The organism is Vibrio sp. M60_M70, assembly GCF_037162085.1.
In the GTDB taxonomy this organism is placed as follows: Bacteria; Pseudomonadota; Gammaproteobacteria; order Enterobacterales; family Vibrionaceae; genus Vibrio; species Vibrio diabolicus.
Window position 1 is genome coordinate 2,652,889 of the sequence record NZ_JARLUL010000001.1, and the last position, 57,671, is coordinate 2,710,559.

52 protein-coding genes, 2 tRNA genes and 2 pseudogenes (2 of these 56 only partly in view) are annotated in these 57,671 nt (G+C 42.0%); 11 read left to right on the forward strand and 45 right to left on the reverse strand.

Annotation, left to right across the window (positions count from 1 at the left end):
- Positions 1-69 carry the start of a DUF4145 domain-containing protein gene (locus P4S59_RS12320; RefSeq protein WP_065274804.1) on the reverse strand. It extends 465 nt beyond the left edge of the window, so the window shows 69 of its 534 coding nt (coding positions 1-69); it begins with the start codon at positions 67-69; its stop codon lies off the left edge, out of view.
- Positions 70-422: 353 nt separating this feature from the next.
- Here P4S59_RS12320 and P4S59_RS12325 point away from each other — a divergent pair, with 353 nt between their 5' ends.
- Positions 423-1,379 carry an IS110 family transposase gene (locus P4S59_RS12325; protein ID WP_033906599.1) on the forward strand — a complete coding sequence of 319 codons (957 nt, stop codon included), beginning with the start codon at positions 423-425 and terminating at the stop codon, positions 1,377-1,379.
- Between the two features lie 39 nt (positions 1,380-1,418).
- Here P4S59_RS12325 and P4S59_RS12330 read toward each other — a convergent pair whose 3' ends face one another.
- The 6 genes from P4S59_RS12330 to P4S59_RS12360 form a co-directional block, all read right to left on the reverse strand.
- Entirely contained in the window at positions 1,419-1,706 is a 288-nt protein-coding gene (locus tag P4S59_RS12330) for a hypothetical protein (protein ID WP_140371615.1), read from the reverse strand.
- Positions 1,707-1,893: 187 nt separating this feature from the next.
- Complete coding sequence (locus P4S59_RS12335) at positions 1,894-2,706, reverse strand: DUF2971 domain-containing protein (protein ID WP_256964275.1); 813 nt, start codon at positions 2,704-2,706, stop codon at positions 1,894-1,896.
- A 140-nt stretch (positions 2,707-2,846) separates the two neighbouring features.
- Positions 2,847-3,707, reverse strand: a complete 861-nt coding sequence (locus P4S59_RS12345; RefSeq protein ID WP_337168473.1) for a hypothetical protein — start codon at positions 3,705-3,707, stop codon at positions 2,847-2,849.
- A 147-nt stretch (positions 3,708-3,854) separates the two neighbouring features.
- Positions 3,855-4,385: a hypothetical protein gene (locus tag P4S59_RS12350; protein ID WP_337168474.1), complete on the reverse strand. Its 531-nt coding sequence runs from the start codon at positions 4,383-4,385 to the stop codon at positions 3,855-3,857.
- Positions 4,386-4,522: 137 nt separating this feature from the next.
- On the reverse strand, positions 4,523-5,770 hold the full coding sequence (locus tag P4S59_RS12355) for a DUF3644 domain-containing protein (protein ID WP_337168475.1): 1,248 nt from the start codon (positions 5,768-5,770) through the stop codon (positions 4,523-4,525).
- A 156-nt stretch (positions 5,771-5,926) separates the two neighbouring features.
- Positions 5,927-6,505, reverse strand: a complete 579-nt coding sequence (locus tag P4S59_RS12360; protein WP_337168476.1) for a YecA family protein — start codon at positions 6,503-6,505, stop codon at positions 5,927-5,929.
- Between the two features lie 351 nt (positions 6,506-6,856).
- Between P4S59_RS12360 and P4S59_RS12365 the strand changes: the two genes are divergently transcribed.
- Positions 6,857-7,813, forward strand: coding sequence for an IS110 family transposase (locus tag P4S59_RS12365; protein WP_033906599.1), 957 nt, complete (start codon positions 6,857-6,859; stop codon positions 7,811-7,813).
- A gap of 22 nt (positions 7,814-7,835) precedes the next feature.
- Here the strand turns inward: P4S59_RS12365 and P4S59_RS12370 are convergent, their stop codons facing one another.
- The 3 genes from P4S59_RS12370 to P4S59_RS12380 all read right to left on the reverse strand — a co-directional run bounded on the left by P4S59_RS12370 (position 7,836) and on the right by P4S59_RS12380 (position 9,487).
- On the reverse strand, positions 7,836-8,168 hold the full coding sequence (locus P4S59_RS12370) for a hypothetical protein (RefSeq protein WP_337168477.1): 333 nt from the start codon (positions 8,166-8,168) through the stop codon (positions 7,836-7,838).
- Positions 8,169-8,311: 143 nt separating this feature from the next.
- A complete protein-coding gene (locus tag P4S59_RS12375; protein WP_337168478.1) occupies positions 8,312-9,019 on the reverse strand; it encodes a hypothetical protein in 708 nt (235 codons plus the stop codon).
- A 306-nt stretch (positions 9,020-9,325) separates the two neighbouring features.
- Positions 9,326-9,487: a hypothetical protein gene (locus tag P4S59_RS12380; protein WP_337168479.1), complete on the reverse strand. Its 162-nt coding sequence runs from the start codon at positions 9,485-9,487 to the stop codon at positions 9,326-9,328.
- A 1,016-nt stretch (positions 9,488-10,503) separates the two neighbouring features.
- Here P4S59_RS12380 and P4S59_RS12385 point away from each other — a divergent pair.
- From P4S59_RS12385 to P4S59_RS12395, 3 genes and pseudogenes are all read left to right on the forward strand, one after another.
- Positions 10,504-11,058 (forward strand): hypothetical protein, encoded by a 555-nt coding sequence (locus P4S59_RS12385; RefSeq protein ID WP_337168480.1) that lies wholly within the window; start codon positions 10,504-10,506, stop codon positions 11,056-11,058.
- Positions 11,059-11,374: 316 nt separating this feature from the next.
- Complete coding sequence (locus P4S59_RS12390) at positions 11,375-12,679, forward strand: HipA domain-containing protein (RefSeq protein WP_337168481.1); 1,305 nt, start codon at positions 11,375-11,377, stop codon at positions 12,677-12,679.
- A gap of 60 nt (positions 12,680-12,739) precedes the next feature.
- Positions 12,740-12,932 (forward strand): annotated as a pseudogene (locus tag P4S59_RS12395) (hypothetical protein); the annotation flags it as partial.
- 405 nt (positions 12,933-13,337) lie between these two features.
- Here P4S59_RS12395 and P4S59_RS12400 read toward each other — a convergent pair.
- From P4S59_RS12400 to P4S59_RS12435, 8 genes are all read right to left on the reverse strand, one after another.
- Positions 13,338-13,517 carry a DUF1289 domain-containing protein gene (locus tag P4S59_RS12400; RefSeq protein WP_337168482.1) on the reverse strand — a complete coding sequence of 60 codons (180 nt, stop codon included), beginning with the start codon at positions 13,515-13,517 and terminating at the stop codon, positions 13,338-13,340.
- Between the two features lie 36 nt (positions 13,518-13,553).
- Positions 13,554-13,991 (reverse strand): hypothetical protein, encoded by a 438-nt coding sequence (locus P4S59_RS12405; RefSeq protein ID WP_337168483.1) that lies wholly within the window; start codon positions 13,989-13,991, stop codon positions 13,554-13,556.
- An 85-nt stretch (positions 13,992-14,076) separates the two neighbouring features.
- Entirely contained in the window at positions 14,077-14,739 is a 663-nt protein-coding gene (locus P4S59_RS12410; protein ID WP_337168484.1) for a transmembrane anchor protein, read from the reverse strand.
- A gap of 19 nt (positions 14,740-14,758) precedes the next feature.
- Positions 14,759-15,502, reverse strand: coding sequence for a HupE/UreJ family protein (locus P4S59_RS12415; protein WP_337168485.1), 744 nt, complete (start codon positions 15,500-15,502; stop codon positions 14,759-14,761).
- A gap of 49 nt (positions 15,503-15,551) precedes the next feature.
- Positions 15,552-15,911, reverse strand: coding sequence for a hypothetical protein (locus P4S59_RS12420; protein WP_337168486.1), 360 nt, complete (start codon positions 15,909-15,911; stop codon positions 15,552-15,554).
- Positions 15,912-17,063: 1,152 nt separating this feature from the next.
- Positions 17,064-17,900, reverse strand: a complete 837-nt coding sequence (locus tag P4S59_RS12425) for an MFS transporter (protein WP_337168487.1) — start codon at positions 17,898-17,900, stop codon at positions 17,064-17,066.
- Positions 17,897-19,084: a D-alanyl-D-alanine carboxypeptidase family protein gene (locus tag P4S59_RS12430; RefSeq protein WP_337168488.1), complete on the reverse strand. Its 1,188-nt coding sequence runs from the start codon at positions 19,082-19,084 to the stop codon at positions 17,897-17,899. The genes P4S59_RS12425 and P4S59_RS12430 overlap by 4 nt, the downstream gene beginning before the upstream one ends.
- Positions 19,081-20,514: a Mur ligase family protein gene (locus P4S59_RS12435; protein ID WP_337168489.1), complete on the reverse strand. Its 1,434-nt coding sequence runs from the start codon at positions 20,512-20,514 to the stop codon at positions 19,081-19,083. The genes P4S59_RS12430 and P4S59_RS12435 overlap by 4 nt, the downstream gene beginning before the upstream one ends.
- A gap of 117 nt (positions 20,515-20,631) precedes the next feature.
- Here P4S59_RS12435 and P4S59_RS12440 point away from each other — a divergent pair, with 117 nt between their 5' ends.
- Entirely contained in the window at positions 20,632-21,438 is an 807-nt protein-coding gene (locus P4S59_RS12440; RefSeq protein WP_337168490.1) for a LysR family transcriptional regulator, read from the forward strand.
- Positions 21,439-21,654: 216 nt separating this feature from the next.
- A pseudogene (locus P4S59_RS12445) lies at positions 21,655-22,014 on the forward strand (transposase); the annotation flags it as partial.
- A 239-nt stretch (positions 22,015-22,253) separates the two neighbouring features.
- Here the strand turns inward: P4S59_RS12445 and P4S59_RS12450 are convergent.
- The 22 genes from P4S59_RS12450 to rlmE form a co-directional block, all read right to left on the reverse strand.
- A complete protein-coding gene (locus P4S59_RS12450; protein WP_256964261.1) occupies positions 22,254-22,898 on the reverse strand; it encodes a hypothetical protein in 645 nt (214 codons plus the stop codon).
- The gene (locus P4S59_RS12455) at positions 22,895-24,271 is read right to left on the reverse strand and encodes a hypothetical protein (RefSeq protein WP_337168491.1); all 1,377 of its coding nucleotides are present in this window, start codon (positions 24,269-24,271) and stop codon (positions 22,895-22,897) included. The genes P4S59_RS12450 and P4S59_RS12455 overlap by 4 nt, the downstream gene beginning before the upstream one ends.
- A 50-nt stretch (positions 24,272-24,321) precedes the next feature.
- Positions 24,322-25,047: a hypothetical protein gene (locus tag P4S59_RS12460; protein ID WP_337168492.1), complete on the reverse strand. Its 726-nt coding sequence runs from the start codon at positions 25,045-25,047 to the stop codon at positions 24,322-24,324.
- A 13-nt stretch (positions 25,048-25,060) separates the two neighbouring features.
- Positions 25,061-27,190, reverse strand: a complete 2,130-nt coding sequence (locus P4S59_RS12465) for a hypothetical protein (RefSeq protein ID WP_337168493.1) — start codon at positions 27,188-27,190, stop codon at positions 25,061-25,063.
- Between the two features lie 3 nt (positions 27,191-27,193).
- Positions 27,194-27,484: a hypothetical protein gene (locus P4S59_RS12470; protein WP_337168494.1), complete on the reverse strand. Its 291-nt coding sequence runs from the start codon at positions 27,482-27,484 to the stop codon at positions 27,194-27,196.
- A gap of 53 nt (positions 27,485-27,537) precedes the next feature.
- Positions 27,538-28,425 carry a site-specific integrase gene (locus tag P4S59_RS12475; RefSeq protein ID WP_337168495.1) on the reverse strand — a complete coding sequence of 296 codons (888 nt, stop codon included), beginning with the start codon at positions 28,423-28,425 and terminating at the stop codon, positions 27,538-27,540.
- Positions 28,426-28,785: 360 nt separating this feature from the next.
- Entirely contained in the window at positions 28,786-29,208 is a 423-nt protein-coding gene (locus tag P4S59_RS12480; RefSeq protein WP_005394653.1) for a MarR family winged helix-turn-helix transcriptional regulator, read from the reverse strand.
- Positions 29,209-29,306: 98 nt separating this feature from the next.
- Entirely contained in the window at positions 29,307-30,227 is a 921-nt protein-coding gene (gene nlpI / locus P4S59_RS12485) for a lipoprotein NlpI (protein WP_012841449.1), read from the reverse strand.
- Between the two features lie 179 nt (positions 30,228-30,406).
- Positions 30,407-32,542, reverse strand: a complete 2,136-nt coding sequence (pnp, locus tag P4S59_RS12490) for a polyribonucleotide nucleotidyltransferase (RefSeq protein ID WP_005394655.1) — start codon at positions 32,540-32,542, stop codon at positions 30,407-30,409.
- A gap of 292 nt (positions 32,543-32,834) precedes the next feature.
- Positions 32,835-33,104, reverse strand: a complete 270-nt coding sequence (rpsO, locus tag P4S59_RS12495) for a 30S ribosomal protein S15 (RefSeq protein ID WP_005380094.1) — start codon at positions 33,102-33,104, stop codon at positions 32,835-32,837.
- A gap of 141 nt (positions 33,105-33,245) precedes the next feature.
- A complete protein-coding gene (gene truB, locus P4S59_RS12500) occupies positions 33,246-34,199 on the reverse strand; it encodes a tRNA pseudouridine(55) synthase TruB (RefSeq protein ID WP_337168496.1) in 954 nt (317 codons plus the stop codon).
- Positions 34,199-34,594, reverse strand: a complete 396-nt coding sequence (gene rbfA, locus P4S59_RS12505; protein ID WP_005380087.1) for a 30S ribosome-binding factor RbfA — start codon at positions 34,592-34,594, stop codon at positions 34,199-34,201. The genes truB and rbfA overlap by 1 nt, the downstream gene beginning before the upstream one ends.
- A 114-nt stretch (positions 34,595-34,708) precedes the next feature.
- On the reverse strand, positions 34,709-37,417 hold the full coding sequence (infB, locus tag P4S59_RS12510) for a translation initiation factor IF-2 (RefSeq protein ID WP_012841448.1): 2,709 nt from the start codon (positions 37,415-37,417) through the stop codon (positions 34,709-34,711).
- Between the two features lie 22 nt (positions 37,418-37,439).
- Positions 37,440-38,927, reverse strand: coding sequence for a transcription termination factor NusA (nusA, locus tag P4S59_RS12515; protein ID WP_005380084.1), 1,488 nt, complete (start codon positions 38,925-38,927; stop codon positions 37,440-37,442).
- A gap of 36 nt (positions 38,928-38,963) precedes the next feature.
- Complete coding sequence (gene rimP, locus P4S59_RS12520) at positions 38,964-39,419, reverse strand: ribosome maturation factor RimP (protein WP_005394659.1); 456 nt, start codon at positions 39,417-39,419, stop codon at positions 38,964-38,966.
- Between the two features lie 225 nt (positions 39,420-39,644).
- Positions 39,645-39,721: transfer RNA gene (locus P4S59_RS12525), tRNA-Met, on the reverse strand.
- A gap of 56 nt (positions 39,722-39,777) precedes the next feature.
- Positions 39,778-39,861, reverse strand: a tRNA-Leu gene (locus P4S59_RS12530).
- A gap of 16 nt (positions 39,862-39,877) precedes the next feature.
- Positions 39,878-40,216 (reverse strand): preprotein translocase subunit SecG, encoded by a 339-nt coding sequence (gene secG, locus P4S59_RS12535; RefSeq protein ID WP_005380080.1) that lies wholly within the window; start codon positions 40,214-40,216, stop codon positions 39,878-39,880.
- Between the two features lie 221 nt (positions 40,217-40,437).
- Positions 40,438-41,778 (reverse strand): phosphoglucosamine mutase, encoded by a 1,341-nt coding sequence (glmM, locus tag P4S59_RS12540; protein WP_337168497.1) that lies wholly within the window; start codon positions 41,776-41,778, stop codon positions 40,438-40,440.
- Between the two features lie 19 nt (positions 41,779-41,797).
- Positions 41,798-42,628, reverse strand: a complete 831-nt coding sequence (folP, locus tag P4S59_RS12545) for a dihydropteroate synthase (RefSeq protein ID WP_031780413.1) — start codon at positions 42,626-42,628, stop codon at positions 41,798-41,800.
- Positions 42,629-42,680: 52 nt separating this feature from the next.
- The gene (gene ftsH / locus P4S59_RS12550; protein ID WP_164666318.1) at positions 42,681-44,654 is read right to left on the reverse strand and encodes an ATP-dependent zinc metalloprotease FtsH; all 1,974 of its coding nucleotides are present in this window, start codon (positions 44,652-44,654) and stop codon (positions 42,681-42,683) included.
- Positions 44,655-44,762: 108 nt separating this feature from the next.
- On the reverse strand, positions 44,763-45,392 hold the full coding sequence (rlmE, locus tag P4S59_RS12555; protein WP_337168498.1) for a 23S rRNA (uridine(2552)-2'-O)-methyltransferase RlmE: 630 nt from the start codon (positions 45,390-45,392) through the stop codon (positions 44,763-44,765).
- A gap of 138 nt (positions 45,393-45,530) precedes the next feature.
- Between rlmE and yhbY the strand changes: the two genes are divergently transcribed.
- Positions 45,531-45,827, forward strand: a complete 297-nt coding sequence (gene yhbY / locus P4S59_RS12560; protein ID WP_005380066.1) for a ribosome assembly RNA-binding protein YhbY — start codon at positions 45,531-45,533, stop codon at positions 45,825-45,827.
- A gap of 83 nt (positions 45,828-45,910) precedes the next feature.
- Here yhbY and greA read toward each other — a convergent pair whose 3' ends face one another.
- Positions 45,911-46,384, reverse strand: coding sequence for a transcription elongation factor GreA (gene greA / locus P4S59_RS12565; RefSeq protein ID WP_005380065.1), 474 nt, complete (start codon positions 46,382-46,384; stop codon positions 45,911-45,913).
- Between the two features lie 545 nt (positions 46,385-46,929).
- On the opposite strand from greA, the gene P4S59_RS12570 reads away from it, so the two are divergent.
- Together P4S59_RS12570 and dacB are read left to right on the forward strand one after the other, a co-directional pair.
- Positions 46,930-47,940, forward strand: coding sequence for a porin (locus P4S59_RS12570; protein ID WP_012841444.1), 1,011 nt, complete (start codon positions 46,930-46,932; stop codon positions 47,938-47,940).
- 186 nt (positions 47,941-48,126) lie between these two features.
- A complete protein-coding gene (dacB, locus tag P4S59_RS12575; RefSeq protein ID WP_053809229.1) occupies positions 48,127-49,548 on the forward strand; it encodes a serine-type D-Ala-D-Ala carboxypeptidase in 1,422 nt (473 codons plus the stop codon).
- Here dacB and P4S59_RS12580 read toward each other — a convergent pair.
- A complete protein-coding gene (locus P4S59_RS12580; protein WP_203343389.1) occupies positions 49,527-50,372 on the reverse strand; it encodes a magnesium transporter in 846 nt (281 codons plus the stop codon). The genes dacB and P4S59_RS12580 overlap by 22 nt on opposite strands.
- A gap of 418 nt (positions 50,373-50,790) precedes the next feature.
- A complete protein-coding gene (gene tyrS, locus P4S59_RS12585) occupies positions 50,791-51,978 on the reverse strand; it encodes a tyrosine--tRNA ligase (protein ID WP_193446943.1) in 1,188 nt (395 codons plus the stop codon).
- Positions 51,979-52,108: 130 nt separating this feature from the next.
- Here tyrS and P4S59_RS12590 point away from each other — a divergent pair, with 130 nt between their 5' ends.
- Positions 52,109-53,401 (forward strand): peptidoglycan DD-metalloendopeptidase family protein, encoded by a 1,293-nt coding sequence (locus P4S59_RS12590; RefSeq protein ID WP_046875053.1) that lies wholly within the window; start codon positions 52,109-52,111, stop codon positions 53,399-53,401.
- A gap of 65 nt (positions 53,402-53,466) precedes the next feature.
- Here P4S59_RS12590 and vmeK read toward each other — a convergent pair whose 3' ends face one another.
- The gene (vmeK, locus tag P4S59_RS12595) at positions 53,467-56,571 is read right to left on the reverse strand and encodes a multidrug efflux RND transporter permease subunit VmeK (RefSeq protein WP_337168499.1); all 3,105 of its coding nucleotides are present in this window, start codon (positions 56,569-56,571) and stop codon (positions 53,467-53,469) included.
- 9 nt (positions 56,572-56,580) lie between these two features.
- On the reverse strand, positions 56,581-57,671 hold the 3' portion of the coding sequence (locus tag P4S59_RS12600; RefSeq protein WP_337168500.1) for an efflux RND transporter periplasmic adaptor subunit. It continues 28 nt past the right edge of the window; the window shows 1,091 of its 1,119 coding nt (coding positions 29-1,119); the start codon falls outside the window, past its right edge; its stop codon occupies positions 56,581-56,583.

A 57,671-nucleotide genomic window follows, 5' to 3' on the forward strand; every position in this document is an offset into this window, starting at 1 on the left:
CGCAATAAGCACTGCACCACGATCGCTTTCACCTTTTAATATATCTACAACTTGACCATAATCTTTCATTAAAACTCCATAATTGACACACTGATAGCTAACGCCGCGTTAAGGGGGACAGGCACGTACTACAAAAGCTACCGCATAGCAACTTAATCACTGAACCCAACGCAAACTGAAAATGTCACGCGTGCCAAATCACTCTTAAACGCTTTGTATGGATAATAAGTACTCCAATCGGGTAAGGTGAGACCCAGACTTTAGCTGCAACTAAAGTTCTTCTATCTGGTAGTTCGATTGAACGATGGCTCCTCAATTGAGAGACCGGTAACAAGTACGAACGCCAGATAGAACTCCAAGCACCACACTCGAATAGTCTTCTGGGTCTCGAGCCCGCATTTGCAAGCAAGAGTTAGCTTATTATGAATACAAACACACTTCAAAACATTAATGTCGGCGTTGATACTGGTAAGTCACAATTAGACATCTACATCCGACCACTCGATATTTACTTCACTGTCCCGAACACCGAAAAAGGCATCAGCGATGCCATAAAAACCATTAAGAAACACAAACCTCAACGTGTCGTCATCGAAGCTACAGGTCGATTAGAAATGCCTTTTATACTCGCCTGTGACAAAGCCAAATTACCTTATGTTATTGCCAACCCACTACGTATTAAAAGGTTTGCTGGTGCCATTGGTCAACGAGCTAAGAACGACCGTTTAGATGCCGCTCTCATCGCACATTATGCCGAACGTGTTCAGCCAGAACTGACCAAACTAAAAAGCGAAAACATACGCCTTATGAGTGACTTAGTCACAAGGCGTAACCAGCTACTCACCATGCAAACCATGGAAAGAAACCGACTACAAATATTACCTAAGAATATCTCGTCTACGATTACCCCTATCCTTACCGCCCTGAAAAATCAGATTGAAAAAGTAGAAGCAAAGATAGCGAAACTGATTGAGAGTTGTCCTGAGTATCAAGCCAAAAATACTATTCTCCAAAGCATGCCTGGTGTTGGTAAAGTCCTTGCTGCCTCCCTAATTAGTAATGTACCCGAGCTGGGCTTTATCACTAACAAACAAGCTTCTTCTCTCATTGGTGTCGCACCAATAACAAGAGAAAGTGGCCGCTTTAAAGGTAAGCGGCTGATACAAGGAGGGCGGTCTCAAGTTAGGACCGTTATGTATATGGCGATGATGTCGGCTATCCAATGCAACCCTGTTTTCAAAGCAACTTATGAACGACTACTTACGGCAGGAAAACCGAAAAAAGTTGCCATTGTTGCCTGCATGAGAAAGATGGTTGTTATCTTAAATTCAATGCTAAGAGATGGTGTTATGTGGGATACAGATAGCCTCAAAAATTAACTATTGACGCCATAGTCTCTTGTTATGCTTGTACTCAAGTTAGCTAATGAACTTATAAAACCTTTCAAGAATGTAAGCTCTCAACTCTTGCTCACGATCTGGAAAAGCTCCTCGGGCAAGGTAAAACTTGTTTGTATTGGAGAGCTGATCATACACCGCTTCATCAATATCAAGAGCATTTCCTATACGACCAAACAAAGCCGACATAGCACAGTCCATAGATGTTTTTGAGAAAGAATCATTCGGTGTCAGAAATTTTTCTAATGCGCCTAAGTCATCGGATTCATGTAGGTAATTCCCAGCCAATGATAAATCTACTTTTTTCATATCATGTCCTTTTTATTGAAAATCAATGAAAACCAGCCACTTTTTCTTCGCAAAAAGCATAACGCCATGTGAAGGTGTGAGCAACGCAATACCGATGCCGCCACATACCACCTTAAACACTAAAATCAACGCATAGTAAAAATGCCACGCGTTGCGAATCACTATTAAACAGTTTGTTAGTTGCGTTCTAAATTTTGTAATCAGAAACTTCTAAGTTCCAAGTCCCTTCCTTACGGCGTACCAATTGAACATTTACACCACTTGATTTCCAAGCTTTTCGGATATTATGGTAATCATCTTCGTTCATACCCAAACGGGTAACATTGCTGTAGGTAGAGCAACCTAAATATGCTTCAACTATTGATTCTTTGGGAATTGATAAGCAATACAATGGACGCCCCAGAATTATTACTTGGTTCCATTTTCCTGCTTCATTTTCAAACTCACAAGCTGAGTAACGAGATCTCTGAGAGCCATTAATATTTTTTACAACTCTCACCTCCTCTTCGTATCCCCATGTTAGATCTTTCAAGAGAAATGCGTTTTTAAACAGATCGTAATTATGATGTCTGAAACACTTATATTCTGTACCTATAGACATTAGTGACTCGGCGCTTGAAGTCGGGAGTATATTTTGTGGCATGGTTGATGTGTAAACTATCTCACCATATTGGGCAGGAATTACACATGAGTTTTCATCCAGCAAGTTAGCCTTTTTCATATCAATGCCAATGACGACACCTCTGTGGTCATCACCATAATGTGACCACATAAGAGGATTTAGCGGGTTGCGCGTAAGAGACAACACCCCATAATTATGACTTAGGCGATTGCGGTGCGGATTTTTCTGTAGCTTACTACTCAATGTATCTGATTCTTTAAAACAGATAGCTGTACCTTCAAATGGATCATTAAGGTCTTCTAAACAAGAAAAGCCTATTGAGCTATTCTTCATTACCTTCGAAGCAGCCTGAAATGACATATATTTATAAAGAATCATGATTAACCTATTTCCTCGAAGCAACTAACGCCTTGTTAAGGTGAAGCACGCAATACCGAAGCCTATGCATACCACCTTAAACACTGAAACCAACGCATAGTAAAAATGCCACGCGTGCCGAATCACTCTTGAACAATTTTTTAGCTGTCTTGATCCGCAAAGATTTTCAGTAGATGCCTATTCGCTTCCGTACCAATCCCATGCTCAACGGCTGCACGCATTAAAACTCGATATAGTCTTTCAGTGTAGGGCAACATTTTGTCGTACCAATCGACCATTAGATACATTTTGTGGGCATTGATATAATCTGTGATTTGAGACTTTATGTTTTCTGGCACATTTATCATCAGAGAGTCATATGCAACTACAACCTCCTCAATGTTCATATAGATCGCTTGAACTCTAAGGTATGACTGATATGTAAAGTCATTTCTAATATTTGATAACTCAAACTTAAGAGCGTTTGGGTCACTAGAGTTGATGATAAAATAGTCCATTGCATCAGCAAGGTCTAACATCGTTTTTCCATTGTATAACGTACCATTTTCTTTACTAAAAGTTTCCAACTCTTTAATAACAAGATTTCGTCTTTGGCAAACATATTCAGAAATGTTTTCAAGCTTAACTTCAAGGAACTCTAGTGTTTGAAAAACTTGGCTTGATTCTAAGGATTGTGCTTGGCTCTCACTTGCGGCTCGCATATCTTTAATTTCGTTGTACTGAAGGTTCAAATCTCGATTTTGGAGTAACACTGTTACGATAAGCCACAAAAAAGCAAGCACGCCTGATAAACCTGCGACAGAGTCTCCTATTTCGTTGATGTCCTTCGATAAAAGGTCTTTCGAACTTGCTAACGCTAGAAAGCCTAAAATTAAAAATATGGAGAAGTAGCTTGGATACAATATTAACGGTTTGGTCTCTCGATTTAACCTTATAAACTTTAAGTACTGCCATTTAACCGTTCTTTTAGGGTTTCTTTGTATTCTATTTATAACTTTCAAATTAACTCCATACATTTAAGATTGCTAACGTCCAGTTAAGGGGGAAGCACGCAATGACCAAGCCTCAGCATGGCACTTCAACACCAAAATCAAACGCATACCAAAAATGCCACGCGTGCTGAATCCCTCTTGAACTGTTTGTTATATTTACGATTTCTCATAAGCTAAATTTAGATCTTCGAAGAATATTCTGCGGTTTTCCAATATATCTTCGCGCCATAGCTTAACTTCTTCTAAAGGCTTTCCATGGTCGCCAATGTATACCTCTGCGTAAAAGCTAGATACCGCTTCCCCAAAGGCTCGAAGTGATCGCTGACTTTCAGATAACCCTAGCAACAACAATTTTGATTCAGCACCGTTTAGATTTTTGTAGGAGCGATAAAGGCTAGCTCTAGCTTCACTTAATTCCTTTAGGAACTCATCGCCCAGTTTAGAGCCACTATTTTTTCTGCGTGTAAAATCAACGATCCTCGCCCAATACACCATTGCATCATGAGAAAAAACTTCTACTTGTTCTGCAACCGACTCTAAACTTTCCATTTTACGAGTTCTTCGCTGCTTTTCATCGTCATTTCTGTGTTGGAGTTGTGTGACCTTCCACGTTGTGACACCACTAATTAACGCACCTAGCCCTATTTTTACAGTTGTATCTAAAATCTCTAAGTATGTAATTGCCACTGAAACTCCTTGTAAATATAATCCCGAATTAAGGTGTGAACAACGCGACCACGAAACTTGGCCATACCACCGTAAACATTGAACTCAACGATAGAATGAAAAATACAAAGCGTTGAGAATCACTCTTAAATGCTTTGTTAAGTGGCTTTTTTCACGTTAGCTAATACTTCTGGTTTTTTAAGCTCTTTTGTCAAAAATGTAACCCATTGCTTTGTATATAAATAACCATCAAAACCCTCAATAAATGAAGCATACTCACCTTTAAAAGCTGGTGCATTGTCTCTAGGACGAGCCTCAAAGAATTTCCAGCACTTCGTATGTAGTGACATATTAAAAAATGGAATTTTTTCACGAACAAGAGCCATAACTTTTGAGGGTTTCAGTTTGTAAGGGTTTTCAATGCCCTTGATGAAAGCGACCCCTTGTTCGTAATTTTGTAACTCTTCTTCGGATAGCTTGTTTACATTAATAAACTCAACAGCGATATCAGAGGATTTGGCGTGATTACCTAGCTTTGGAACCAACATGGCACGAATACGATACTGCTGACTTTCAACAATATTGTCTTCTAAATCTGCACGATACGTTTCCATGTAATGACGAACAACTTTGTAGTTTTCTTTTTGAAGTTGCTTCATTGCATCAATTTGAGCCTGTTCCGATACACGGCTTAGTTGCATGGCAATAGCTAGGTTTGTACTAAGAGCATGAGAATCACCAAACTCTTCTGCAAGTAAATTTTCAAAGTTGATCAAGGCTGCTTGACACTCACCAGCAACAGCAAGGTCTATTGCAGGAAGGCTTCTATGCTCAATTTTGTTTCTAAGTCCGATTAAGAACTGTAAATTGAATTTTTCAGGACGTTCTTCACCGTTCCAATATTTATTGCAGCACTCCATTAATTCCCATGCTTTCTCTTCTCCATCAATGATGACTAGTTTTCCATCTTTATGATGGAAATAATTAACGCCTTTCTTTTCAAAGATCGCATGGAATAATGCTGTATATGCAATAACAATATTTACGATATAACCGTAGGTTTTAAATTCTGTATAAGGATTGTTATATGTAGAAACAGCTAGTAAGGCAAATTCTCTGGCTTTATGAAGCAACATGCCTTTTGCTGATTGATCAGCAACTTGCTGTAATTTTTGACTATGAACTGCTCTAAACTCTTCTTTACTTAGAAACTTGATACCAGTAGTTAAATAGTGTGAGCCGTCCTTTTGTACATATTGGTGCCAACGTTTAGATGGATATGTCCCACATGTCTGTTTTTTCCAACCCGTAACCTTAGCCAGTTCATCGATTGTAAATGACTCACCCTCAGTTTCTTTTGCGGAAAGAAATGCATAAGCCAAATCAACTTTATCATACCTACTCAATTTTATTCCTCCTGACTTACTTGAGCCACTTAACGCTCTGTTAAGGGGGAGCAACGCATTACCGAAGCGACCGCATACCAACTTAAACACTAAAGTCAACGCATAGCAAAAATGCCACGCGTTGCGAATCCATCTTGAACAGTTTGTTATAACGATTTATCCGCAACACTTTTTATTCTTTTTCCCAGAACCACAATAACATCGATCATTTTTACCAGTGTGTTTTTTGGCTAGGTTTAAAATGGCTGGATAAAGCAAAGATGCCCGCATGTGAAACTGCTGTAAGTCAGAGGCAGCTACAATACCTTTACTATGCAACCTCAATTGATCCTGTTCAACTTCAATACCAATGTAGTTTGTTAAAGATTGGTCGTCGATCAAAGCTACAAATCTAGTTGGAAGAAAGTTGTCATTAATCATATTTTCCACTGAATTATCTGGTGCAAACTTTAATAAGCCTGACCGATATTCATTTGGCGTAACGCAGATTAATGAGTTGTCAGGTAACTTAACAACAGCATGAGCGGTCATTTTAATTGCTATATTGCCCAAGCAAGAAAAAATCCATCCCAGTTGTACGCAACCGCCATGCTTTTCGATATAAGAATTAACGTTGTTTAAACAATTTTTTGGCAAAGCATCTACATCGGGACTCACTGGAATCTTTACTAAGTCTTTCACCCTTAGCTTCTTTAGCAAATCACTACTTAAATCTGGCAAATCAAAATACTGCAAACTAATACTCCTAGCTCAACAATCGCTATAACGCCTTGTTCAGGTGTGAGGCACGCAATGCCAATGCTTCCGCATAACACCCTAACCACTAAAACCAACGCATAGTAAAAATGCCACGCGTGCCGAATCACTCTTGAACAATTTGTATGGATAATAAGTACTCCAATCGGGTAAGGTGAGACCCAGACTTTAGCTGCAACTAAAGTTCTTCTATCTGGTAGTTCGATTGAACGATGGCTCCTCAATTGAGAGACCGGTAACAAGTACGAACGCCAGATAGAACTCCAAGCACCACACTCGAATAGTCTTCTGGGTCTCGAGCCCGCATTTGCAAGCAAGAGTTAGCTTATTATGAATACAAACACACTTCAAAACATTAATGTCGGCGTTGATACTGGTAAGTCACAATTAGACATCTACATCCGACCACTCGATATTTACTTCACTGTCCCGAACACCGAAAAAGGCATCAGCGATGCCATAAAAACCATTAAGAAACACAAACCTCAACGTGTCGTCATCGAAGCTACAGGTCGATTAGAAATGCCTTTTATACTCGCCTGTGACAAAGCCAAATTACCTTATGTTATTGCCAACCCACTACGTATTAAAAGGTTTGCTGGTGCCATTGGTCAACGAGCTAAGAACGACCGTTTAGATGCCGCTCTCATCGCACATTATGCCGAACGTGTTCAGCCAGAACTGACCAAACTAAAAAGCGAAAACATACGCCTTATGAGTGACTTAGTCACAAGGCGTAACCAGCTACTCACCATGCAAACCATGGAAAGAAACCGACTACAAATATTACCTAAGAATATCTCGTCTACGATTACCCCTATCCTTACCGCCCTGAAAAATCAGATTGAAAAAGTAGAAGCAAAGATAGCGAAACTGATTGAGAGTTGTCCTGAGTATCAAGCCAAAAATACTATTCTCCAAAGCATGCCTGGTGTTGGTAAAGTCCTTGCTGCCTCCCTAATTAGTAATGTACCCGAGCTGGGCTTTATCACTAACAAACAAGCTTCTTCTCTCATTGGTGTCGCACCAATAACAAGAGAAAGTGGCCGCTTTAAAGGTAAGCGGCTGATACAAGGAGGGCGGTCTCAAGTTAGGACCGTTATGTATATGGCGATGATGTCGGCTATCCAATGCAACCCTGTTTTCAAAGCAACTTATGAACGACTACTTACGGCAGGAAAACCGAAAAAAGTTGCCATTGTTGCCTGCATGAGAAAGATGGTTGTTATCTTAAATTCAATGCTAAGAGATGGTGTTATGTGGGATACAGATAGCCTCAAAAATTAACTATTGACGCCATAGTCTCTTGTTATGCGGTGGGTAACTTGTCAAAGCCCAACTTAACAGCTGCAACACATAACACTAGGTAAATCAACATAAAATAGACCGTTAATATTGCTACTTTCCAACGACTTATTGGCAATTCTTTAAACGTATTGATTGCCTCTCGACCAGAAAAAAACATATAACCCACGGCACCGACGCTAAGTAAAATCATGAGGAAATATATCCCAAATTCACTTGTTTCGGGTTTATCAAGACCATTTCCAAGTAATGCTGCACCAACAAGCATCGCAACAGGAGAAACCAGACGTTTAATTGCCTGATCAATTGAATCCAAAATCTGCTTTACGTGTTCCATTGATGCTCCTTACCCCTCAAACCGCATAGCGCCCCGTTAAGGGGTGAGCAACGCAATACAAAAGCCGCCGCATACCGCCTTAATCACTAAATTCAACGCATAGTAAAAATGCCACCCGTTGCGAATCCCTCTTGAACAGTTTGTTATGCAAATTGCTCACGTATCCCATGTAGCCCTAGAAACTTAAAACGAAATGCGTGCTCATGTTTGAGAACTATATTTAAGTCATCCACTGAATATAAGTATCGGTCTGCTGTAGTCGAACCATCCCATGAAGTAATGAACATCTCTGTTGAAAAGTCCAAAGATATACCCCACCACTCAATCACGAATTTATTTAGGAAACCGACTAGATACTGTAAAGCTAACAAAGCATGAGAGCTTGTATATAAATCAACACCATCGAGTGAATAAGGATGGGCATCGCTTTCAATCTCAACGTGCTTATAACTAATTTTGTCGTTAAAAGCTTCTGACTTTACTTTTTTACTTATCGATTTTACTTTGGGATGTACATGGTCATTTCGAAGTTTGACCAATGACCTAATTTGTTGGACATGTTTATCTCCTTTCTTAAGACTTTCACCGTTGTGCCATTGCAGGACGAAGTCAAACTTGTCGATAGTCGAAAATCTGTCGATCTTGTCTTTCATCGGTTCAGTTAATTCAAGAGACTCAAGGCATGAGTTTGCCGCAGCTTCCAGAGCATAGTTGACTGAGAGAATACTCGTTTTAGCGAGCCTAGAAGACAAGTCACTACTATCAGCATTCAACGACAGATCATACAAAGATACTGCATCTGCAAATATCGAGAAAAAGTGGTTTTGATTAATTTCAACTTCACGAATCATAGTAATCCCATTTGCATAACGCCGCATTAAGTGGTGAGCAACGCAGCCCACAGCACTTAAAGCATTGTGCCGTAAACACTAAATTCGAAGCAAACCAAAAATGCCAAGCGTTGTGAATCCGTCTTAAACGCTTTGTTATATCTAATTGAAAGGCGAGAGTTCGGGGTCAATACACTCCTTTCGGCTGTAAGCCCCGAAAAAGGTTGAGACGTATCTCTCCTGCTACCACGCTAAAAATAGTAGACGTGTCGAATAGCTAGGTACTATTTACAACCAGTCTGAAAGGTATTTTCAAAATGAGAAGTTCTACTTAGTGATGTTTGATGATATCGAGCCTAGCGATTGGAAAAATGCGATTGCTACTTCTTTATTGTTGACTGGGATTTCAACAAAAAACAACAAAAGTAACGCACTCATTACGAAACCAAAAGTAAGGAAAATCATCAGTAGAGTATTATCTTCTGACATTTTACCTCTCAACCACCCTTTAGGGTGAATGTTTGCAGTATTAAAGAACACCTTTACGGGCATCTACGGCTACCCGCAAACATTATGAAGCTATCTGAATATTGATAACTAGGCAACTGTTACCTTTCTGAAGAGTTCAACAATGTGACCTTAGATATAACGTTTTATGTACGGCTTTTAGCCGTCTTTCATATTCTTATAAGGCAACCTTTTTAATATTACTTTAACTCGTAAACAATATGTTAACGAAAGTTAACAGAGATTAGATTGCATGATGCCTTATAATTTCAGAAAAATGCTGTTACCCAAACTCCTTTCGGATAGCTTTTGATCAGGGAAATTACTAGGTTCGAAGCAAGCGAGAGGGATACCTTCTCAATTGCCAGTACAGAGAGGGGCAGAACCGATTTAGGGCGACCTGTCGGCTCTTGTCGCATCGAGGTAACAGACTCTATCCGAATAGCAGCTTGTTTTCGATTTCTTATGTAAAATAACCGATCATAGAAAACACTAGCTTTAAAGCATTGTGCATATCTTCCGTTAATTTCGCGCGATGCTAGTTAGCGCCTTTTTGGCAAGAGGACTGGCGTTGACACTGATGCATTAAGTAAGCTATTGAATATATTATTTTATTTAGGTGTTCTATCTACTTTGATCATTTCTTCAATCTGGTTTGGATCCTCAGAAGGTAGAAGATCGTATATTGAGCAGTCTAAGTGGGCAGCCAATATGTAAACTTTTTCCAATGTTATTCTCTGTTCGCTCCGTTCCAGTATGCCGACTAACTTCTTGTTAAAACCGCACTCTAAACTAAGTTTCTCTTGGGAAATATTTTTTATGACTCTTTGGGTATGCAGCTTTTTTGCAAACTCGCGGACTATCTTATTCATTTTTATGGTTTTTAATATTTAGATGCTTCGAGATGAAGTTACTTTTAGATTTCCCTTTTTCCTACGTTGATCTTTTCATTTCAACCCATTATATTGGGTATACGATAATCTACTTAGGCATCCCTAATGACTGTACGATTAAGAGAACCCTTCTTTAGCATATACAACTGCCTAGAGAGTGATGAGAAGATCACGCTCAACGATTTCGTTTCACGTATGAAGCAAATCGATATAGGTTACGAAAAGTTTGATGAAAAAGAGTTGAGAAAAATTGCTTACCGACAAATATGTCGATTGAAAGAAGAGGGACTATTTATACAGTTATCCCCGAAGTGGGATCAAAACCCCGAATTTGTGAAAATATTGAATCAAAAAATTTCCATTGTACCAATGTCAGGGTGTCGTATTAGCCCTTCTATTACTGGAAATTACAATGTAGACGAGTTCTCGGAGGTGCTTGAACATGTACAAGCTCAGATTGACTCTGTACAGACTAAAAAAACAGAGCTAGCAGGAGAAGCCGAAGCATATAGAGAATTAAGTGAAAGCTTTCCAAAAATTAAAAATGTCATCGCAGAACGAACACGAACTGTCAACTTTGAGACGGCGAAATTAAATGGAATGCTGAATGCCCTTATGTTAACAATCGACACTCTACGTTCAGAATCGAATAGGGTGTAACTTCAGAGTGTTATTTTTGCCTCTTAACTGAAAATGGCTATACCAAAACAATGGTAAATGTAAAAGTTGATGATTAATAGCACAACTATAGAGGTAATATATTAGCTCTAAGTCGCTTGTTACTGAAGAAAATAAAAATTAAATGAGGCGATTAACAGCATGTGTCTACATTTAGTAACTCATACTAACTCTTACACATCTGCTGGTTGGTCACAACTAGGTCATAGATTAGATCTCAAAGCCCAAATGATGGCTATAAAAAATGCCATTACCTTCTACAAAAACATAACCCAATCAGCGTAGTTCAGGAGTTAATTTGCACAACTCTATACTTTATGCATATGCAACAAACAACAAGCTCGTGGGACAGTTTATCCAACAGTCGAAGACTAACTGGTCATTTTCATATTCTGATGAATGGTTAGCATACGATTCTAATTTCCCGATCTCGTTAAGTCTGCCACTAAGAAAGGAAGAGGTTTCATCATTTAATGCATTGAACTTTATGCATAATCTTCTGCCTGATTTAATGGAAGAACGATTGAGCCTTGCTCACTCGGTAGGTTTGCAATCCATAGATGCATTCACCTTACTCTCCAAAATTGGTCACGATTGCACTGGCGGCGTTTCATTTACAGGGAGCAAGGAACCTCCAAATATTGGATGGCAATATCGAGAGATATCAATAAGTGAATTAGATCAACTCGTTACACTACGTAAATCATTTCTCTCTTTCTTTGGAGATTATCGACCTTGTATTTCGGGGACACAGCAAAAAACAACTTTAACTAAGTTGAACGGTAAATGGTACGTACCTCAAGGGAAATCACTGAGTAGCCACATTATTAAATATTCAATGGATACGATTGTACAAAGTAACTCGGTACTAGATATGAGCAAAAGCATTGAGAATGAATTCATCTGTACCCAAATAGCCAAGGAACTTGGTTTTAACGTTCCCAATATAGAGATAATAGCGACTGAATCAGGAGCTAAAGCTCTTGCTGTGGAACGGTTCGACCGATGTTTTGGTGACGGAGTCGTGTCTCGTAGACACCAAGAAGATTTCTGCCAAATTTTAGGTGTGCCTGAACATAAAAAATATCAATCGGAGAGTAATCTAGGAGTATCCAAAATTGTTGATGTTTTGAGTCTCTCGGCGGAAAGAAAGGCGAACAATCATGACTTTTTTAAGTTCATGGTTTTGCAATGTCTTCTTGGTGCCACTGACGGTCATCTCAAGAACTTTTCTGTGCATATTGATTCAAATAGACGCTATCAACTCACGCCATTTTACGATTTGCTATCGGCTTACCCTGCTGTCGGCACTAGAGGCTTAAATAAGCGAAAGCTAAAGTTATCGATGGGAATGAAAGCATCCAAGGGATATAAATACCATATCAACAAAATTTTCTTACGGCATATAGAGCAGACAGCTAATCAGTTTGATATCAGCAATGCGAACTGCCGTGAAATCATCTCTGCCTTTCTCGCTCAATTCATTAACGCACTTAGCTCTATAGACAAACGATTTCCTGGAAAGGAGTTTTCGCTAGTAAAGGACGCAATATTTCAACATGCCACTGAAATCGCCGAAAAGTTAAACAGAACAATTAAGTAAACATCTTGGCTAACAATTGTTGCACGTTTTATAAACATACTCGTTAACAATGAGGGAAAGATGGCTGAAACCACAACCAATGGAAGTAATACGACTCTTGATTTGAGGCAAGGCAGTCTTTCGCTCTGTTAAGTGTTGATAAGAACGATATTGTAACGATAAAATTTGGCGATGAAGTAACGGTTTTATGAATGACAAATACCCAGTTATCACGATAGGTTTATTGAAGGTGATTACGTCAATAAAAACGGGAGTAGTTGGCAATGAAAGGTGGGGATGGTATGAAAACAAAAACGGCACTCTATCGGAAGAGCTTACTAGTAAACGTATAATTTGTATTGCCGAAGGAAAAAGTGACACATGAAGAGTCTTAATCTCTTTTTTATTTGAGTCACTAACTGAACTTTCACAATTGTTGTCTAATGAAAATGTGAAACTACTGAAATGGAGCTAATGCAGACTAGCAATGCTGATGTGTAATAATGTGATGTGCAGTAACTCATACTCAATCTTACACATCCGATGCTTAATCACGACAGTGATCGTACAGTCAGCTTGCGGGTATAATGGCTCACAATTGGACAAAAGTTTGTCAGTGACATTTCTAATTTAGAATATTACGGATAACCTCAGGTATTGCGATTGTTCGTAATACTGTCTATTCGACATTCATTTGTAGCAGTCTCTTCTTAAGTTCCTTCTGAAGTATGTTTATGGCGTAAGGTTTCATTGCTTTCCATTTCTTGCATTCTTCCCGAGTTCTACCGCAACCCAAGCACCACCCTTTAGGGCTTGAAAAATCACATAGGTTGATACAAGGACTCTTCTGCTTCTTCATATAGTATGTTTCTATCAATTTTAAGGGTATTTAATATCAAAGCGTCAGTAGTATTCTTTCGATACTAGATTCCAAAGTTCTTAGTCGGTTAAATTCTTCAAATATTCGTTGCTCTAAGTTCTTAAAGTTCAGTGGTAAAGTCCTTTGACAGACACCATAACTCGTATCGAGTATTTTATACCCCTTCCAGCTTGAGATACGGTTTTCTTCTAGTTCTATTAGTTGACGAATAAGCTCCGCTTGATTTGGACAGTCTTCCTCTACATGCATACAGACGGGGAATTGCTTTTGCTTAATCTGGGGAGTTTCTATGAAGGTTTCAAAATGGATCCCGCCCTGATTATGGTTAAACCAGTTTTCCTTATAGAGCTGAAGGTAATTACCTCGGTTGTAAATCTCCCATCCATCGTTAAACCACTTCGCCTGTTCAAGCATTTTTTCGAGATTGCGGAATACACCTTTTACATCTTTCATAATCCAGAACTCATTAATATAGTGGCAAATCCAACAAAGAATTAGCCTCTAGATGCGTACCATCCAGAGGCTAGACTTAGCTTAATTACAGAACACGTTTCATTTCTGCGTAATCACCATTCGTTTTCAGGATAACCATCACTGTTTTGTCGTTACGGTTACGGAAAAACCATCCGTGATTGCCCGTGAAAGCAGCCTCTAACTCACCTTGATCGTCAGGTACGCCACGGCCTTTTTCATATCTAATCGAATTTCCATTGCCATCACCATGAGTGTCGTAGTTGACAGGGCCACCTTTAGATGTCCATTCAAATTGAGCAATTTGGCCTTTTTCCATGACCAACTTAACTTCCGCACCTTGGCCTGGTTTCAGTGAAAGCATAACTTTGTCTTTCCAAACTGGCTCCATTGCAACAGCAACTTCAGGTTTTGTAGAAGACATCTCAAGTTGTTGAGGTGCTACTTCAGGTTCCGCTTTAACAGGCTCGTTTTGAACCGCTTTAGTGGCGGCTACGACTGCACTATTAGCTTGGTCTTCTTCTGCTTCTTGGGCTAATTGAGCCTTAATTTCACCCATTTCGGTTAATCCCAATGCTCTGCCCATTCCTGTTGGGTCAAGAGCGTACTCAGCAGGTAGAATGACTGTGATGAGCAGTACAATAGCGGTTCCTAGAGCAATAAAGGTTGAACGAACAAGCTGTTTGGTTTTCGGTAGCTCGACACGATTTGGCATATCTGTGTTGTACATGATTGATTCCTTTTTCTTTTTACTGAGCAACAACGTAGCCCGTTAGTTGATAACCTATAAGCATGAAACCCAAGCTCATCATAACGACATTGACTGAGTAGGCTTGACGATAAAAGCTGGTATGTCGCCTCCAAAAGCCCATCACAATCAAAATGGTGCCTAGGGCAATTAATTGCCCAATTTCTACACCAATGTTGAACGCCAGTAGGTTAGGAACTAATCCATCAGGAGAAATATCATATTCGATGATCTTCGACGACAACCCAAAACCATGACAGAACCCGAACAACAAGGTTGCGAGCTTTGTATTGGGCTGTACGCCAAACCATCGCTGAAACGCGCCTAAGTTATCCATTGCCTTGTAGACCACAGATAACCCGATGATGGCATCGATAATGTAACTGTTAATACCAATATTAAAGTACACACCAAGCAGCATGGTAGACGAATGTCCGAATGCAAAAAGGCTCACATACAACGCGATATGTTTCATTTTGTAGAGGAAGAAAATTACGCCAAATAGAAACAAGATATGATCGTATCCTGTCACCATGTGCTTCGCACCTAGATACATAAACGAAATGATATTAGTGCCTGTGATTTCTTGGATATAACCTTTGTCACCCTGTGCCACTGCATGAGCAAAAACATCAGTGCTCAACACCACGAGTAAGGCGAGAATGAGATAAAGCATACCCTTACGAAGCGACGTCGCCATACCGATAGACAACGTACTCACTTCGCGTAAAGAGAGTAAGTTCATAGTAACTCCATTATTTATATTAAATTTGATTGGACGCGATTTGCGACCATTATTCAGGTAAGAATGGAGTTCTTGGGGGCCGTTCAATTTTGAAGGGGTTACGAATAGGCAATCCGCTATGTAAAGTATAGGCATAAGTTTCGAGCAAACCTAATGCTGAAAGCTGATAGCCAAGTTTAAACATAGCATTGTCATTGATATGATTGTGGCTGCTTGCATCATGTTCGTAAACAGCTTTTTCGTTAATATCATAACCATGATCGAGGTGAGTGGAGACGTGACTGTGACTACTCAACTTCAATCCACTCAAACTGTGAGAGCGAAAGTCACTTACCGTGGATAACGTCGCCACTGTAGTTATAACCACTAACATTAACAAGCTGATTGTATATCTCAAAGCTTTAGTCATATCGCCTGTTTCAATGCCTAGTGAAAATCCAATAAATCAACAAGTGTTATAATATAACAAAATAAACAAACTACAAGTCAAGAATTTTAAATCAATGCTTCTTCAGCACCGACACTATCAATACACAAAATACGATCGCAAGACAAAAGGTGTACCTTCGAATCAAGAATGGGATATTGCAACGGCAAGACATATCAAAGCTTACACTACGTATGGTTGGTAAGTTTATCTAACCATCATCCTTCAAGGCACAACTTAATAAAAGCCTGAATTGCTAATGTCGGTGGGGCAGCTATTAATGCCCAACCTCGTAGCTTCTTTTTAATACCTCTGATATTAAGATCACAATCCCTACCGCTACTGCATACTTAGTCAGAGCGCACAACGCGAAGAAGATTTTACGTGTATCTAAAGAGCAAAAATATAGCCCTAGAAAGAGATTAGTTCATAAAAAGAAGCACCCCACATATTAAACGAATACCTACCTCGCGACTAATGTTTCGATTTGGATTATCAGATTCGCCACGATATGATCAGTTCAGATGACCATTGTTGCAATCATAACGAGATAAGCAAATTTCCAAGTGCGCCGAAAAATATCGGTACAATTAATGCTGGTGTAAGTGAGTGCAACAGCAGATGCATTATAAATAAGAGCCAATCTAGGGTTTAAGAATCGTGATCCGCTTTCCAGGCCACGAGTTATTAAGTTAGATTTTTTGATCAAACATAGAACGACAGAGCACAAGTTGCTATTGGCATAGAAGTCATCTTATTCTTGCACGTGTAATACAAAAATAGTGACCAATATATGCAATACAACTAAAAGTCGATACTAGTAACATAATCCAATAAGAGCCAGATAGTCCGAAGTAACTTGCCGATAACCCAGCAGCCAAATACGTCAATAACCACCAAAAATGAGTCAACGAAAAATGTGCAGCAAATAGTTGGCTTGCATCTTGACCATTCGATGCTTCTGTAATAATTAGACCTGATGTCGTTTGAATACATGACATACCAATACCGAAGCAAAAGCAAATAAGAATAAAACCAAGCCAATTTGGCAGCAGTGCTCCAAAATAAAAAGCAAAACAAATCAAAAACAAACCACACATATGAAATTTCTGAGGCGTATTCTTTATAAGAAATCTAGGTAAAGTCATAGCCACGAGCATCGATCCCCCCTACAGATAACATAGCTAACGCCGTTTCACTGTCTCCTCCCTTTAAAATTTCATGAACATATACAACAGTATTGACAATAACCATCGCACTAGCCGCAGCAGCTGCTAGGTAGGCATACCAAAGAGCCCGCAATGATGGGTTAAATAAATAAATTGATATACCACTAGTCAAGCCTCTCCAGCTAAAGGTACCAGCTTTTTTAAGTGTAGATTGATCAGAAGGAATGAAGCACAAACAAATAAAGATAGCTGATAAAACAAACGTTATAGCGTCTATCCAAAACAAATACCTAAAACTAAAGTAAGTTAGCAGTAACGCACTCAATATTGGACTTAGAATTTGTTCAAGGTCATAAGCGACTCTACTAATTGATAGAGCTTTTACATAGTCCGTCTTTTTAGGCACAACCTGAGGAAGCGTTGCTTGAAATAGTGGTGTAAAGGCCGCAGAGCAAGCATTTATAGCAAACATTAACATGTAAACTTGCCAAACTTGATCAACAAACGGCAATAGAATAAATAATCCCGCCCGAAAAAAATCTAGCAACATAAGCACTTGTTTTTTAGGCCATCTGCGACTTAAGGTTGAAAAAATAGGCGCAATGACAATGTACGTAACCATCTTAAGAGCAAATGCTATACTCAAAACACTACTCGCATCATTATCAGCTAACTCATATGCCAACAGCGCTAAGCAGACATTGCTAATTCCTGTCCCTATTAAAGAAATAACTTGCGCAAGAAGCAACCGAACATAAGCAGCGTTTTTCCATAATGAATAATAGGTGACTTCCTCGATCATAATGCGCCTCCAAACAAACTTTGGATTTTAGAAGATAGTTCGCTGAGCCATAGTACAATCGTGTCTTTTAAGCGCTTGAGCAATGACCCTCTCTCTACTTTCTCTGCGCTTTTCACATCCACTACTTTAATTTCTCGATCATCGATCGTCCAAATCACTCTACCAATTACCGCCCCCTGATTTAGTGGTGCTTTTAACGAATCATCTATCTCTATTTCTTGCTTTAAACTAGGAGCTTGATTTCGAGGTAAGGTTATGTATATGTCCTCATCAAAAATTACTGGCACACTGTCCTTATCGCCCTGCCAGACTTTAGCAGTAAATATAACCTCATCACTTTGAGCTACTTGCAACGTTTCAAAAAATCGAAATCCATAATTTAGTAACTGCCGAGACTCATTTACTCTTGCTCGCTGACTAGGTGTACCCATTACAATCGCAATTAATCGCATTCTGCCCTGTAAAGCAGAAGAAGCTAAACTATATCCAGCATTTTCGGTAAACCCTGTTTTGCCGCCATCAACATTTAAACTCTTATCCCAAAGCAACTTATTACGATTATATTGCTGTATCCCCGCCCATTCAAAGCTTCGCTCTTTATAAAGACTATACACATCAGGCACATCTCTAATAATTGCTCTTAGCAACTTAGCCATGTCACTCGGTGTTGTTAATAAATTTTGGTCATCCAAACCATGAGAATTAACAAAGTTGGTGTTAGACATCCCAAGAGATTTCGCCCAACCATTCATTAAACTGACGAACGCATCTTCCGTGCCTGCAACGTGTTCAGCTAGTGCTACTGCGGCATCATTACCAGATTGTACGATAAGACCTAGCATTAACTCTTTAACTGTGACCCTATCCCCTGGTTTTATAAACATCTTAGACGACTCTGGGAAGTTAGCAGACCAAGCTTTCCTGCTAACTACGACACTAGATTTCCACGAAAGGCGTTCACTTTCAATCTCTTGACCTACAACATAAGCAGTCATTAATTTAGTTAAACTAGCTGGTGCAAGTTGAACATTCTCATTACTCGCAGCGAGAACCTTCCCCGAATTGTAATCGATTAGAATATATCCTTTTGCACCCATCTCAGGTGGATTAGGTATAACAATTGCGCTTGAGTAAGGAATGTGTACTACAGCCGCAATTATCACTATTAAATTTATAAATCTCATAGTGTATTCTCCTGAAGCGCTGCTAGATCACCTATATAGTTCTGCTTTTGCCACTTACCATTATTAATGTATTGAAAGGTCTCGCCTCCCTTACCACACAACAAAATAAGATCGCCTTCACCGCTCAGTTGCTTTGCCAACTTTATTGCTTCTACTCGATCATTAATTTCAAAATGTGGCTTGTGACCAACTTTTGAACTCAACGCTCGGAAAATATCACTTTGTACAACCCCCATTGGGTTGTCTGAGGTAAAAATTATTGAATCTGCATACTCTGCGCAAATTTCTCCAATGTTAGCGGCTTGCTGAATACGATCCCCTGTAACACCGACCACTACAATTAATCTATTTTTAACAATACTCTGAACAGAGCTAAGCAGAGCTTTTATGCCATCACTATTGTGGGCGTAATCGATCAGACCTTTTCTTCCATCTTCAAGACTGACAAATTGTGCTCTGCCCTCTGGCATTACAATTTTGGATAAAGCAGTAGAGACTCCCTTTAAATCCCACCCAAGGGTAAGTAACGTTCCAGCGACCGCCAACGCATTCTCGACATTATAAAGAAAAGGCATATTTGAATTAACTTCTACGCTCTTTTTAGCAAAAGATAAGTTAAATCTCATACCAAACTCTGTCGTTCTTATCTCTGATGCAACTAGATCTGCCATCGGATTCTTCAACGAAAAAGAGAAGACATTTACTCTTCCAGAAGCTCTTTCCATAGCAGCTAACGAATGAGGGTCGTCAAGGTTCAGAACTAAAGTACCGTTACACTGAATTCGATCTATTAATTGTAATTTAGCTTGAACATAGCCATCTTTTGTACGATGAAAATCCAAATGGTCTTGACCTATATTCGTTATGACTCCTACTTTTAGAGATACAAAACCTGCTCTATCCTGTATCAGAGCATGACTGCTTAGTTCCATTACATTAAAATCTATCCCATTACATCTCATATCATTGAATATATTGAGTAATGTAACACCATCTGGAGTGGTGTTGTTTAAAGGAAGGTCTACATCAATCAGTTTCGCACCTAATGTACCAATATATGCACTTCTATTGTCAATATTTAGAGCTTGGTTTAGGCAGTGAGAAACTGTGGTTTTACCGTTCGTACCTGTAACACCAATATGTGTTATATCCTTATGAGGGTGATTGAAATAAGCTTTGATCAAAGCCAAACTCTGATAATAACTCTCAGTAATTATAATCGGCACATTTAACTGCATAGGTTTGTTAGCAATGATCGCGCAAGCACCTTTCTCAATCGCTTTCATCGCGTAATCATGTCCATCCAAAGTTATTCCCTGCCGACAAACAAAAGCGTCTCCAGGAATCACGTCTGCACTATTTGTTTTAAACTGCCTTACACCGAGAGACCGCAGAGTCTCTAACTGATTTGAGATCACGTTTGAAAGCATGAGATACCCCTTAAATTAAATTCTTGGGAAGTTTAAGAGTTGCTTCAAAATTAATGAAATCGAATAATTTTATATTCTGTATTGAATGCACTAATATTAGATTAAACGGAGGTCTTTATGAGTGATATAAACTGGCAGCGTGTGGATATGAATTTGTTACTTACTTTCGATGCACTTTTTCGACACAAAAGCGTATCCAAAGCAGCGGAGAGCTTGCATCTTGGGCAACCTGCGACAAGTTACAATTTGAAAAGGTTGAGAGAATTATTGGCAGATCCTCTCTTTGAAAGAGATGGGAATGTCATGCGTCCAACATTGAGAGCCTACGAAATCGAGCCAAAAGTCAGGCAAATCATGAATATCTTTAGTCAAGATATAATCAAATCAAATGATTTTATACCAGAAGGTTTTGAGGGAACCTTTATGGTAGGACTCAGTGACTACGCTGAGCAAATATTTGGCCCAAGCTTGTTTGACAAACTGCAAACTCTAGCTCCAAACGCAAAAGTGCTGTTCAAGCCAATCGATGGTAATAATTGTGTAGAAGCTCTAGAGTCTCGTGATGTAGATTTATGTATCGGTGCCTTCTCGAATCTACCCAATAAAGTAAATAGCACTTTTCTCTACAGGGAACGCCACCTTTGTATCTTTGATAACGAGGTATTGAAATGCCCACTTCCCATACCGTTAGATGTATACCTCGACACTCCACAAATGATAGTTACGGCTAATAAAACCCTATCAACAAAAGTTGATAGGACGTTATCCTCGATGAATATCAAACGCAATGTAGTAATGGGGACAACCAGATTTTTGACCATAAGGAGAATGCTAACAGGTCGAAAAGTTCTTGCAGTTATGGCTGAGATGGTGGGCAAGTCAGACTTAATCGAAGACTCACTCACTATGTGCATTCCCCCATAGAAATACCTGACTTTGATATAGAAATGACTTCTTTACGCTGCGACAACTACCATCCTCGAATAACTTGGTTAGCAGAGCTAGTGAGACGAACCGTCACTGATATTGTAGCGAATCTTCGTGACAGCTAGTTCGTAACGGATATCGGAAAGCTCAATGATCCTCACCAGTAGTTTTGGACACTGAGTTAAGTGAGTACAATCACTAACAGGGTGAACCATGACAAACAAGGGGAAACGTATTATCCATGCTCCTATTTAAGGCCAAAACTCTGAAGCTAGCTGAGAAAGTAGGAGTAGCTTCAACAGCCAGACAGCCTCCTTACATGAACCTCAGCTCTACGCTTGGCGCAAGACCGCCAAGAAAGACACCACAACCAGTCAACTAGAGCTAGCCGCTAAAGTAGATTACTATGAATTCATGCTCGAACACTTGTTGTATTTCAGTGTTATCCTAATAGCTAAGGTGTTCAGAATTTCTTGAAGTGCGCTGTATTATTGGAATAAATGTCGCCACAAGGCTATTCAATGCGAAGCAACTCGCCAAGAGTTTGACGCAAAGGTTAAAGATGCTTTTGATAGGGAAACCTCGTTAGGTTAGAAGTGTGCAAGAGTTTTTACTCTGAATGATTTTGGGGCATATGTGATTTAGGCAACTAAGAAGGATTTCTTCCTATTTGCCAGCAAGGAATCGGGTAACACCGATTTAGGGCAACCTGTCCGATCTAGTAACATCGAGGTAATGAAACTGACAGGTTGCATTCAGACTAATTCACCTGAAAGCTAACAAACAAGTTTGTTAGCCTTTCTACGTGTCTTCTACGTTTGTTTAAGCTGTCCTTGCAGGTTCAGTATTTCTTTTCTTAAACGTTTAATAGCAAGTTCACTCTCTCCTTGTTCCGCTATTTGCTTTAACAGTTCATCTCTACTGGCAGTAACATCAACTAACTTCTTATTTAAATCTTCATTTTCTCTTTCAAGCTTTGCTACTTTGGTTTTAAGAACTGCTTCAGACTGTATCAATACAGCATTAGTATAGTAATCAAGGACTTCTCGACCAAACTCCTTTTTGGCTTTCTTAGCTTTACCCAACTCAGCTTTTAGCTCTTCTTTCGTAGGCTGACGAGCTTTCGAGTTGAGTACATAGCTAGATAACTCAAAGTGTGCTTTAAGCTTTGCATTCCAGGCATTAATACTGCTAAAAAGAAATAGGCAGTTTTCCTTAGACATATGTGAGTGGTTAAGGTTAGCTCTACCCAGCTTTTCCCCCGCTATCCTTGCTACCTCGCTCTTGTTTATCGTGCGTTCTCGAACCTTCAAAAGTGAAGTGGCATTATCGATGCGAACTTTTGCTTTCTCATACTCATCTTCACACACGCGATAAATAACTTGCTGTAATTCAGAGAGTTCATAGTAAGCGCTTGGGTATTCTTTTTTCTTTTTGGATAAGCCGACTAGCTTCATTTCGCCACCTCCAGCTCATTTAATTGTGACCTTAGAGCATCAATTGTTTTGATTATGCGTTGCGACTCTTGTCTTTGCCTGCATTTGTTAGAGTTAACAAGTGACATTAAATTATTAGGTTTTTTTGACGACTCAAGCAGGTTCATATGAATTGTCTGAAGCTGCTCCAAAGTCGTTAGATGAGAGTCCGATTTCACTGCAACATTCGAGCAACCAAGGCAAAGGTTACTTTCACCACGTTCAACTTTTGCAACCCCCGAAAAATCACGGCATTTAGCCAATGGTACTCTGTCTTTAAATAGCATACAGAAACCGTAAGAGTGGGGAACCAATCTTACCAACCCATCCCCATCACTAGAGATCCAGTCATAGATTTTCTCGTCCAGCTCATCCATAGTAACCCAACTCATTGTGGAGAGTTTTTTACGCACATACTCTACAGAAGCACCAGTGAACTGTGTATGGTTTATATCTCCTGCAATTTTCTTAATCAACTCATGAGTATATGCTCGCTCAGCAATACTCTGCACCTGTGGGCTAACTTTATTACGTATATAGTTATCAACATAATTCATAACATCCTTAGATGAATGAGCAAAACAGCGTCTAATTGCCCGATACACATCACCATCAAACCGCCTAAGTAAGAAATCAACAAACGTGTGGCGAAAAGCATGCACTGAAATATTTTCATCAAGATCTCGAATCTCTTTTTCTGTCTCAGGAGATAAGCTTTTTAAGGTCTTTTCATAGATATCATTAATGAATCGATTTAAAGTGCCATTTCGTGCTTCTTTTTTTACTTGAGAGTCAGGCACACCTAACCAAGCCGCTTTTAAATCATTAACAAGTTTGTCTGGTTGAGTATGGTAACGCCTCGCTGCATATGTCGCTGCGTTATAGAAAATGGAGCAATATCCTTCCTTTATGACTCCATTCACTTTGTATTTTAATGGCTGAGTTTTATCTATGTAGCTAAGTTCTAAAAGTGAATCTACCGCTATGGATACGGCATCTCCAGTGGAGCGGGTGACAGGCAACCCTTGATGGGTTTTATCGATTCTCGTGGTTAAATAAACAACGCCACTTTCCTCTTTAATCGCATTGTTGGCTTTTATATTAGCTAGTTCGTGTACTCGAATACCAGTGAGAATAGCAATAACGGTCAATGAGCAATTGTGGTAATGCCTAACCTTTTCAGAGAGAACTGCTTGCGATGGTACTACTACTTGTACAATAGAGATAAAACTTGGCAAAGAAAGCTTATCTGTAAGTCTTGCATTCACCTTATCAAACCACCTATAGAAGTTTGGAGTCATATTTCTAAGTCGAGATAAAATTGAAGGAGCATTTGAACTTTTTACATACTCCATTGCTTCAAAATCATCATGACCATGCTCAACAATGAGAGCAGCAGCCCCTGCTAACTTTTTATTAGCATTAATCCACCAGTCGCATACACCCTCCCCCTACAAACATCAAAGTATGCTTGTATGACTTTATGCTCAATACTTTCAAGTTGTTCAATAGAATAGTTAAGCATCAACATTGCCGTGGAAAGCGATACTGCTTCAAGACTGCCTCCGTAAAGCCACTCCAATACGTCTACATCTGGGTATTTCTCACTGATGTACTCTGATGCGACCTTAGATAACTTTGACCTGCTGAGTGTTGCTGTCGTAGCCCAAACGCAACTACCATCAATAGCTAACTTAGAAAAGTCATTCAAGAATTTCATGAGCGTGATTATTGATTGGTGAGCATAAATCTCTTGCCCATTTTCGGGTCTCTTATCTATGAGAAAATACAAATACCCAACAACATGCTCAAAGTTAAATTCATCCAGAATGTGGACAATATTATGAGCATTCAAATACTCACAAAAATACTCGAGCCGCTCAAATACATAGAGCCTCTCCGCACTCAATACACCTGCTTCTAGGTATCCGCCAAGCGCTTGAACAATCGCATACCGAAGAACCACTTTTGATTCTGAAGATAACTGTGTGCCAGAAAAGCTAACATCTAGGTGACTGTCACCGACAATAAATTCAGTATCATATAAATTGTTCAGCCTTTCTGACGAAGCCTCTCCCTTTTTCTGAGAGTCTAAAATATCTCGAATAGTATGATTAAGTACTACAGCCATCTATAACTTCCTCTCATATAATCGGTGCAAAAACAGGTAACTCATAGTCACGAAGTATTTCATCAGCTTCCCTATGAAGCGTACCTTCAAACTCTTCAATAATCGAAGCCAGGACAACTCGGAGAGCCTCTGCCTTAATAACTTTATCGGAGAGCGTTTCACCGATAGATACTTGATCGATAATTAGCTTCGGTAAACTTTTATCAATATGATCTATATGAAGTTTCAAGAACGCTAAAACCAGTGGGTGCTTCACAAATAAAAGGGAACTTTCGTGCTCTACACCTAAAAACTCTGTGATATCACACCCTGTTTTATTGATAAATTCAGGTAACTCCATAGCTGTTAACTTTTCAGATTCTGAGCTTAAATCAAACATCTCTTTGACTTCTGACAGTGAAAGAACCCTTGCTTTTCCTTTAAGCAACCTAGCTTCTTCAACCATCCTATTAGCAACTTGTTGCCCGACTTTGTGATCAGCTTCCAGCATTACTGGACTATGATTTCGAGCTTCATACACATTGATATCAGTCTTAAGAGTATGAGACCTTTGATCTGCCTCCATTTGTTCTGTAACACCATCATTAGCCTCAAAACTTGTGTCACTAACCTCTTTACCAACCAAATGATAATCAAATTGCATAACTTTTTGAGTTGTTGAAATTGCCGTGAGACCTAAGTGTAGATTTTTCTTTTGTTTACCCTGAGAGGCTGCTTTGAACTCCTTCTTAGCTGTAACCCAAGTTTGAATAAAGTGCGCCGTTTCCTCAGAAAAACATGCGGGAAAGTTAGTCACTGCATTCTCAAATTGCTTTGTTAAGTTATATATTGATTTGCCGAAAGTTTTTGTCTGTGAGGCTTTTGAAATCGGAGTGGCTGTTATTGACAGGTTCTCTGCGGAGTAATACTTGCGGAGTTTGTTGTAAAACTGAGAAAAAACCTCAAACTCAAACTTATTCTTAGTACGAGTGAATATATAAACATGACCTCGATTTGTGTTCGGATTTGAGCCGCCACGGTTTTTATTCTCTTCAACCTGTACGCTTCCTCCTTTACCAGAGCTTAAGTTTACCGAGATACAGCTTGGTGTTAATCGTCTCAACATTGAGTCTGAAAATTGATATTTAGCAAGTATTAACCTACATACAATCAACTCTAGATCTGTGAAAGAGGCATCATACCGTGGCAGTAACAACCCTGTACTTAATGGCACAGTGATTGAACCTTTCCCTAGTACTTTAGCGTGACCATTGAAGCATTTCTTCCCTTTAGAAAACCAATAACTATAAAACCTCAACGGTGTTTCAATATCTTCTACATAAACTAGTTTTTCTGGCGAAGAGTGCAATGCTAGTAGCCTTTCATTACCATCTATATAGCAACGAGATAAAGTTGTTAGTAACTTCCTTTGCAACTTGGACGGGTATGAGTTGAAGCCATTCTTCCCCGTATATGCCTCAATAATTTGATGATACAAATCCATATCATGGCGATATTCGGATTGAATAAGTGAATCTAACTCATTCGATATCTCCCATGCTTCACGAAGAAAACCATTAAAACCAGACCACAACTGTTTCTCTGCTTGATTCGAGTTATGTCTACCCAATAATTTTTGACCAAGCGTGTCACGAGGCTTTGTCTCTACATTAACTGTACGTGGCAACTCTTTAAGTGCATTTCTTATCTCTATTGAATATGCAACACCGTAAACCTCGTGCGACTTAAGAGCTTTATTTAAAAGCCCGACAATCAAGTTAAAGCTTCCCACAGCTACACCGTTCTTTTTCAGCAATATGAATAACGACTTAATAAACCCTCGGTCATTAATCCTGTCTATATCATTCTCAATTGCTAAAAACAGTGTTTTCAAACCTCTAGATAATCGATTTTTCGAGTTTAAAGACTGCTTTCTGACAGACTTAGAACTCAAATATGCAAACAAGCAATCCAATATTGGAGACTGAATTGAAGTGGGCTTAAAGCACTCAAACACTCGACCGTTAACATTTCTTTCACTAGCGATAGCGTAGAAGCAAATTCGCTCAGGAGTAAACACTTCATCCACTTTACCACTCAAAAAGTCCTCGTGGCTTACTAGATAAGAACGAGCTATCGTACTTTCAAATGAAAACTCACTCATGATCTAGCTTCTCCCTACTTGGTCTTTATCTGACATTTCAACTGCATAGCTTTTAAGACTTTCATCTTCTGTTAGGACTGCTGCAAGATAAATATATGAAGCTAACGTTGTAGAAAAGTTAGAATGCCCCATCAGTTCTTTAAGAGAGATTTGATCTAAACGCTTCCCTTCTTTACGTTGCTGAATAACATGGTTTGTTGCAAAGCAGTGCCGTGTTGAATACAGATCTCTCTTTTTCCACAATTCAATTTCCGTGATGTCTAACATTCCTTTGGAAATGTATGCGTTAACCATTTTTTTCCATTGCTGATCATTAAAACAGCTAGAAGACTTCAAAGGCTTGCCACTTAATGATGTAAAAATTGATCCTGAAAATTTGATTTGCTGTTTATCTTCCCAAAGGGAATTGTCACATACAAAAATTCTTTCAACGGGGCATAGACTTGTGGTGGTATGATGATTTTGCGCAATTTACCTGCACCTCTTCCTTTACCAGTAACGATCAACTCTGTACTAGCATTGAACGGTGCATCTTTGTCTATTACTTTTAACAAGCGCTTGATTGTAAAATTGTGAAACTTGATCAGTTCATGTGGTCTTATGCCAGAGTAGTAGCATAGTAAGAGAATAAGACGATCTCTCTCATGGAGAAATGGATTGATTGTTGTCAAGTAGTTCAATAACGTATTAAACTCATCCTCATCATAGTAAAGATCGTGGATAGCCTTATCCAACCCGATAGTTGCGGTTTGCTTTTGAGTATATTTATCATAAAGATAAGAAAAGCTTGGATTAAATGATGACAGTCCATAGTCATAGCAAAACTGGTAGAATTCACGAATAACGTGGATATGCTGAGTAATAGAAGAATTTTCTAGCGGTATACCTTTCGAGAATTTTACATCACCTCTAGCTAGGAGATTCAAATACCCAGACACATAGCTATCATTTACTTCTAAGTGAGCAGTGCTTGCTTTAACATACCTATTTTTTTCTGGATTCTCACGATCATCTTCCAAAAACATCCAGTCATTATAGTCAGTAAGTACCTGTGATAGATAGGTTTTCAACATCTGAGCTTTATTTCTCAAAGCATCGGTCTTTACTCTTTTCCCTTTGTATGCGAGATAAGCATTAGCAGACACTAGTGGTGTACCCTCAAGGCAAAGCACATAAGCATCTTGGGTTAAAGTTACATCAAACTCGTAATTGCTAACCTTAATCGACTCCAACATAAATAATCTCTATTTATTTCCGTTAGTTTAAGGTTAACATCTTATTTACATCAAACAAACATAATCTCTATTTTTTTCTGTTAGTTTCATAGAAACAGAATGGAAAGCTATAAAGTGAAAATATAACTAACAGAAATTAATCAGTAGTATTATTGGTGATTAAAACCGTTCACGAGCATTGCTGCGACGGTTGGAATCGTATATTTCCAAAACTGTCTATAAATTGAGTTTTGCATGACTGCCACCAGTAGTTAGCAAAGCTAACCATTTAATTAGCAAGGCTAACTAAATGGTTAAATTAAATAAAAGAAAAATGAAACACCAAAGGCTAATGCGTACAGCGGAGGCCTTTGGTTTAATTTAAAATGACTTATTGCTCAATGCTTTATTCAGTAAAGCTTGTAACTGCTCAGCTTCTTGCTGATTTAATTGTTGCATCATTTGTTCAGAGATATCTTTGTAAACCACCTGCTCCAAAGACATTTTTTCTGCGACTTCTTCTGTCAGCAATACACGCTTAGCACGGGCATCCTCATTACATGCGATGCGTTTCACCAAACCCTTTTTTTCCAAACGAACAACCATTGTCGATGCGGAAGGCTTAGTCACTTGCAACTCTTCTGCAAGATCGGTTATTCGTACACCCTCAGGGTAAACCTGAATCACACGTAAATAATCGAACTCATTAAAGCTTAGATGTGATAACGGATCTTCTTTGGCATAAACACGCCAAGCTTTGGCGCAAAAACGCTCTAAATCAATCAAGCTTTCTTCTAGTGCCATAAAATCCACCACCACTTAGTTAGCAAGGCTAACTATTTTAAATGAGTCACTCATCAAGTTCAATCATAAAAAAGCCGCTCTCATCGAGCGGCTCTAAATCATTCAATTTCCTGCTTCTTAGCGGCCTTTAGCTTGGCTAATCTGTCTTGCTGTAATTGATCGTAGATTTGTGCCAGTTCCAAGAAGGAATACCGGTGCTCAACATAATCATAAACATTGAACGAAATCGCGAGCTTATAAAGTGAGATGGCACTTGCGATGTCACCTTCAAGCTGATTACGCTTTCCAAGGTAGAAATACGTTTCCGTCAATCGTTCAGCTAGGCGATAGTTCTCTCTCGTTCCATCCATAATAGCTTTAAGAGCGTCTTCGTCCGAGACGTCTCGTAGCATGATAGCAACAAGAACCCATCCCCACTCTTCACTACGATCTCGTAAATAACGCTGTTGAAGATTGGCTTTTGCTTGCTCTGGATTTTGCTCAGCTTCGATGATGTACAGCCATAATGAACGAAAAGGATCCGTTGGCATTTCTTGATAGTGCTTGGTCATATCTTCTAAAGCGAGATCGATTCGGCCACCATAATACAGTGCAATCGCACGGTTGCGCTCAGCATAGGTATTATCCGGAGCCAACTCTATGGTCGAGTCAAACGCTTCATAAGCCGCGTCAAACTCCCCCACTTGGGTGAAATACACCCCCAAAAGATTGAAGATATCCGGTTGAGCAGGATTCAACTGCAAAGACTGGTTAAAGTCCAAACGGGCAAGATCACGCAAACCAACGCTATCGTAGTAGCTACCGCGCTCATAATGCATTTTAGCGCGTACTTCATCACTGAGATCAGGACGTTGTAGCAACTGCGATAAACGCGCGATTTGTACTTCTTGTTGAACGCTAGGCTGAAGTGGCACCGCCATCGGTGGATATAGCCACTTTTGTGCTGATTGCTGAGAAGTATTTGCACAACCGGTCAGCGCGATAGCAACACATAAACTTGCGGTTTGAAACCATTTCACTAATTGATACTCCTGTTTGGACCGCTCAAAATTTATTTCTCTTAATGCAATATAGGCGATAACCTCGTTTGAGGTTAATGCGTCGAAATAAACCAAAAAAAGGGGAGCGAAAATGCTCCCCTTTTATAACATGCTTTCAGGCCCTTAATCTAATAAAAGGCTGAAAGTCTCATTTTGTCTTACTCGTCTTTCGCAGCTGGTGCTTCAGCAGCAGCTTCTTCAGCTGGCTTTTCTACCGCTTCTTTCATGCTTAGACGTACACGGCCTTGGCGGTCGATTTCAAGAACTTTAACTTGAACTTCTTGGCCTTCAGCTAGGTAGTCAGACACTTTCTCAACACGTTTTTCTGCGATTTGAGAAATGTGTACCAGACCATCTTTGCCTGGAAGAACCGTTACAAATGCACCGAAGTCAGCTAGACGTGCAACTTTACCCGTGTAGATACGGCCAACTTCAACTTCAGCAGTGATCTCTTCGATACGGCGGATAGCTTCTTTCGCAGCAGTGCCTTCAGTTGCAGCAATCTTGATAGTACCGTCGTCTTCGATTTCGATAGTTGTACCAGTCTCTTCAGTTAGAGCTCGGATAACTGCACCACCTTTACCGATAACGTCTTTGATCTTCTCTGCACTGATCTTCATTGTGTGAATACGAGGAGCAAATTCAGAGATGTCTTCACGAGCACCAGAGATTGCTTCATCCATTACAGATAGGATGTGCTTACGTGCGCCTTGAGCTTGGTTAAGCGCAATTTGCATGATTTCTTTAGTGATGCCTTCGATCTTGATGTCCATTTGAAGAGCAGTGATACCAGTGTTAGTACCTGCTACTTTAAAGTCCATATCACCTAGATGGTCTTCGTCACCAAGGATGTCAGAAAGAACAACGAAGTCGTCGCCTTCTTTAACAAGACCCATTGCAATACCCGCAACAGAAGACTTGATTGGCACACCTGCGTCCATAAGCGCAAGAGACGTACCACATACAGAAGCCATTGAAGATGAACCGTTAGATTCAGTGATTTCCGATACAACACGTACTGTGTATGGGAACTCATCTACTGATGGCATTACTGCTGCGATACCACGTTTAGCCAGTTTACCGTGGCCGATTTCACGACGCTTAGGAGAACCTACAAAACCAGTCTCACCTACACAGTATGGAGGGAAGTTGTAGTGCAGTAGGAAGTGATCTTTACGCTCGCCTGTTAGCTCATCAATGATTTGAGCATCACGCTGAGTACCTAGAGTTGCCGTCACGATAGCCTGAGTTTCACCACGAGTGAATAGTGCGCTACCGTGTGTGCGAGGAAGAACACCAGTGCGTACATCTAGTGCACGAACCATGTCTTTTTCACGGCCATCAATACGAGGGTTACCCGCGATAATGCTACGACGTACAACTGTTTTCTCTAGATCATGGAAGATAGTGTGAATTTCTTTTGTATCCGCTTCAGGATCTTCAGCAAGAAGAACTTCATTTACTTCCGCAGCGATCTCATTGATACGGTCGTAACGAGCCATCTTCTCAGTGATTTTGTAAGCCTCAACAAGCTTCGCTTCTGCTAGCTCAGCAATCTTATCTTTAAGTGCTGTGTTTTCTTCAGGAGCAACCCAATCCCAAGCAGGAGTTGCTACTTCTGCTTTGAATTCGTTGATAGCTTTGATAGCAACTTGTTGTTGATCATGACCGTAAACAACCGCTGCTAGCATTTCTTCTTCAGTTAGGTTGTCCGCTTCTGATTCAACCATCAGTACGGCTGACTCTGTACCTGCAACAACAAGGTCAAGCTTAGAAGTTTCTAGTTCAGTTTGGCTAGGGTTAAGTACAAGCTGACCATCGATATGACCAACACGCGCCGCACCGATAGGGCCGTTGAATGGAATGCCAGAGATAGCAAGAGCAGCAGAAGTACCGATCATTGTAACGATATCTGGCTGAACATCTGGGTTTACAGACATTACTGTCGCGATAACCTGAACTTCGTTTTTAAACGCGTCTGGGAATAGCGGACGGATTGGACGGTCGATTAGACGAGCTGTTAGCGTTTCGCCTTCAGAAGGACGACCTTCACGCTTGAAGAAACCGCCTGGGATTTTACCCGCAGCGTAAGTACGCTCTTGGTAGTTAACCGTTAGTGGGAAGAAGTCTTGACCTGCAACGGCTTCTTTTTTACCTACAACAGATACGAATACAGACGTATCATCCATTGTGACCATAACTGCTGCTGTAGCTTGACGTGCAATAACGCCAGTTTCTAAAGTAACTGTGTGGTTACCGTACTGGAACGTTTTAACAACTGGTTTTTCGAACATTGTTATTCCTTGTTTCTAATCTTCCTTTAGTGCTTAAAGAAATCTTAGATGTGTTAATTGACACTCAAGGCATTACGAATCGCGACTAGTAAAAAGAAACTCGGAAATTCCTTTTGAATAGTCGCGACCTTTTGGTCGACGTGGTTGACTGTAATGCTATGAGCTTTTGAGAAAACCTCTTACGAGGTTTAGCCGCCAGTATTATAACGGCATAAGTCTAATTTGGCTAAATTTAGGCAACAAAAAAGGGGCATAAAGCCCCTTTTTAGACAAACTGCTATGCAGTCGCTGATTAGCGACGTAGGCCTAGACGTTTGATTAGGTCTTGGTAGCGAGCTAGGTTTTTACCTTTTAGGTAATCTAGAAGCTTACGACGACGAGAAACCATGCGTAGAAGACCACGACGGCTGTGGTGATCGCCTTTGTGCGCTTTGAAGTGACCTTGTAGGTGGTTGATAGAAGCTGTAAGTAGAGCTACTTGAACTTCTGGTGAACCAGTGTCGCCTTCGCCTTGTGCGTATTCTGCAACGATTGCTGCTTTAGTTTCTGCATTCAGAGACATAATTCTCTCCTAATAAGAGTAGGTTTAAAGTTGTAGCAGCCAATCTCTGATTCAGCCGCTACGCGAAGCGCGGATTATAGGGAAATTTCCTATCTCGTGCAATATAAAAATACCGACACTCAGGTCGGTATTTTCAATCATTTACTTGGATGCGACGTCATCTCGAAACACGACCAATCGCTTAGGAGCAATTTTGCCATCTTCATTCATTTCGCCTACGCCAATAAACAAACACTCTTCACCCATGGTAAGGCGAAGTGAGCCTTCGGTGGGCGCACCAAATACTTGAACAGGTTGCCCATGCTGAACCATATCCGCCAGTTCAGGCACTAAGTTGACTTCTGGTAAGTCTTCTACCGCTGTATCCATTGGTAACAGCAATGGGTCCAGTAGTTCTCGAGGAGCGAGTTCTTCACGGTGTGCTTGCTCTAGTAACTCATTCAGTTGCTCAAGTGTCACCATCTTCTCGTAAGGGTATTTCGCAACACCAGTGCGTCGAAGCATAGTTACGTGCGCACCACAACCTAACATTTCGCCTAGGTCATCCACGATGGTACGAATGTAGGTGCCTTTTGAGCAATGCACTTCCATCTCGACTTCATCGCCTTCAAAACGGTGAAGAACAATCTCATATACCGTGATCTTACGAGATTCACGCGGAACTTCGATGCCTTTACGAGCGTATTCATACAAGGGTTTACCTTGATACTTCAACGCAGAGAACATGGAAGGCACTTGATCAGATTCACCACGGAACTTATCGATGCACGCTTCTAGCTTGTCTAACGTAACATCGACTGGACGCGTCTCTACAACTTCACCATCCGAGTCAGACGTGTTGGTACGTTCACCAAGCTTTGCGATCACACGGTAGCGTTTATCAGAATCTAGAAGAAACTGAGAAAACTTCGTCGCTTCACCCAAGCAAATTGGCAGCATGCCTGTCGCTAATGGGTCCAAGGCTCCAGTGTGGCCTGCTTTCTCAGCAAAGTAGATTCGCTTTACTTTTTGCAGTGCATCATTGGAAGAGATACCTGTTGGTTTGTCCAACAGTATAACGCCATTAATTGGACGACCTTTACGACGACGAGCCATTATTCTTCGTCCTCACGACCAGAATCTTTTTGCTTTTGTTTGTCTGAACTAACGACTTCAGACACTAGGTTAGACATACGCATACCTTCAACAAGCGTATTGTCATAGTGGAAGCGGATTTCTGGCGTTAAACGTAGACGAATACGCTTACCTAACATCATGCGAATGTGCACTTCGTGCTCACGTAGCGCTGCTAGACATGATTCTGGTGTTTGCTCACCCACACATAGGAAGGTCACAAATACTTTTGCGTAAGCTAGGTCACGAGAGACTTCTACGTCTGAGATCGTCACCATGCCAAGGCGAGAGTCACGAACTTCACGTTGAAGGATCATCGCTAGTTCTTTTTGCAGCTGCTGTGCAACACGCTGCGTGCGGCTAAATTCTTTTGACATATCTTTACTCTTATATAGAAAGAATGGGGGGTTGGTCAAAGCCAGCCCCCCATGGTGTATTCAACAACCAATTACTACTTATCTTTCAAAGACAATATTAGTAATTTTAGTCAATTAGTCTAGAGTACGTTTAATTTCAACGATTTCGAAGACTTCGATTTGGTCACCAACGCGAACATCATTGTAGTTCTTAACGCCGATACCACATTCGTAGCCATTCTTAACTTCTTGAACGTCATCTTTGAAACGACGTAGTGACTCTAGTTCACCTTCGTAAATAACAACGTTATCACGTAGTACACGGATTGGGTTGTTACGCTTGATCACACCTTCTGTAACCATACAACCAGCGATAGCGCCCAGTTTCGGTGACTTAAACACGTCACGAACTTCAGCAAGACCAATGATCTCTTGCTTGAATTCTGGAGCAAGCATACCGCCCATTGCTTGTTTAACTTCGTCAATCAATTGGTAAATGATTGAGTAGTAACGTAAGTCAACAGCTGCGGCTTCTACAGCACGGCGAGCAGAAGCATCTGCACGAACGTTAAAGCCAAGGATGATTGCGTTTGAAGCTTCCGCTAGTACTACGTCAGTTTCCGTAATACCACCAACACCAGAACCAACGATGTTCACTTTAACTTCGTCAGTAGATAGCTTAACTAGTGAGTCTGCGATTGCTTCTACAGAACCTTGAACGTCTGCTTTAAGTACAACGTTAAGTTCAGCAACTTCACCAGCAGTCATGTTAGAGAACATGTTCTCTAGTTTAGATTTCTGCTGACGAGCAAGTTTCACTTCACGGAACTTACCAGCACGGTAGTTAGCTACTTCACGCGCTTTACGCTCGTCACGAACTACTGTTGCTTCATCACCTGAAGATGGTACACCTGAAAGACCTAGGATCTCTACAGGGATAGATGGGCCAGCCGAAGTAATTTCTTTACCTAGCTCATCACGCATTGCACGAACACGGCCGTATTCTTGACCACAAAGAACGATGTCGCCTTTGTTTAGTGTACCTGATTGAACAAGTACTGTTGCAACTGGACCACGACCTTTATCTAGGCGAGATTCAACAACAACACCAGATGCCATGCCTTCAGCTACAGCTGTAAGTTCAAGAACTTCAGACTGAAGAAGGATTGCTTCTAGAAGACCATCGATGTTTGTACCCTGTTTAGCAGAGATGTGAACGAACATGTTCTCACCGCCCCACTCTTCAGGAATAACGTCGTATTGAGCAAGCTCGTTCTTAACGTTATCTGGGTTCGCGTCTTCTTTATCGATCTTGTTCACAGCAACAATTAGAGGAACGCCTGCCGCTTTCGCGTGCTGAATCGCTTCTACTGTTTGTGGCATTACGCCATCGTCTGCTGCAACTACAAGAACAACGATATCTGTCGCTTGAGCACCACGAGCACGCATTGCAGTAAACGCTGCGTGTCCAGGAGTATCAAGGAACGTGATCATGCCGTTGTCTGTTTCAACGTGGTACGCACCAATGTGCTGAGTAATACCACCCGCTTCGCCAGAAGCAACGTGTGTGCGACGGATGTAGTCAAGTGTTGACGTTTTACCGTGGTCAACGTGACCCATGATAGTAACAACTGGAGCACGTGGAACTGCTTCCGCGTTAGTGTCACGGTCAGATAGTACCGCTTCTTCCAGTTCGTTCTCTTTACGAAGAACTACTTTATGGCCCATTTCTTCAGCAACAAGTTGTGCTGTTTCTTGGTCGATCACTTGGTTGATAGTCGCCATAGCGCCCATCTTCATCATTACTTTGATAACTTCTGTCGCTTTAACCGACATCTTGTTAGCAAGTTCTGATAGAACGATCGTTTCGCCAATTACAACGTCTTGCTTAGCAACCGTAGCTGACTTATCAAAGCCATGCTGCATTGAAGTCGGTTTAGCAAGTTTGCCTTTACGACCTCTACCGCCACGTTGGTTGTTACGGCCACCGCGAGCTTGGTCGTCTTTACCTGAAGCTTTTTTCTTCTTACGACGACCGCTCTCTACTTTGCGATCTGCTTCATCTTCGGCTTCACGTGCGTATTGTGAAGTCGTTACATGGTAATCTGTATCTTCCATATCACCCTTTTTCTCTTCTGCAGCAGACCAACGCTCTTTATTCTTTTCAGCCAATTCGCGAGCTTCTTCAAGCTTGCGCTGACTTTCCTCTTCAGCCTTACGCTTAGCTTCTTCTTCCTGACGACGTTTAAGCTCGTCGGCCTCTTTTCGCGCTGCTTCTTGCTTAATTTTCTCTTCAGCATCACGCTTTGCTTTTTCTTCAGCATTGCGTTGTGCATTCGTATCTACGTCTCGCTTCGCTTTTTCTTCAGCTTCACGTTTCGCTTTTTCTTCCGCTTCACGTTTTGCAGCTTCTTCAGCTTCACGTTTTGCAGCTTCTTCAGCTTCACGTTTTGCAGCTTCTTCTGCTGCACGTTTTGCTGCTTCTTCTGCTTCACGTTGTGCTGCTTCTTCAGCTTCACGTTTCGCTTCATCTTCAATTGTGCTGCGCTTCACGTATGTACGTTTTTTGCGCACCTCAACCTGAACATTCTTACTCTTGCCACCACCCGCGTTCACACTAAGTGTACTACGAGTTTTACGCTGAAGCGTAAGGCGAGTCGGCTCTGAATCACCTGATTTATCACCGTGTTCTTTCTTTAAATGAGAGAGAAGCTTCTGCTTCTCTTCATCAGTAACATTGTCAGAGCTCGCCTTTTTAATGCCAGCGTCAGCAAGTTGTTCAATCAAGCGGTCGACTGGCGTACCAATCTCATCACTCAGTGCTTTAACTGTTAATTGTGTCATGCCGCTTCCTCCTTGCCGAAAATTATGCTTCTTCGCCGAACCAACAGATGTTACGTGCGGCCATAATTAGCTCACCTGCACGTTCTTCGGTCAGGCCTTCGATACCTTCTAAATCGTCAATACCTTGGTCAGCAAGATCTTCCAGTGTCGCTACACCTTTCGCTGCCAATTTAAATGCCATCTCACGCTCAAGACCTTCAAGTGCAAGCAGATCTTCAGCCGGTTCTAGACCTTCAAAAGACTCTTCTTGTGCTAGTGCGATCGTCGTTAGTGCATCTTTTGCACGTCCACGAAGCTCTTCGATTAGTTCTTCATTCAAACCATCGATTTCTAGTAGCTCGTTAACTGGCACGTATGCGATTTCTTCTAGCGTTGAGAAACCTTCTTCAACAAGAAGTTGAGCGAAGTCTTCTTCAATATCTAGGTACTTCATGAAGTTTTCAATAGATGCTTGTGATTCTTCAGCGTGTTTCTTCTGAAGATCAGCAACTGTCATAACATTCAGTTCCCAACCTGTTAGTTGAGATGCTAGACGCACGTTTTGACCATTACGACCGATAGCTTGCGCTAGGTTGTCAGCTTCAACTGCGATGTCCATTGAGTGTGCATCCTCATCAACGATGATAGAAGCAACATCAGCTGGCGCCATTGCGTTGATAACGAATTGAGCTGGGTTATCATCCCAAAGCACAATATCGATACGCTCACCACCAAGTTCGCCAGAAACAGCTTGTACACGTGCACCACGCATACCAACACACGCACCTACAGGGTCGATACGTTTGTCATTTGTTTTGACAGCGATCTTAGCGCGAGAACCAGGATCACGTGCCGCGCCTTTCAACTCGATAATATCTTCAGCGATTTCAGGCACTTCAACACGGAATAGTTCTGCCAGCATTTCAGGCTTAGAACGAGTGATGAACAGTTGGAAACCACGTGCTTCTGGCGCGACTTTGTAAAGAAGACCACGAACGCGGTCGCCTGGACGGAAGTTTTCACGAGGAAGTTGGTCATCACGTAGGATTACCGCTTCAGCGTTGTTACCAAGGTCAAGTACGATTGTGTCGCGGTTTACTTTTTTCACAACGCCAGTGATTAGATCACCTTCATTGTCGATGAACTGCTCAACGATTTGTGCACGTTCAGCTTCACGAACTTTTTGTACGATAACTTGCTTAGCCGTTTGAGTCGTAATACGGTCAAACGTTACTGATTCGATTTCGTCTTCTACGTAGTCGCCAAGCTCGATTGAGTCATCTTCGTACTGTGCTGCTTCTAGTGAGATCTCTTTTGTAGGGTTCTCAACATCATCAACAACTAACCAACGACGGTAAGTCACAAACTCACCAGTTTTACGGTCAATGGCAACACGTACGTCGATTTCGATTTCGTATTTTTTCTTTGTAGAAGTTGCTAGAGCAATCTCAAGAGCCTCAAAGATACGCTCACGAGGTACCGCTTTTTCGTTCGATACCGCTTCTGCTACCGCTAAAATTTCTTTACTCATTGTATTTAGCCTCTAAGCTTAAACTTTTTTAGGGAACTAAAATTTAGGGATCAGGTTAGCTTTGGAAATGTTACTTAGAGCAAACTCTTCTTGCTGACCGTCTACAGTAATTGTCACTGTTTCGCCATCAACGCCGTGGATAATACCTTTCCACTTACGACGGTTTGCTACAGCCATTTTCAATACGATGCTGACCTCGTGACCAATAAATTGCTCGTAATGTGCTGCTTTAAAAAGTGGTCTTTCTAAACCTGGAGAAGACACTTCTAGGCTGTAAGCAACAGAAATTGGATCTTCAACGTCTAAAACCGCACTAACTTGGTGGCTAACTTCTGCACAGTCGTCCACGTTAATACCATTTTCATGGTCAATGTAGATGCGTAACGTTGAGTGCGCGCCTGCACGAATGAATTCTAATCCAACCAACTCATAGCCTGATGCCTCTACTGGTGCTTCAAGCATTTCAGTAAGTTGTCTTTCTAAACCAGTCATTTAACCACTCCAGAAACAAAAAAAGGGCTCAGAGCCCAATCAAAAAACCAAGCAGTCTCTGAGCTATTTCAAAAAGCTCAGATAACAAAAAACCCCGATAGTCGGGGTTTTATGCTGCTGGACCCTGATACGTTAAGAATAGCCAAAAAATGCTTCTCTTAACTCGTAGTGTGGTTAGCACTACGCAAACTTGCCAATCTACGATTTCTTCTTAAAGAAAGAGATTGGTTGCGGGGGCCGGATTTGAACCGACGACCTTCGGGTTATGAGCCCGACGAGCTACCAAGCTGCTCCACCCCGCGTCCGACTTGCTGAGCATTATACTCGCAAACAAGTGATTTACAAGTTTGTAAATACATGGTGCCGAGAGAGGGACTCGAACCCTCACACCTAAGGCACTAGCACCTCATGCTAGCGTGTCTACCAATTTCACCATCTCGGCATCAAAACCTTACAGCTTATTGAGGAATTTCATCACCCGCAGGGGCTGGAACTTCACTCGCTGCATCCTTAACTTGTTCAACAACTGGTTGACCTAATGTTGGGTCTACCCATTGTGATTCAGTCTGGTGCGTAGACATACGACCAAGCAACAAGCTAACGATAAAGAATACGGTTGCTAAAATAGCAGTTGTTCGGGTTAAGAAATTACCTGAGCCGCCAGCACCAAACACTGTGTTTGAAGCACCAGCACCGAACGAGGCTCCCATATCTGCGCCTTTACCTTGTTGAATCAACACAAGGCCAATCACACCAAGCGCTGCCAACAGGTAAATCACAAGTAGAACTGAAAACATTTTTTCCACCTATGTTCCAAATTGTTGAGCCAGCGCCGTTCAAGAGAATAAATCATAATTGAACAAGGCTAGCGACCTCCTAACGGGAGGCGGAGCAATACTAGCGAAAGCCGGTAACGCTGACAAGGGAAAATTAGTAAAAAATCAATGCCAATGCGCTAAGCGCTCAAAAAAAGGGCAAAAGATGCCCTTTTCATTCACTGCACACTTTAACGCAATGATTAACAACTTGCTTTTACAGCTTCGGCAATTTTCAGTGCAGAGCTTTGAACTAGCTCGCCATCCTCACCTTCCACCATAACGCGAATCAAAGGCTCTGTGCCAGATTTACGCAACAATACACGTCCTTTATCACCCAGAGTAGCTTCTACTTCGGCGACGGCGTTTAGTACTGCTTGAGCTTCAAGAGGATTACTTTCCCCTGCAAAGCGGACATTTTCTAGAACCTGAGGATACAACGTCATGCCTTGCGATAGCTCATGCAAAGACATATCACTGCCAACTACAGAAGCAAGTACTTGCAGTGCTGCAACAATCGCATCGCCCGTGGTGACTTTATCTAATAAGATCACATGGCCTGAGTTTTCAGCACCAATTTTCCAGCCTTTTTCTAGCAGTTGTTCCATGACATAACGGTCACCAACAGCGGCACGTACGAATGGAATGCCTAGCTGCTTTAAGCCATTTTCCATGCCCAAGTTAGTCATCAACGTACCAACTACACCACCCTTTAGCTCGCCACGACGAAGAGCATCACGAGCAATAATGTAAGCAATTTGGTCGCCATCGACTTTGTTGCCAAGGTGGTCGACCATAATGATACGGTCCCCATCACCATCAAATGCTAAACCAAGGTGTGCTTGCTCTTCAACGACACGCTTTTGAAGCGTACGAACATCTGTTGCGCCCACTTCTTCATTAATGTTGATGCCGTTAGGCTCTACGCCCATTGCAATAACTTCTGCGCCAAGCTCTTTGAAGACATTTGGAGCAATGTGGTACGTTGCACCGTGCGCACAATCTACCACGATTTTAAAGTTTGCAAGACTCAATTCAGATGGGAAAGTACTCTTACAGAATTCGATGTAACGGCCAGCAGCGTCATTTAGACGAGTGGCTTTACCAAGTTCTGCAGACTCAACACATTCAATGTCTTTATCCAGTTCAGCTTCAATCGCCAACTCTATATCGTCAGGTAGCTTAGTACCTTCAGAAGAAAAGAATTTAATGCCGTTGTCGTAATATGGGTTATGCGATGCAGAAATCACAATCCCCGCCTCTGCGCGGAAAGTTTGAGTTAAATATGCCACTGCTGGGGTTGGCATTGGACCAGTAAATGTTGCTTTAAGTCCCGCTGCAGCAAGGCCTGCTTCTAATGCAGATTCAAGCATATAACCGGAGATACGCGTATCTTTACCTATAATAACTTTCTTTGTGCCTTGTTTTGCTAGTACACGACCAGCAGCCCAGCCAAGCTTAAGTACGAAGTCCGGAGTGATTGGGTATTGCCCTACTTTACCGCGCACACCGTCGGTACCAAAGTAACGTCTTTTATTCGACATAAACTTTCCTTTATTATTTTTAAATATTGTTTTTCGTCATCTCAACAACTTTCATTGCTTCGATTGTCTCTTCAAAGTCATGCACACGAATGATCTGCGCGCCTTTCATTGCTGCAATCGTAGCGCAAACGACACTCGCATTTGTACATTCAGCCGCAGGCTTATCCAACAATTTAAAAATCATTGATTTACGAGACATGCCAGCCAAAATTGGCAGGCCGAATTCATGAAACTTTTCAAGATGAGCGAGCATATGATAATTGTGTTCTATCGTTTTGCCAAAGCCAAACCCAGGATCGAGAATCAGTTGAGATTTATCAATCCCTGCTGCTTCACATGCCGCGATACGTTCTTCTAGAAAGGCAGATACGTCGCTCATCACATCATCATAATGAGGTGCAACTTGCATGGTTCTAGGTTGACCTTTCATATGCATCAGACAAATTGGAAGCTTTGCTTCTGCTGCGACTTCGAGAGCACCAGGTTCTTGCAAAGATCGAATGTCATTGATCAAATCTGCACCAGCATCAATAGCTTGACGCATAACTTCCGCTTTACTGGTATCGACCGAAATCCACACATCGTACTTTTCACGAATGGCCTTGATTACTGGGACAACACGTCGAAGTTCTTCTTCTAAAGACACATCTGGCGCGCCAGGCCTTGTCGACTCCCCACCAACATCAACAATGCTTACACCAGCCTTTATCATTTTATCAACTTGAGCAAGGGCGAGTTCAATCGAGTTGTATTTACCACCATCCGAAAAGGAATCCGGAGTCACATTTAGAATGGCCATAACATGTGGACGGGAAAGATCTAAAGATTTGTTATTTGCTGTAATCATCATCATAAACACAAAAACCCCGAGATAACTCGGGGTTTATTATTATCAACACTCTTTATTCAGAGTCTTTCTTTTCAGGCGCTTCGCTAGAAGTCGCTTCTGGAGAGCTAGACTTTTCTGCATCTTTCGCAGCGTCCGTTGCTTCTTCTTTAACTTCTGGCTTTGCTTGAGACTTCTCGCTGTCTTCAGGTTTGCTAGTTGAGTTATCACTCCAACCCGCAGGCTCACGAATTTCAGCTTTGCGCTCCATTAAATCATCAATTTGACGAGCATCAATGGTTTCATACTTCATCAGCGCATCTTTCATCGCATGCATGATATCCATGTTTTCTTGAAGAATCTTCTTCGCACGGTCATAGTTGCGGTCAATGATTTGACGAACTTCATCATCAATCAGCTTCGCCGTATCATCAGATACATGCTTAGTCTGAGTCACGCTACGACCAAGGAACACCTCACCTTCATCTTCTGCATACAGTAGAGGACCAAGCTTTTCAGAGAAACCCCATTGAGTAACCATCTTACGAGCAATATCAGTTGCACGTTCAATATCGTTTGACGCGCCTGTTGAGACTTTATCAGCACCGTAGATAAGCTCTTCCGCTAGACGACCACCGTACAAACTAGAGATCATAGACTCTAGATGCTGGCGAGACATGCTGACACGGTCTTGCTCTGGTAGGTACATAGTCACACCCAACGCGCGACCGCGTGGAATGATCGACACTTTGTACACTGGATCGTGCTCAGGTACTAAACGACCAACAATTGCGTGACCTGCTTCGTGATAAGCCGTTGACTCTTTTGTCTCTTCAGACATCACCATTGAACGGCGCTCGGCACCCATCATGATTTTGTCTTTCGCTAATTCGAATTCAACCATAGAAACGTTACGCTTGTTACCACGCGCAGCAAATAGCGCCGCTTCGTTGACTAGGTTTGCTAAATCAGCACCAGAGAAGCCTGGTGTACCACGAGCGATTAGAGAAGGCTCTACGTCACCTGCTAGAGGGACTTTACGCATGTGTACTTTTAGAATCTGCTCACGACCACGTACATCTGGCAATCCAACCACTACTTGGCGGTCAAAACGACCAGGACGTAGCAACGCTGGGTCAAGAACGTCTGGACGGTTAGTTGCAGCGATTACGATGATACCTTCGTTACCTTCGAAACCATCCATCTCTACTAGCATTTGGTTTAGTGTTTGCTCACGTTCATCGTGACCACCACCGACACCAGCACCACGCTGACGACCTACCGCATCGATTTCATCGATGAAGATAATACAAGGCGCTGCTTTCTTAGCTTGTTCGAACATGTCACGTACACGAGATGCACCGACACCCACAAACATTTCTACGAAATCTGAACCCGAGATGGTAAAAAACGGTACTTTTGCTTCACCAGCAATGGCTTTCGCTAGAAGCGTTTTACCAGTACCAGGAGGACCAACCATTAACACACCAGTAGGAATCTTACCGCCCAGTTTTTGGAAGCGGCTTGGATCGCGCAAGTAGTCCACCAGCTCTTTCACATCTTCTTTTGCTTCGTCACAACCAGCGACGTCAGCAAAAGTTGTCTTGATTTGTTCTTCGCTCATCATTCGAGCTTTGCTCTTACCAAAAGACATGGCGCCTTTACCGCCGCCGCCTTGCATTTGACGCATGAAGAAAATCCATACACCAATCAGTAAGATCATTGGGAACCAAGAAATGAAAATAGTACCAAGCAAGCTTTGCTCTTCTGGAGGCGTGCCCTGTACTTTCACGTTTTGGTTAATTAGGTCATCTAGAAGCTTTTGGTCATACACTGGCATGTAAGTGACCATTTTGGCACCGCCGCCACGACGAACAAAGCTAATTTCACCGTCTTTAAAAGTTGCTTCTTGAATCTGGCCTTGGCCAACTTCCTGTACAAACGTGGTGTAATCCACGGTTCTGCCATTGCTTTCTCCAGGGCCAAAGCTCTGGAATACCGACATCAATACGACGGCGATAACAAGCCACAGAATTAAATTTTTTGCCATGTCACTCAAGGTGTAAGCCTCTCGATAACTAATTGTAATTAAAGGTAGGGTACTACAGTTCATTCACTGTAGCTATAGTGTTAACACGCTCTCAAGAGAGCAAAATGGTTAACCTTTGTAACCAGTGGCTACAACAAAGACTTCTCGAGAGCGAGCTCGCGATGAGTCTGGTTTTCTAATTTTTACGGCTTTAAACATGTCTCGGACTTCTTTCACATACTGATCGAAGCCTTCCCCCTGGAAAACCTTTACGACAAAGCTACCATTAGGCGCTAGAACTTGTCGACACATATCTAAAGCCAATTCAACTAAATACATAGCACGAGGTTGGTCAACAGAGTTATTTCCCGCAATATTAGGTGCCATGTCAGACATTACTACGTCTACCATTGAAGGTTGGATTCTTTCTAGCAAAGCTTCCAATACTACATCATCGCGAAAGTCGCCTTGTAAAAAGCTGACACCTGCAATCGGGTCCATAGGAAGCAAATCACACGCAATGATCTGACCACTGTCTCCTACTATCTTAGCAGCATATTGAGACCACCCGCCCGGTGCCGCACCCAAATCGACGACTGTCATCCCAGGCTTTAACAATTTATCTTTCGTTTGAATCTCATCGATCTTGAAATAAGCACGTGAGCGATAGCCTTTTTTACGAGCCTCATTCGCGTATTTATCATCAAAGTGTTCTTTCAACCAACGACCAGAACTAGCCGAATGTTTTTGTTTACTCATTTTAATCCCAACAAGGCGCAAATTGGAGCTATTGTTTTAATAGGCGCTACCTATTACTCAATAAATTATAGTCTTCAGCAATAGATGGCGTTAAAATAGCTTTTTTCAACCCTTATTTTAAAGAAAATTGGCCGCGTAATGAACCTAAGCACCAAACAAAAGCAGCACCTTAAAGGCCTAGCTCACAGTTTAAAACCTGTCGTGCTAATGGGCGCAAATGGACTTACAGAAGCCGTGCTAGCAGAAATTGAAATCGCTCTTAACCATCACGAACTAATCAAAGTAAAAGTTGCTTCAGAAGATCGTGAAACAAAACAGCTAATCATCGACGCTATCGTACGTGAGACGGGCGCAGAAAAAGTTCAGACTATTGGTAAAGTGCTTGTGCTGTACCGCCAGTCTGAAGAGCGTAAAATCGAAATCCCTCGTAAGTAATTCTACTTACGTTGCTGAAGAAAAAAGGTCGCCATTGGCGACCTTTTTGCGTTTTATTGGAGTAACAGACTACTCTCAACGACTTAGATGTACTCTACTCGGTCGATTTCGAAGTCTTTCGCGCCACCCGGAGTTTGAATAGCAACCTCATCGCCTTCCATCTTACCGATCAAGCCACGAGCAATTGGTGAGCTTACTGAAATACGGCCAGCTTTAATGTCTGCTTCGTCATCACCAACAATTTGGTATGTTTTTTCTTCTTCGGTGTCGATGTCAATCAAGGTTACGGTTGAACCAAAAATAACTTTACCCGTGTTCTCCATCTTCGTTACATCAATTACTTGAGCAACTGACAGTTTGTATTCAATGTCACGGATTTGTGCTTCACAGATACCCTGCTCTTCTCGAGCGGCGTGATATTCTGCGTTCTCTTTTAAATCACCTAACTCACGAGCTTCAGCGATTGCCTCTGAAATTTGAGGACGTAGTTTAAGTAGACGATCGAGTTCTGCACGTAGCTTTTGCTCGCCACGTAGTGTCATTGGAACTTTTTCCATTTTATAACCTCAAGCCCAAATGGGTCTTTGGACAAAAAAAAGCCCACCCTGCCATAGGGCTGGGTAGTGCGCTTAAAGATGTATTTCATTTAGTGTAAACAAACTCCCGGACGAAATCATCTTAATTCGAAAGGCTGTAAGACTATGCATTTTCGGCATAATGATATAAGTCACTTTTAGAACGATTCTAGAGTGCATCACTGTCGCAATTTGTTGAAAAACAACACTGTTCATTACACCAAAAACATCAAAAAAGATAAAAACTAATCAATGTCAGACGAATGTTATAGCCACAAAATGTCATTTAAAACAAGAGGTTAAATCAAAAACCAAAACAATCGAACAGTGTTCATCGATACGATTTATATCATTTTACTAACTCATACGGAAACTTTAGCAGTAAAATATGTCCAGCGAGTTGTTAGATCAAAGGCTTACAAGGGCGAATTATACAGCTCATTGGCCGATTATAGACCAACAACTTGTGAGAGATTACCTCTCCCCCATACAACAATGATTATGGACAGCTAACTAGGACAAATAAGATGAAAAAGACTCTAATTGCTCTTTCTGTATCTGCAGCAGCTATGGCAACTGGCGTAAACGCAGCTGAACTTTACAATCAAGACGGCACTTCTCTAGAAATGGGCGGCCGTGCTGAAGCACGTCTATCTATGAAAGATGGCGACGCTCAAGACAAATCTCGCATCCGTCTAAACTTCCTTGGTAAACAAGAGATCAATGACAACCTATACGGTGTTGGTTTCTGGGAAGGTGAATTTGAGACTGCTCAAAACGGTACTGTAGACGGCGACGACAAGAGCGATCTAGAAACTCGTCTTGCTTACGCGGGTCTTGGCGGTGCTTACGGTGAGTTCGCATACGGTAAAACTGAAGGTGCACTAGGCGTTATCACTGACTTCACAGATATCATGGCTTACCACGGTAACTCTGCAGCAGACAAACTAGCTGTAGCAGACCGCACAGACAACATGATGGCTTACAAAGGTCAATTCGAAAACCTAAGTGTTAAAGCAAGCTACCGCTTCGCTGACCGTGTAGAACAAAACGGTGAATACTCTGATAACAAACAAGACGGCTACTCTCTATCAGCTATCTACGCTGTAGCAGACACTGGTCTTGAGCTTGGTGCTGGTTACGCAGACCAATACGATGCAAACGAGTACATGCTAGCTGCATCTTACACAATGTCTGATCTTTACTTCGCTGGTATCTTCACAGATGGCGAAAAAATGACTGACACATTCAACAACACTGTTGATTACACTGGTTACGAATTAGCGGGTGCTTACACGCTAGGTCAAACAGTATTCACAACGACGTACAACAATGCAGAAACTGACAATGAAACTTCTGCAAACAACTTCGCTGTTGATGCTTCTTACTACTTCAAACCTAACTTCCGCGGTTACGTTTCTTACAACTTCAACCTAATTGACGCTGGCGATAAGTTCGGCTCAACTAGCGGTAAGACAGTTGCGAACAAGATCGATGCTGAAGACGAGCTAGCTCTAGGTCTACGTTACGACTTCTAATTCCGGTCTTTGATTAGAATATCGAATGCCCGCTTCAAGCGGGCATTTTTTATACTCCATTTTAAGCCGCGCGCCTTTCTCTCATGTCTCATTCCTGATGACATATAAAGCATTTCTTTAGTTACCTAGCATATTGAAAGGACTTGCGTATACTCAATCACATAACTCACCTTAGAAAGTATCATTATGCGTTTACGTTGGCCCTTGCTCATATTCTCTTCATTACTTTCTGCTTTTTCACAAGCGTACCCTCATCAAGAAGTGTTGCCGGAAGGCTCTCGCATCAGTTTAGTCGCGGAAAAACTCAGTGAGAATGCTGAACTTGACGGTGTTCATCCTACCGAACAACTGTTCCCACCAGCCAGTACATTAAAAATCGTCACAGCATTAGCGGCAAAGTTAGAGCTGGGTGATAACTTCCGCTTTCGAACCAAGCTAGAAGCGTCGAGCTCAGACGCAGTGATTTACTTTGTCGGCGATCCAACGCTCCAAACCAACGATTTAAAATCACTTCTTACCCTAGCCAAGAAAAATGGCTTAAAACGTATTGACGGTGACTTATGGCTCGATAACAGCGCATTCACTGGTTACAACCGTGCAGTGGGCTGGCCGTGGGATATCTTGGGAGTTTGCTACAGCGCTCCGGCATCGACCATCACACTCAATAACAACTGTGTGCAGGCTTCTATCTATACGCAAAAAGACGGTGGGACTCGAGTCTACGTACCTGAGCATCAACCTATTCGTGTAACAAGTACTGTCGAGACCGTTTCTAAAACGATTAAGAAAAGTCGTCATTGCGATTTAGGCTTAGTCGCAAACCCTGATAACAACTACAAGCTAACTGGATGCTTAGTTGAGAGGGAGAAACCATTGCCACTTAAATTTGCCATTCAAGATCCTGAACTTTATACCAGCCATAGATTGGCAGCTTTGCTTAAGCAGCTCAATATTGAGTTATCAGGAAAGATTAGGATCGGTTCGGCTCCGGAAAAACAGCGCAAGCTAATCGCCATGCATCAATCAGAGGCATTACCAGACATTCTGGAAGAGATGCTTAAAAACTCTGATAACTTGATTGCAGATACATTAACCAAAACACTTGGCGCTAAGTTTTTTGTTCAGTCAGGTAGCTTTGCCAACGGTACAGAGGCGATCAAGCAGATCATTTTCGCCAACACTGGTATTGATATTCGTAATGCGCGCCTGGAAGACGGCTCAGGACTTTCGCGAAACAACCGTATTTCCGCCACCAAAATGGCGGAAATTCTTCGTTATATTTGGCAGCACGAAGACGAGCTTAAACTGATCGCCATCATGCCGAAGTCAGGTGAGTCAGGCACACTAAAGTACCGACAAAGTATGCGAAAGTTGCCAATTAAAGGACAATTGATCGCCAAAAGCGGCTCCCTCTACGGAACTTACAACATGGCCGGATATGGCTTGGATAAAAATGGTCAACCTAATACCGTTTTTGTTCAGTTTGTTTCAGACTACTTCCCAGAAAAAAGGGACGATAACAAACCTGTCATCGCCCCTATTACACATTTTGAGCAGCTTTTTTACAATGATATTGTGAACTTTAGTCAGGCGATACCCAAGAAATAGTTCACCACATTAAAGTATATCCACATCCCTGAAATATCGACGATAGATGCAAGCACTGGACTCACCAATACCGCTGGGTCCATCTTGCAAGCTCGTGCAATAATTGGTAGCAGTCCACCTAATGTTGTAGAAATTGTTACTTGGATGAATAACGCAACCGCTATTGCCAATGCGATATCGGTAAGTTCAAAGCCCCCTGTTGATTGACCGGCACTAAATAACATAATGCGTCCAATCATCACGATAGCGATCGCTAACGCAATAAATAGAGCAACGCGGCTCTCTTTCCACAAAACTTCTAACCATTGGCGTTTTTTTAGCTCTCCAGTTGCAAGAGCACGAATCACCAAAGTTGCAGCTTGTGTTCCTGTATTGCCACCGGCCGCAGCGATCACAGGCATGTACACCGCAAGCAAAACGAGCTGGCTAAGGGTGTCCTCATACTGAGCAATGATCAAACCCGACACAATCCCTAAAAGGGCCAGTGCAATGATCCACCCAATACGCTGCTTCACGTGCCCCAAAACACTAGTCGATAAATAACCATCAGGTGTATCAACTTCAGACATATGCAAACCCAATTGGTGAGCATAATGACGTGCGCGTTTGTCATGGCCTGCTTGCTCAAGTTGAGCAATAAGACTATTCACATAACCGACAGAGCAATGCTGCAAAATACCTACCGCCTCATCAATCGGCATGATCGTAAGCAAATGGATTTGTTGCTCTTGCTCATACTGCAAAAATGCATTGCGAGCTGCACCAATTTCTACTTCAGAAAAGTTTGGTGTTGTTTCAATAAAAGTGTTGTTCATTACCGTCATGGCGAATCTCCCGATTGGCATTGGTAACGACCATCGACAAGGCACGCAAAGTCAATCTTGCATACTTAAAGTCACACAACAATTAAGATGCACAGAGAAAACCAATGCGGACGCACTGTCTATTCAGAATGTATGAAGGAAATAACGAGAAGAAAATTAGAAAAGATGCCTCACCACTTAGGTAAGGCGGAGATCGCCAATACCGAAGCGGGTTATTTCGCTCCCTTGCTCTTACTCACCCAACGACTGGGAGGATGGTCGGTATTGTTCATGTAAATCTCCGATAACGCTGCCATTATTGGCAGCGTGAGTATAGTAGCAAAGTTCAACATGTTTGGAAGTTTTACTTTGTCTTTTTCGCTAAATTTTTATACAAAAAAAGCGCCCATCAGGCGCTTTCATTTGCAGCGATTATTGATTACTGAATAGTAATACGTGCAAATTTACGTTTGCCTACTTGGAACACGTAAGTACCCGCTTCTGGAGCAAATTTGCTGTCCGCAATTTTTTCACCATCCATCTTCACAGCGCCCTGCTTAACCATACGCATCGCATCTGACGATGATGAGCATAAGCCAGCTTCTTTCAACAGATTGCTCACTGGGCGACCTGCATCAAAATCAAATTCTGGCATTTCATCTGGAATTTGGTTCTTCGCAAAACGGTTTACGAATTCTTGCTCTGCCGCATCCGCATCAGCTTCACTGTGGAAACGAGCAATAATTTCTTTTGCTAGCAATACTTTGATGTCACGAGGGTTTTTGCCCGCTTCTACATCAGCTTTGAATTGAGCAATCTCTTCCAGAGGACGGAAAGATAGCAGCTCGTAGTAGCTCCACATTAGGTCATCAGAAATAGACATGATTTTACCAAACATTTCGCTTGGCGCTTCGCTGATACCGATGTAGTTGTTTGCTGACTTAGACATCTTCTTCTCGCCATCAAGGCCCACTAGAAGAGGCATCATAAGTACAACCTGTGGTTTTTGACCGTGAGACTTTTGCAGTTCACGACCCATTAGCAGGTTGAACTTCTGGTCAGTACCACCAAGCTCAACGTCAGTTTCCATTGCTACTGAGTCCCAACCTTGTAGAAGTGGGTACATGAACTCATGAATAGCAATTGGCTGACCACCCGCGTAACGCTTTTTAAAGTCATCACGCTCTAGCATACGAGCAACGGTTTGGTTTGCAGCAAGACGAATCATACCTTCTGCACCAAGCTCAGATAACCACTCAGAGTTGAACTGAATCTTAGTTTTTGCAGGGTCTAGAATTTTGAATACCTGCTCTTTGTAAGTTTCTGCATTACGCAATACGTCTTCGCGGCTTAGCGGTGGACGTGTTGTGTTTTTACCTGTTGGGTCACCAACCATTGCAGTGAAGTCACCAATTAGGAACGTCACCTCATGACCTAGCTCTTGGAACAAGCGAAGCTTATTGAAAATAACCGTATGACCTAGGTGAATATCTGGAGCCGTAGGATCCGCACCCAATTTAATACGTAGAGGACGGTCTTCTTTTAGTTTTGCGATAAGCTCTTCTTCTGGAATCAGCTCTTCAACACCGCGCTTAATCTCGGCTAGTGCAGCTTCAATGCTCGCCATTCTTGTTCACTCCCACAGATTTGGCAAAAATATAATAGCTGAACATATTACTTGAATAGCGATGCATTTTGAAACACGTTAGACTAGGTAGTTGTCAATTTTTCCGTTTAATTTAGCAATCAAGTACCTCATGCATTCGATTTTTGTCCGACTTCCACTCTTGCACAAAGTATTGATCGGTTTTTTTAGTGCGCTGATTATCTTCGCGCTCTTCTTTTTACCTGATCCGCAAGACCTAGACCCGCAGCAGAGCCGATTAAAAGTTGGTCAACATTATCCTGTGCCAGTTTCCCTAGAACTCAGTGCACTAAACAGTTCGTCTCCAGCGTCCCCCGCTGTACTGCGTTGGGAAACGTACAAAGTGAAAAATGGTGAGAGTGCCGCCATCTTGTTTAGTCGCGTGGGGCTTTCTGCCCGCCTATTGCATGAGCTTGTCTCATCAGACAAAGAAGTGGAAAAGCAATTAACCCGGCTTCGACCTGGCGATCGATTGCAATTCGGTTTTGATGAAAACAACGACTTAGTACAGTTAAGAAGAACATTAAGCGCATTCGAAACTTTTCGTATCACGTTAAAAGACGGCAAATACGTCTCAGAAGTCGATAAAAAAGAAGTCGACTTCCAGTACAACTACGCTGAAGCCACCATCAAATCAAACTTTTGGAATGCGGGAATCTCTTCAGGATTAAATGGCAACCAAATCATGGAACTGGCCGGCATATTTGGCTGGGATATCGACTTTGCTTTAGATATTCGTAAAAACGACAGCTTCCGAGTGCTTTACCAAGAGGAAGTGGTAGAAGGTGAAGTGATTGGACGCGGAAAAATCATTGCTGCGATCTTTAAAAACCAAGGCGATACCTTTACCGCAATACTGGATCAGAAAAGTGGCAAGTATTATGACGAAAATGGACGAGCAATGAAAAAAGCGTTCTTGCGCGCGCCGTTGGATTTCCGTCGAGTTTCGTCTAACTTCAACCCACGCCGCTTACACCCTGTAACGGGACGCGTTCGTCCTCATAGAGGCACGGACTATGCGGCACCAGTGGGCACCCCGATTTGGGCGGCTGGCGATGGTGTCGTTCAAAAATCGTCTTACAACAAATTTAATGGTAACTACGTTTTCATTAAACATAGCAATACTTACATTACCAAGTACCTGCACTTAACTAAACGTACAGTACGAGCTGGTCAACGCGTTAAGCAAGGTCAAACCATTGGTACGCTTGGCGGAACAGGTCGTGTAACAGGCCCTCACTTGCACTATGAGTTCCTTGTGAATGGTGTCCACAAAAACCCGCGTACGGTGAATTTGCCACAATCTAAATCCCTAACAGGCAAAGCAAGACAAACTTTCATGGCAAACGCAAAAATTAGCATGGACAAACTTGAGCGCTACAGCAAACTGTTAGCAATGAAGTAAATTGATGCATTGAAAAGGGCAGCTCAGCTGCCCTTTTTGTTTCTTTAATATCATCACGATGAAGCTTACTTTTCGGAGTGATGCTCTCTCCCGAGCATGAGCAAGCATGGTGTCAGAACCAGCGTTAACAAAGTCGCAAACGCCAACCCACCCGCGACAGCCGTCGCAAGTTGAGACCACCATTGAGTGCTTGGCGCGCCAAATTCCACTTTTTGGTTAACTAAGTCGATGTTCATTTCTAGCACCATTGGTAATAAGCCTAGTATGGTGGTCACCGTCGTGAGTAAAACGGGCCTTAAACGCTGCACACCTGTGCGCAAGATCGCCTCAGATTTCTCTAAGCCACGTTTACGCATCTGATTATAAGTATCGATTAATACGATGTTGTTATTAACAACAATACCTGCAAGCGCAATCACCCCTATTCCCGACATGATGATGCCAAATGGCTTTTGGAAAATAAGCAACCCAGCAAAGACCCCAACGGTAGAAAACAACACAGCACTGAGGATTAAGAAAGCTTGATAAAAGCTATTAAACTGCGTAATTAAAATCAGAGCCATCACACCAAGCGCTACAATAAAAGCATTTTGTAAGAATGCTGATGAGTTTTCCTGCTCTTCATTTTGGCCCCGAATCTTATATTCAATGCCTTCCGGTAAGTCGAGCTGTTCCATTCCAGCGGCAATCTTCGGTAGCTCAAGCGCCAAATTGTAACCTTCCACCATGTCTGCTTTGATATTGATAACTCGATGGCCGTCTACACGACGAATGGTATCTTGCTTATGATCTGGCTTAATTTGAGCAAAGTTCGTGATTGGCACCAAACCAGCCGCCGTTTTCACTCTCAGTTGGTCAAATCGACCAATATCGCGCTTATCTTGTGGGTAGCGCACCAAAATATCGACTTCTTCATCCGCATCATCGGGCAAATAATCGCCTATTTTCAAACCGTTTGTAACAAACTGAACAGTATTCCCGACTAAGGTCGCATCCGCTGCAAAGCGAGAGGCGTCATCTCGCTGGATATCAATTTGCCAATCAATCCCTTCCTTATTAGTGGTATCACTCAAATTGGTCAGTGCAGGATTACCATCAGCCCAGTGTCGGACTTTTTTGGCCGCTTCATCTAACGCACTAACACTCAAGTTTCGTGATGACACTTCAATCACGAGATCATGCTCGACAGGCGGTCCTGCGTCCGGGAATTTATACTCAAGTTCAACACCATAAAAGCGATCTGTGGTCTCTTTTAGCTCTTCAATAATGGTTTTCACTTTGCGTCGATACTGCCAATCCACAGGTGTTATCTGAATCTGGCCGATTTCATCCCCATTATCACTTGAGCCTGTACGCGTGTAGACACTTTCAAACTCGTCATGACCGAGCATCACCTTCTCGATTTCGCGCATAACAACGTCTTTTTCGTGAATAGACAGGTCACCATAAGAGCGAACTTTAACGGTAAAAAAGGCAGGGTCCACTTCAGGGAAAAACTCTGCGCCCAAGCCAGCTTTGTTGTAGGTAAAACCGACACCTGCCGCTAGCAGTATCGCGCTGAGTAATACTTTCCATGGGTGACGAATCGCCACCGACAGAGTCTGGTAATAAAGCTTGGTAATGCCTGTCGCTTTTTCAAAGTTGCCGTTATGCAGCTCAACCATTTCTCGCTGAGCTTTCTGATTGACTACTTGAGGCTTGCCAATGATCCCACCTATGACAGGAACAAACAGTAAAGCCATCATCAGCGAAGCGGCCAAAGTAGCAATTAAAGTAAGTGGTAAGTACTTCATGAACTCACCAGTAATGTCTGGCCAGAAAAGTAACGGAGCAAACGCAGCCAATGTGGTTGCTGTGGATGCGGTAATAGGCCAGGCCATTCGCTTTGCTGCATCTCGATAGGCTTCTTTACGAGGTGTACCCTCTTGCATGCGCCTATCCGCAAACTCTGTCACCACAATGGCACCATCCACCAACATGCCCACCGCCATAATTAAAGCAAACAGTACGACGATATTGACCGTAAGCCCAAATACCGATAACACCAACAACCCAGTCAAGAACGATCCCGGAATAGAAATCCCCACGAGAAGCGCGGTTCTAACCCCCAATATGGCAATAATGACGATCACTACGAGGATAATTGCGGATAAGATATTGTTTTGTAGATCACTGAGCATCAATTTGACATCGTCGGATTGATCCCAAGTGTATTTGACTTGCAAATTGTCGGGCCACTCGGCTCGTTGTTGTCCCTGAGCCAGTACTTCTTTTACCAGCTCGACCGTTTCAATGATGTTTTCCCCTGCCCGTTTTTTTACGTCCAAAACGATGGCAGATTCACCATCTAAACGAGCAAAACTTTCAGGGTCGCGAAATGCACGTCGTACTGTCGCCACATCGCCAAAGGTGATCACTTCTTTGCCATTCACTTTGATAGGCAATTCAAGCACATCTTTCAGAGAATCAAACACCGATGGGACTTTTACCGAAAAGCGTCCATACCCAGTATCGACAAATCCCGCTGCAACCACTCGGTTATTCAAGGCGATTAAATTATAAATATCCGCTTGATCGAGACCGTAGCTTTCCATCAATAGCGGATCGACAACTATCTCCACGATGTCTTCGCGATCTCCTGCGATTTCAACCTCAAGAATCTGACGGAAACTTTCCAAACGATCACGTAACGTTCTGGCAATCTGAACAATGGTTCGCTCTGGTACGGTGCCATAGAGCACAACGGTCAAAACAGGCTCTTCAGATGCAAACGTGACTTCATTTACCGTTGGCTCATCACTGTCCTCTGGCAATTTTGGCTTCGCAAGGTCAACGGCGTCTCGGACATCTGCCATCGCTTTATCAAGATCCACTCCAACACTAAATTCCAGCGTCACCGAAGCATGACCTTCTGATGCCACAGAGGTCATCTCTTTTACGCCTTCAATAGAGCGCAACTCTTGCTCTATTGGGCGAACTAATAAACGCTCGGCATCGACGGGAGAAATGCCTTGATGTCCAACGGAAACGTAGATAATAGGAATGGTAATATCAGGGCTCGATTCCTTGGGGATAGTGACGTAAGTAATGACACCGGCAATTAAGATCATCACCAATAATGTCAGCATAGTGCGAGCGCGAGATAACGCAGCATCAATCAGAGTGTACATAGGTGCTCCTTACTGCTCACTAGCCGCTTCAATAACTACGTCATCAACTTTGTTGGCCAGTACTTGATCGCCATCGCGTACAAACCCTTGCCCCAGCACGATAATATCGGCTCGCTCTCCTAACCCAGAGAGCCAAACACCATCATCCTCGGCCTTAACGAGCTGAATTGGAACAAACTCAACATGCTCATTACGCAGTGTCTTGACACCTAAGTTACCTTCTTCATCTAGTGCCAACATGGCAGCCGTAATCTTTACCGCCAACACTTCACTCAAAGGCAGCTGTACTTCTGCGCTCATACCAGCAGGAATTCTTGCGTCTTGATTATCAATTTCGATTTCAATTGGAAACGTATTAGTAGAAGCAGAAGAAACACGTCCAATGTAGCGCACACGACCTTGATGATGTTGTTGGTTAATGGTTCTTACGTCGGCTTGTAGGCCTTCCTTAAGATATTGTATATGCCGTTCACTGACATCGGCTTCAATCACTAAAGTATCCAAATCAATGACCGTCGCAATAGGATCGCCAATCCCGACAAAATCACCTAACTCAACAAAGTGGTGATCTACGATGCCATCAAATGGCGCTTTAACCTCAGTATTTCTTAAAGCCGTTTGCACGTTACTCAAATTCGCACGTGCATCTACCAACGCTGCTTGCGCTGTCGCAAACGCAACTTCGCCCTGTAGTCCGCGACTTTTTAGCGATTTAGCTGCATTAAACTCTTTCTCTTTAACCAACAGCATCGCCTGAGCCCGCTTGAGCTGAATACCAAGATCGCGCTTGTCGATGCTTGCGATCACTTGCCCCTGCTTGACTGTTTGACCTTTTTCTATATTGAGGCTGACTATTTTACCGGCGACTTCAGCGCCAAGGCGCGCTCGACGATTGGGTGCAGTCCGCCCATACAGTTCGATGGTTTTACTTGTGGGTTCAGCAATAAATGTGTCGAACATCACCTTTGCAAGTGGCGTGGTGTTCGTTGAAGAGGATGAAGAATTGAGATTATCATCTTGTGCTTTCAGTTGACCGATTGCCAACCATGCAACAAGAAGCAATATGAGGATAAGAGATACTAGCCACGGGCGCTCGACAA

What these genes read in the sequence shown, in the direction of transcription:
- rlmE (WP_337168498.1), bottom strand. Translation starts at nt 45,392, where the DNA reads ATGAGTAAACAAAAACATTCGGCTAGTTCTGGTCGTTGGTTGAAAGAA.
- rbfA (WP_005380087.1), bottom strand. Translation starts at nt 34,594, where the DNA reads ATGTCAAAAGAATTTAGCCGCACGCAGCGTGTTGCACAGCAGCTGCAA.
- P4S59_RS12580 (WP_203343389.1), bottom strand. Translation starts at nt 50,372, where the DNA reads ATGACGGTAATGAACAACACTTTTATTGAAACAACACCAAACTTTTCT.
- P4S59_RS12375 (WP_337168478.1), bottom strand. Translation starts at nt 9,019, where the DNA reads ATGATTCGTGAAGTTGAAATTAATCAAAACCACTTTTTCTCGATATTT.
- P4S59_RS12590 (WP_046875053.1), top strand. Translation starts at nt 52,109, where the DNA reads ATGCATTCGATTTTTGTCCGACTTCCACTCTTGCACAAAGTATTGATC.
- P4S59_RS12410 (WP_337168484.1), bottom strand. Translation starts at nt 14,739, where the DNA reads ATGTACAACACAGATATGCCAAATCGTGTCGAGCTACCGAAAACCAAA.
- glmM (WP_337168497.1), bottom strand. Translation starts at nt 41,778, where the DNA reads ATGTCGAATAAAAGACGTTACTTTGGTACCGACGGTGTGCGCGGTAAA.
- vmeK (WP_337168499.1), bottom strand. Translation starts at nt 56,571, where the DNA reads ATGTACACTCTGATTGATGCTGCGTTATCTCGCGCTCGCACTATGCTG.
- dacB (WP_053809229.1), top strand. Translation starts at nt 48,127, where the DNA reads ATGCGTTTACGTTGGCCCTTGCTCATATTCTCTTCATTACTTTCTGCT.
- P4S59_RS12470 (WP_337168494.1), bottom strand. Translation starts at nt 27,484, where the DNA reads ATGGTTAACGCATACATTTCCAAAGGAATGTTAGACATCACGGAAATT.
- P4S59_RS12460 (WP_337168492.1), bottom strand. Translation starts at nt 25,047, where the DNA reads ATGGCTGTAGTACTTAATCATACTATTCGAGATATTTTAGACTCTCAG.
- P4S59_RS12330 (WP_140371615.1), bottom strand. Translation starts at nt 1,706, where the DNA reads ATGAAAAAAGTAGATTTATCATTGGCTGGGAATTACCTACATGAATCC.
- P4S59_RS12450 (WP_256964261.1), bottom strand. Translation starts at nt 22,898, where the DNA reads ATGAAGCTAGTCGGCTTATCCAAAAAGAAAAAAGAATACCCAAGCGCT.
- P4S59_RS12400 (WP_337168482.1), bottom strand. Translation starts at nt 13,517, where the DNA reads ATGAAGAAGCAGAAGAGTCCTTGTATCAACCTATGTGATTTTTCAAGC.
- P4S59_RS12365 (WP_033906599.1), top strand. Translation starts at nt 6,857, where the DNA reads ATGAATACAAACACACTTCAAAACATTAATGTCGGCGTTGATACTGGT.
- secG (WP_005380080.1), bottom strand. Translation starts at nt 40,216, where the DNA reads ATGTTTTCAGTTCTACTTGTGATTTACCTGTTGGCAGCGCTTGGTGTG.
- greA (WP_005380065.1), bottom strand. Translation starts at nt 46,384, where the DNA reads ATGGAAAAAGTTCCAATGACACTACGTGGCGAGCAAAAGCTACGTGCA.
- rpsO (WP_005380094.1), bottom strand. Translation starts at nt 33,104, where the DNA reads ATGTCTCTGAATGCAGAAACTAAAGCAGCAATCGTTGCAGAATACGCA.
- P4S59_RS12430 (WP_337168488.1), bottom strand. Translation starts at nt 19,084, where the DNA reads ATGAGATTTATAAATTTAATAGTGATAATTGCGGCTGTAGTACACATT.
- pnp (WP_005394655.1), bottom strand. Translation starts at nt 32,542, where the DNA reads ATGTTCGAAAAACCAGTTGTTAAAACGTTCCAGTACGGTAACCACACA.
- P4S59_RS12425 (WP_337168487.1), bottom strand. Translation starts at nt 17,900, where the DNA reads ATGATCGAGGAAGTCACCTATTATTCATTATGGAAAAACGCTGCTTAT.
- P4S59_RS12455 (WP_337168491.1), bottom strand. Translation starts at nt 24,271, where the DNA reads ATGGAGTATGTAAAAAGTTCAAATGCTCCTTCAATTTTATCTCGACTT.
- P4S59_RS12370 (WP_337168477.1), bottom strand. Translation starts at nt 8,168, where the DNA reads ATGGAACACGTAAAGCAGATTTTGGATTCAATTGATCAGGCAATTAAA.
- P4S59_RS12385 (WP_337168480.1), top strand. Translation starts at nt 10,504, where the DNA reads ATGACTGTACGATTAAGAGAACCCTTCTTTAGCATATACAACTGCCTA.
- P4S59_RS12380 (WP_337168479.1), bottom strand. Translation starts at nt 9,487, where the DNA reads ATGTCAGAAGATAATACTCTACTGATGATTTTCCTTACTTTTGGTTTC.
- infB (WP_012841448.1), bottom strand. Translation starts at nt 37,417, where the DNA reads ATGACACAATTAACAGTTAAAGCACTGAGTGATGAGATTGGTACGCCA.
- P4S59_RS12335 (WP_256964275.1), bottom strand. Translation starts at nt 2,706, where the DNA reads ATGATTCTTTATAAATATATGTCATTTCAGGCTGCTTCGAAGGTAATG.
- P4S59_RS12465 (WP_337168493.1), bottom strand. Translation starts at nt 27,190, where the DNA reads ATGAGTGAGTTTTCATTTGAAAGTACGATAGCTCGTTCTTATCTAGTA.
- P4S59_RS12325 (WP_033906599.1), top strand. Translation starts at nt 423, where the DNA reads ATGAATACAAACACACTTCAAAACATTAATGTCGGCGTTGATACTGGT.
- P4S59_RS12405 (WP_337168483.1), bottom strand. Translation starts at nt 13,991, where the DNA reads ATGAAAGATGTAAAAGGTGTATTCCGCAATCTCGAAAAAATGCTTGAA.
- tyrS (WP_193446943.1), bottom strand. Translation starts at nt 51,978, where the DNA reads ATGGCGAGCATTGAAGCTGCACTAGCCGAGATTAAGCGCGGTGTTGAA.
- P4S59_RS12475 (WP_337168495.1), bottom strand. Translation starts at nt 28,425, where the DNA reads ATGTTGGAGTCGATTAAGGTTAGCAATTACGAGTTTGATGTAACTTTA.
- nusA (WP_005380084.1), bottom strand. Translation starts at nt 38,927, where the DNA reads ATGAGTAAAGAAATTTTAGCGGTAGCAGAAGCGGTATCGAACGAAAAA.
- P4S59_RS12420 (WP_337168486.1), bottom strand. Translation starts at nt 15,911, where the DNA reads ATGACTAAAGCTTTGAGATATACAATCAGCTTGTTAATGTTAGTGGTT.
- folP (WP_031780413.1), bottom strand. Translation starts at nt 42,628, where the DNA reads ATGATGATTACAGCAAATAACAAATCTTTAGATCTTTCCCGTCCACAT.
- P4S59_RS12435 (WP_337168489.1), bottom strand. Translation starts at nt 20,514, where the DNA reads ATGCTTTCAAACGTGATCTCAAATCAGTTAGAGACTCTGCGGTCTCTC.
- P4S59_RS12570 (WP_012841444.1), top strand. Translation starts at nt 46,930, where the DNA reads ATGAAAAAGACTCTAATTGCTCTTTCTGTATCTGCAGCAGCTATGGCA.
- rimP (WP_005394659.1), bottom strand. Translation starts at nt 39,419, where the DNA reads ATGACTGGTTTAGAAAGACAACTTACTGAAATGCTTGAAGCACCAGTA.
- truB (WP_337168496.1), bottom strand. Translation starts at nt 34,199, where the DNA reads ATGGCTCGTCGTCGTAAAGGTCGTCCAATTAATGGCGTTATACTGTTG.
- ftsH (WP_164666318.1), bottom strand. Translation starts at nt 44,654, where the DNA reads ATGGCAAAAAATTTAATTCTGTGGCTTGTTATCGCCGTCGTATTGATG.
- yhbY (WP_005380066.1), top strand. Translation starts at nt 45,531, where the DNA reads ATGAACCTAAGCACCAAACAAAAGCAGCACCTTAAAGGCCTAGCTCAC.
- P4S59_RS12415 (WP_337168485.1), bottom strand. Translation starts at nt 15,502, where the DNA reads ATGAACTTACTCTCTTTACGCGAAGTGAGTACGTTGTCTATCGGTATG.
- P4S59_RS12440 (WP_337168490.1), top strand. Translation starts at nt 20,632, where the DNA reads ATGAGTGATATAAACTGGCAGCGTGTGGATATGAATTTGTTACTTACT.
- P4S59_RS12480 (WP_005394653.1), bottom strand. Translation starts at nt 29,208, where the DNA reads ATGGCACTAGAAGAAAGCTTGATTGATTTAGAGCGTTTTTGCGCCAAA.